Consider the following 56,653-nt stretch of genomic DNA (forward strand, 5'->3'; position numbering starts at 1 on the left):
CTGACGTCAATGTCAGCTCCTAGCGTAGCCGATGACGGCCTCACTCAGTAGGAGTTCTGACATGCCAACGCTTTTCGATTCACACCGGCTCGGCGAACTGACGCTGCCCAACCGTGTCGTAATGGCTCCGATGACCCGGGTTCGCGCCGCGGCCGGCGGTCTGGCGACGCCCTCGATGGCGGCGTACTACGCGCAGCGGGCGACCGCGGGGCTCATCGTGAGCGAGGGGGTGCAGCCGAGCCTGATCGGGCAGTCCAACCCCGGCACGCCCGGACTGCACACCGACGAGCAGGTCGCGTCGTGGCGTCCCGTCACCGCCGCGGTGCACACCAACGGCGGCCGGATCTTCGCGCAGCTCATGCACGGCGGGCGGGTTTCGCACCCCGACACTACCGGGATGCAGCCCGTCGGCCCCTCGGCTGTCGCAGCCGCCGGAGACGTCTTCACGCCGAGCGGACCGCGGCCCGCGCCGGTGCCGCGCGCTTTGGAGACCTCCGAAGTACCGGAGCACGCCCGGTCCTACGCCGAGGCCGCCCGCCGCGCCATCGACGCCGGGTTCGACGGCGTGGAGTTGCACGGTGCCAACGGCTATCTGATCTCGCAGTTCCTCTCGTCGAACGCCAACCTGCGCACCGACCGTTACGGCGGCTCGGTGACGAACCGCATCCGCTTCGCCGTCGAGGCTGTCTCCGGGGTGGTCGATGCCGTGGGTGCGGCCAGGACCGGGATCCGGCTGTCGCCCGGCGCGGGTTTCTGGGGTGTCGAAGAAACCGACGTGCCTGAGCTGTACTCGGCGCTACTGGCGGAACTGGCGCGTCTCGAGATCGCCTACGTCCACTTCGAGGCGACCGCCGACGATGACGTGCTGATCGCTCTGCGCCGCGCCTGGCCCGGCGCGCTCATCATGAACCCCGTGCTGCCCATGGGCCCGAAGCAGACCGACCGTGCCGAGGCCGACCGCTGGCTCGGCCTCGGCGCCGACCTCATCAGCTTCGGGCGCGCTTTCATCGCGAACCCGGACCTCGTGGAGCGGCTCCGCGTCGGGGTTCCGCTGGCGCCGGTCGACGAGGCGACGTACTACCAGGGTGGGGACGACGGGTACCTCACCTACTCCACGTACCAGTACGCCGCCTGACGTCGATGCCTCAGGCGTAGGCGACCTGGTAGTGCTTGATGCCGTTGAGCCAGCCCGAGCGCAGGCGCTCGGGCTGCGCCAGCTCACGGATACCGGGCATCTCGTCGGCGATCGCGTTGAAGATCAGGTCGATTTCCAGCCGTGCGAGGTTCGCGCCGATGCAGTAGTGCGAGCCGGTGCCGCCGAAACCGACGTGGGGGTTGTCGGCCCGGAGGACATCGAACCGCTCCGGGTGGTCGAACACCTCGGGATCGAAGTTCGCCGAACTGTAGAACAGCCCCACCCGGTCGCCTCGGCGGATGTGCTGACCGCCCAGCTCCGTGTCGGCCATCGCGGTGCGCTGGAAGGCCACGACGGGTGTCGCCCAGCGGACGATCTCATCGGGGGCCGTCTTGGGGCGCTGCTGTTTGTACAGCTCCCACTGGTCGGGGTGGTCGAGGAACGCCTTCATCCCGTGTGTGATGGCGTTGCGCGTGGTTTCGTTGCCCGCCACGGAAAGCAGGATGACGAAGAAGCCGAACTCCTCGGAGCTGAGCGCTTCACCGTCCACATCGGCCTGGATGAGTTTCGTGACGATGTCGTCCATCGGGCAACGGCGGCGCTCCTCGGCCATGTTCCAGGCGTAGCCGACCAGTTCCGCCGACGCGGCGAGCGGTTCCACCTCGTACTCGGGATCGTCGTACCCCACCATCTGGTTCGACCAGTCGAAGATCTTCCGCCGGTCCTCCTGCGGGATGCCGATCAGCTCCGCGATGGCCTGCAGGGGCAGTTCGCACGCGACGTCCTGCACGAAATCTCCGGAGCCCTTGGCTTTCGCCTCGTGCACGATGCGGGCCGCGCGCTCGCGGAGTGTGTCCTCCAGCCTCGAGATGGCCCTCGGCGTGAAGCCCTTCGACACGATGCGGCGCAGCTTGGTGTGCTGCGGTGCGTCCATGTTCAGCAGCACCAGGCGGTTCGCGTCCATCTTCTCCGGCGTCATGGATTCGTCGAAGCGGATGATCGCCAGCTTCTCCTGGGAGGAGAACAGGTCGCTGTCGCGGGACACGGCCTTGACGTCGGCGTGCCGCGTCACCACCCAGAACCCGTCGTCACCGAAGCCGGCGAGGTTGTGGGGCTGCGGGTTCCACCACACCGGGGCCGTGCGCCGCAGCTCCGCCAGCTCCTCCAGCGGCAGGCGTTTCGCGTACAGATCGGGATCGGTGAAGTCGAAGCCGGCGGGGATCATCGGTGTTGCCACGGCTACCTCCCGAGGTGCCACGTCGTCGTGGAACACGTTCTAGAGCCGATTGAAGCATACGGTGTTAACTCAGAACAGCCCTTCGGTGATACCTGTTTACTTTTTCGATTAGGATCTTGAATGAGCTGGTCGAACCGATACCTGCTCTACTGCGGGTCGATGTGGTCTCACCTGGGCGTCAGTTGCTCTTTAGTGAAACCTGTTCTAGTTTGAAGATCGGTTCTCGTACTTCCGGACAAAGGAGACCGAGGTGGGCGAACCCGTCATCGTCGAGGCCGTGCGCACCCCGATCGGCAGGCGCCGCGGCTGGTTGTCCGGGCTGCATGCAGCCGAGCTGCTGGGCGCCGCGCAGGCGGCGCTGGTGGAGCGGGCGGGGCTCGACCCCGTGCTCGTCGAGCAGGTGATCGGCGGCTGTGTGACGCAGGCCGGTGAGCAGGCGAACAACATCAGCCGCACGGCGTGGTTGCACGCCGGGCTGCCCGAAAGCACCGGGGCGACCACGATCGACGCCCAGTGTGGGTCCGCGCAGCAGGCGACCCACCTGATCGCAGGGCTCATCGCCGCGGATGCCATCGATGTCGGCATCGCGTGTGGTGTCGAGGCGATGAGCCGGGTGCCCCTGGGTTCGAACCGCAAGGCGGACGTCGGTCAGCCACGTCCGGACTCGTGGTCGCTCGACCTGCCCGACCAGTACCGGGCGGCCGAACGCATCGCGCAGCGCCGGGGCCTCACCCGCGACGACGTCGATCGTTACGGACTCGCCTCCCAGACGAAGGCGGCCACCGCCTGGGCGCAGGGCAGGTTCGAGCGCGAGATCGTCCCGGTCAAGGCGCCGGTGCCGGCCGAGGACGGCTCGCTGACGGGAGAAACCCGGCTCGTCACCCAGGATCAGGGGCTGCGCGAGACCACGCTGGAGGGCCTGGCCGGGCTGAAGCCCGTCCTCGAAGGCGGCCTGCACACGGCGGGCACCTCGTCCCAGCTCTCCGACGGCGCCGCGGCCGTCCTGCTCATGGACGCGGCCAGGGCTCGTGAGCTGAACCTGCGGCCTCGTGCCCGGATCGTGGCGCAGGCGCTCGTCGGCGCGGAGCCCTACTACCACCTGGACGGACCGATCCAGGCGACCGAGCGCGTGCTGCGGCGCGCGGGCATGCGCATCGAGGACCCGGACCTGTTCGAGGTCAACGAGGCGTTCGCGTCGGTGCCGTTGTCGTGGCAGCAGGTGCACCAGCCGGACCCGGCGAAGGTGAACGTCAACGGCGGGGCCATCGCGCTCGGGCATCCCGTGGGAAGCACCGGGGCACGGCTGATCACCACCGCGCTGCACGAACTCGAGCGCCGCGATGCGAGCACCGCGCTGATCACGATGTGTGCCGGCGGCGCGCTGGCGACGGGCACCATCCTGGAGCGGTGCTGACAGCGTGGGTGGGCGCTGTCCTGGGCGCGGCGCCATGAGCCCCGCCGCCACCGTCGGCGCGGTCCCGGGGCTTCCGGCGCCGTGCGGCGTCGCCGACGCGATCCGCGGCACAGCTGGTGCGTTCCCGGGGGCTTCCGGCGCTGCGCGGCACCGCCGGCGCGATCCGTGGGCACCGCCGGCGCGATCCGTGGCACCGCCAACGCGATCCGCGGCACTGCTGGCGCGACCCTTGGGGCTTCCGGTGCGTGCGGCACCGCTGGCGCGATCTGCGGCGTTGCGGCGCGATCGACGGCAACGCCAACGCGATTCACGGAACTGCAGGCGCGACCTACGGCCCTGCCGGTGCGTTCCCGGGCACTGGCGAGGTGTTTCACCGGCACTGCCGGCGTAATCCGGCGAGGCTGCGGCGCGTGCGGTCCTGGCGGTGCGCTGCCAGGGCCGCCAGCCCAATGCCAGCACCGCTGGCGCTGTCGGCGCGTGCCGAGGTCGCAGAGCCCATGCCGGGACGCGGTGCAAGCGCTTGCGCCTCGTGGCTTTCCGCCGTTGCCGCTCTGGTTTCGCCCGCCGGAGTACGACGCTGTAGGCGAGCCCAGGTGTGGTTGCCCGGCGGCTGTCCAGTCCCGAGAGGTGAAGCTCGGGGTGGGGTAGCCGTTCGGCGTTATCCGGCGAGGCTCATGGCGGCCCCGTTCCCGAGCGGCGACGGGACGGCGCAGGTGCCTGATGGCGTCGGCGACCGTTCCATTTCCGAGGAGCGGTGAGGGCTCCGGCTGGAAGGCTTTCAACGGCACCGGTGCGTGCTCCCGTTGTCCTGCGGGGCGAGCGACCGCGATCGGCACTGGCGCACCTTGCTCGGGAACGTCGTCGAACGAGCGCGACCAGCGCCGCTACCCGGCGTGGAAGCCCGACAACTACGGCCCTCAGCACCACCACATCCCGGACCGAGGACGCCATCGAGCAATCACGAACAGGCGCGATCCTGGGTGCGTTGTTCAGTTATCGCACTCCGGCGGCGACGAGTACAGGCGGATTGACCGGCGAATCAATCCCACCCCCTTTGTCCGGCCGGAGCACGTGGTCAGCTTTCGATAGGCCTCACCGTCCTGCTGCCGGCGTGTTCGAACCGCACACGGATCCGGCGCGCGGAACGAAGCGCCTCCTGTGCGAACTCCTGCCACCTGCTCATGTCCGCCAGTGTCGCACCAGGCACCGACAAAAACGGGACCTCAGGCGCCGGGCTTCTCCGATCCGACCACCCACATCGAGAAGTACTGCGAACCACCGCCGTACGCGTGCCCGACCGCTATCCGCGCGCCGTCCACCTGGTAGTCGCCGGCACGGCCCATCACCTGCTTGGCCGCCTCCGAAAACCGCAGCATCCCCGAAGCCCCGATCGGGTTGGACGACAGCACCCCACCGGATGGGTTGACCGGCAACCGGCCACCGATCGCGGTCTCCCCGGCCTCGGTCAGCTTCCAGCCTTCACCCTCCGGCATGAATCCGAGGTTTTCCAGCCACATCGGCTCGAACCACGAAAACGGCACGTAGATCTCGGCGACGTCCACTTCGGACAGCGGGTCGGTGATCCCGGCCTCCCGCCACAGCGCCGCCGCCGCGTCTCGGCCTGCCTGGGGATTCACCTGATCGCGCCCCGCGAACGTGGTCGGCTCGGTTCGCATCGCCGTCGCGTGGATCCATGCCGCGCCACCGGGAACGGCGTCCCCCGCGGCCTCGTCGCCCAGCACGATCGCGCAAGCGCCGTCCGAGGAAGGGCAGGTCTCGTCGTAACGAATCGGGTCCCACAACATCTGCGAAGCCTGCACCGACTCCACCGTGATGTCCGCCTGCCGCAGGTGCGCGTATGGGTTCAGCGCGCCGTTCCGCCGGTCCTTCGCCGCGACGATCGCGCCCACGTGTTCCGGTGCCCCGGAACGGCGGATGTACGAGCGCACGTGGGGCGCGAAGTAGCCGCCCGCACCCGCCCCGACGGGCATCTGGAACGGCGGCATGATCGACAAAGCCCACATCGCGTTCGACTCGGACTGCTTCTCGAACGCGACCGTCAGCACCCGCCGGTGCACCCCGGCCTGCACGAGGGACGTCGCGACCAACGCCGTCGAACCGCCCACCGAACCCGCCGTGTGCACGCGCAGCAGCGGTTTCCCCGTCGCGCCAAGGGAATCGGCCAGGAACAGCTCGGGCATCATCACGCCCTCGAACAGATCGGGCGCCTTCCCGAGCACGACCGCGTCGATGTCGGCCCACTCCACCTGCGCGTCGGCCATGGCACGGTCGATCGCCTCCCGCAGCAGGCCCGGCATCGACACGTCGGTCCGCTTCGCGCGGTGGTGGGTCTGCCCGGTGCCGAGCACCGCGGCCAGTTGCTTGCCCATTCAGTCGAGTCCTTCCATGACCGCGACGAGGTTCTGCTGCAACGCGGGACCACTCGTGGCGTGCGCGAGCACCCGGTCGGCGCGGCCGGCGAAGACCTCCTCCGCCGCCGCACCGATCCGCGCCAGGCCCGCCGAAAACATCGGGTTCGCCGTCAGCGTGCCTCCGGACGGGTTGACGCGGACGTTCTCGTCGAGGCCGAATGCGGTGCGCAGGATCAGTTCCTGGTGCGTGAACGGGGCGTGCAGCTCGGCGACCTGCACGTCGTCCGCGCCGGCCGCACGTGCCGCTGCCTCCGCTGACGGAGCACGCGTCAGGTCCCGTGCGCCGAGCACGGGTGAGTCGACACGGTGCTCGATCCCGGTGATCAACGCGGGCCGTTCGGCGAACTCCTTCGCCCGCTGTGCGGAAGCGAGGATGATGACGGCCGCACCGTCAGTGATCGGGGCGACGTCGTGACGCCGCAAGGGATCAGCGAGATATGGTTCGTCCAAAAGGGACGACGCATCGCTCCCGCGGTACTGTGCGGCGACTTCAGCGAGGTCCTTCTCGCTCCACAGTCCGGCGTCGAGCCCCATGCGTGCCTGCAGCGCTGCGATGCTGATCGAGTCGGGCCAGAGCGGGGCGACCGTGTACGGGTCGAGCTGCAGGGACAACACCCTCCTCAGCTGGCCCGCCGAGGACTTGCCGAAGCCGTACACCAGCGCGGTTTCGACCTCGCCCATCCGGATCTTCAACCACGCCTCGTACAGTGCCCACGCGGCGTCCATCTCCACGTGCGACTCGTGGATCGGCGGGAACGCGCCGATCGCGTCGACCGCCGAGATGAACGAAAACGCCCGGCCCGCGAGGTAGTCCGACGAGCCCGAGCACCAGAACCCGATGTCCTCCTTGGACAGACCGGTGCGCTGGAACACCTCGGCGAAGATGGGTACCAGCATTTCCACCCCGTTGGTGGTGCCCTCGGTGCGGCGGACGTTCGGTGCCTGCGCGAAGGCGATCACGGCGACATCTGACATCGGTGCACCTCTCACAGGTGGTGGGCGAAGGACTCGTACGGCGCGTCCGGCTCGCCGGTCGGCTCGAAGTGGTCGATGTTCTCCAGGCTCGTCCACCACTGGTCGCGGGGTTTCCACGCCGCGCGCACGCGCATCCCCATGCGGACCTCGGACGCGTCGCACCCGAGCACGAGGTGCAGGAACGCGATGTCGGCGCCGTCGAGCAGGATGTACGCCGCGACGTACGGCGGTTTGATGCGCTGCCCGAGGAACGGCACGTTGACGATGCAGAACGTGGTCACGATGCCCGTGTCGGGCAGCTCGACCTCTTCCGCGGTCGGCACGCCGTCGACCGGGCACGCGCCGCGCGGCGGGATGTAGACCTTGCCGCACGCGGGGCACCGCTGGCCGATCAGCCGTCCCTCGGCGAGTCCGCGCAGGTACAGGCTTTCCTCCGGTGACGCGGAATGCTCGTAGTGCAGGTGCACCGGCGTGATCATGATGCCGTCGCGGTCCGCTGCCGGTGGTGGTTCGGGCGCGGTGCCGTCGGGTGCGTCGGCGGGCACGAAGTAGGCGATGTCGCGGATGTGCCCCACGCGCTCATCCGCCCAGCGGACGCGGACACGCAGTCCGGTGTGGACGCGATCGGGGGAGCCCGCGTCGACGGCGTGGAGCATCGCCGTGTCGGCGCCGTCGAGCTTGACCAGCGCCCACGCGAACGGGCGTTGAAGTGGTTGTCCTTCAAGGGGTTCCGCCATCCACGACCACGACAGGACCGTGCCTTCGGTGCCGACCGGGACGAACTCGGTGAGCGGTTCGGCGGTCACCGGGTCGTACTCGACCGGCGGCACGTGCACCCGGCCGTCGGAGCCGCGGACGCCCTCGATGCGGCGTTCCCGCAGGCCCTGGACGAAGCGCCCGAGCACCGGCCCGAGCGAGCGCGTGTAGTCGAAGCCGACGTCGAGCGGAGCTGACAGCACAGTAGCCACATCTGGAAGTGAAACACGTTCTCGAAATAGCGGCAAGACGCACTTGCCCGTATGTGGAACACGTTCTAGATTTGGACTCATGACGACTGGGCTGTGGCGGATCGCGGCGGAGGAACCGGGCACGACGGCGGTCATCGACCCCGACGGCACCGAGATCGACTACGGGACGCTCGCCGGCAAGGCCGACGCGTACGCGCGTGGTCTCCAGGAGCTGGGCCTGGAGACCGGGGACGCCGTGGTCGTCCTGCAGCCCAACAGCCACGAGCTGCTGGCCGCGTACTTCGCCGCGATCCAGTCCGGGCTGTACGTGGTGATGGTCAACTGGCACCTGGTCGGGCACGAGATCGCCTACATCCTCACCGACAGTGGTGCGAAGGCGTTCCTGGCGCACGAACGGTTCGCCGAAGCCGCCGTGGCTGCCGCAGACGAAGCGGGGTTGCCCGCGGAGGGGCGCTTCGCGGTGGGGCAGATCGAGGGGTTCCGCCCGGTGTCCGAGCTGGGCGCGGACGGGCAGGGGCGGCCGCCGCGGCGGACCGCGGGCTCGCCGATGCTGTACACGTCGGGGACGACCGGGCGGCCCAAGGGGGTGCGGCGGCCGCTGACGGGAGCCGATCCCGACGAGGTGCCCGCCGCGTCCGCCTGGTTCTTCGGCATCTTCGGGCTGAAACCGTTCGACGGGCACGTGCACCTGTGCGGTTCGCCGCTGTACCACACCGCGGTGCTCAACTTCGCGACGATTTCCATCCAGCTCGGGCATCCCGTGGTGCTGATGGACCGCTGGGAGCCCGAGGAGATGCTGCGGCTGATCGAGCGGTACCGCGTCACGCACAGCCACATGGTGCCGACGCAGTTCCGCCGTCTGCTGGCGTTGCCGGAGGAGGTGCGCAAGGGGTACGACGTGTCGTCGCTGCGGAACATGATCCACGGCGCGGCGCCGTGCCCGCCGGAGGTGAAGCGCCGGATGCTGGAGTGGTGGGGGCCGGTGGTGACGGACTACTACGCCGCGACCGAGGGCGGGGGCACCGTGATCAGCGGGGAGGAGTGGCTGCGGAAGCCGGGTTCGGTGGGGCGGCCGTGGCCCGGTTCGGTGGTCAAGGTCCTCGACGACGACGGCAACGAGCTGCCGCCGGGGCAGCCGGGTGCGGTGTACATGCGGATGGGCACGTCGACCTTCGAGTACCACAAGGACAAGGCGAAGACGGAGAAGGCGCGCGTGGGGGACCTGTTCACGCTCGGGGACGTCGGGTACCTCGACGAGGACGGCTACCTGTTCCTGCACGACCGCAAGAACGACATGATCATTTCCGGCGGCGTGAACATCTACCCGGCGGAGATCGAGAACGAGCTGGTGATGCACCCGAAGGTGGCGGACGTCGCGGTGTTCGGCGTCCCGCACGACGACTGGGGCGAGGAGATCAAGGCGGTCGTGCAGCCGGCGGAGGGGGTTGTGGCGGGGGACGAGCTGACCGCGGAGCTGCTGGAGTACGCGCGGGCGCGGCTGGCGAAGTTCAAGCTGCCGAAGTCGGTGGACTACGTGGCGGAGCTCCCGCGCGATCCGAACGGGAAGCTGTACAAGCGGAAGCTGCGGGATCCGTACTGGGAGGGCCGCGAGCGGGCGATTTGAGGTGGGGGTAGGGTGTTTGAGGGGGTTTGGTAGCGGGGGCGAGCGGTGGTGGCGTGAACGGACCATTCATGCAGCCGTGAGTGGCAGCGCTCGCCAAATTCTCTGAGGCAGTTCTCGACCCGATGAGGGGCCCCGCACCGAACGGTGAAGGCATGAATGGACCGTTCATCCCGTCGCGGCCGCCAGCAGCTCAGCGCCCCGCCCGGCGAGGCCCCGGCGGCGCCGTTTTCAAGGCTGCGGGTCGGCCTTTGTGGTTGCGTCGTCTCCGCGTCGCCGCCTGTGAGGCCAGGGGGGTGCCGTTTTCAAGGCTGCGGGTCGGCCTTTGCGGTTGCGCCGTTCCCGCGTCGCCACCTGTGAGGCCAGGGCGGCGCCGTTTTCAAGGCTGCGCGTCGGTCTTTGCGGATCCACCGGCCCCACGTCGCCACCTGTGAGCCCCCGGCGGCGCCGTTTTCAAGGCTGCGCGTCGGCCTCCGCGGATCCACCGTCCCCACGTCGCGAGGCCACAGCATCACCCCTCTCACCGCGCCGCCGCGCGTCGCGACCCACAAACCCCCGTCTCACCGCCCCTCGAAGCGGGGCTTGCGTTTCTCCGCGAAGGCGCGGGGGCCCTCCTTCGCGTCGGCGGACTGGAAGACCTTCAGCCCGTACTGGGCCTCCAGCTTGAACGCCTCCTCCTCGTGCATGCCCTCCGTGTCCCGCATCGTCCTGAGGATCGCCTCCACCGCGAGCGGGCCGTTCTCCGCGATGCGCTCGGCCACCTCCAGCGCCACGTCCAGCGCCGTCCCGTCCGGCACGACCCGGCCGATCAGCCCCGCCGCCAGCGCCTCCGCCGCCGTGAGGTGCCTGCCCGTCAACAGCATCTCCGCCGCCAGCGTGTACGGGATCTGCCGCGGCAACCGCACCGCCGAACCGCCCATCGGGAACAGCCCCCACCGCGCCTCCGACACCCCGAACCGCGCGCTTTCCCCGGCGATGCGGATGTCCGTGGCCTGCAGGATCTCCGTCCCACCCGCGATCGCCGGGCCCTCGACCGCCGCGATCAACGGTTTCGTCAGCCGCCGCCCCTTCAGCAGCCCCTCGATGCGGCCGGGGTCGAACGTCCCCCGCTCGTACGAATCGGCGGGGGAGTTGCGCGCCATCGACTTCAGGTCCGCACCCGCGCAGAACGCGCCACCCGCACCGGTGAGCACGCAACACCTGATCGAGCGGTCCTGGTCCACCCGGTCCCACGCCGAAACGAGGATCTCCATCATCTCGCCGGTGATCGCGTTCCTCGCCTCCGGCCGGTTGAGCGTCACCACGAGCGTGTGCGCGCGTTGTTCCACCAGGGCGTGCGGCTCGGTCATCGCCACCTCCAGCTCAGGACCATTGCCCAAAACAATAACATGTTCTACTTTGGCTGAGTGGCTTACAACATCGCGGATCTCCTCGAGCACGCCGTCGACGCCGTGCCGGATCGTCCCGCGGTCGTGTGCGCCGGCCGTCAGGTCACGTACGCGGAGCTGGACCGGCGCGCCAACCGGCTCGCGCACCACCTCGCCGCGCAGGGGGTGGGCAAGGGCGACCACATCGGCGTGTACTCGCGAAACTCCATCGAAATGATCGAAGCGATGTACGCGGCGTACAAGCTGCGGGCCATCGCGATCAACGTCAACTACCGCTACGTGCGGGGCGAGCTGCGCTACCTGTTCACCAACGCCGACCTCGTCGCGCTCGTGCACGAGCAGCGCTACGCGGACAAGGTCGCCGACGTGCGCCCGGACGCCCCGAAACTGAAACACGTTGTAGTCGTCGAGGACGACAGCGGGACCCCCTTCGACGGCGTCCCGTACGAGACGGCGCTGGCGGAGTCCTCCGACGAACGCGACTTCGGGGAACGCAGCTCCGACGACATCTACATGCTGTACACGGGCGGCACCACGGGCTACCCGAAAGGCGTGGTGTGGCGTCACGAGGACGTGTGGCGCGCGCTCGGTGGCGGTATCGACTTCGTCACCGGCGAGTACGTGCCCGACGAGTGGACGCTCGCCGAGAACGGCAAGCAGGGCGCGCTCGTCCGCCTGCCCGCCGCGCCGCTGATCCACGGCGCCGCGCAGTGGGCCGCGTTCGGCGCCCTCTTCGGCGGCGGCACCGTCGTGTTCGTGCCGCAGTTCGACGCCGACGAGATCTGGCGCAACGTCGTCGAGCACAAGGTCCAGGTGCTCACCATCGTCGGGGACGCGATGGCCCGTCCGCTCATCGAGGCCTACCACCGCGGCGGCTACGACGCCTCGTCGCTCGTCGCCGTCTCCAGCCACGCCGCGCTGTTCTCCCAGTCGGTCAAGCAGGAGTACCTCAAGGCCTTCCCGAACATCGTGCTGACCGACGCGATCGGTTCGTCGGAAAGCGGTTTCACCGGCATCGGCATGGTGGCCAAGGACGCCGACCACTCGGCGGGCCCGCGCGTGAACTTCGGCAAGGACGCCGTGCTCCTCGACGACGAAAACCGCGTGGTGCCCAAGGAACCCGGCGCGACCGGGCGCATCGCGAGGCGCGGGCACGTGCCGTTGGGCTACTACAAGGACCCGGTGAAGAGCGAGCAGATCTTCGTCGACATCGACGGAGCGCGTTACGTCGTCCCCGGCGATTACGCGCGCTACGAGGAAGACGGCACCGTCACGCTGCTCGGCCGCGGTTCGCAGTGCGTCAACACCGGCGGCGAAAAGGTCTTCCCCGAAGAGGTAGAAGGCGCGCTGAAGTCCCACCCCGACGTCTTCGACGCGCTCGTCATCGGCGTGCCGGACGAGCGGCTCGGGCAGCGGGTCGCCGCGATCATCGAGACGCGCCAAGGGGAAAAGCCCGACCTCGACTCGATCGAAGCACATGTGCGCGGCGAGCTGGCCGGGTACAAGGTGCCCCGCACGATCTGGCTCGCCGACCGCGTCGGGCGCCTGCCCAGCGGGAAACCCGACTACCCGTGGGCCCAGCGCTACGCCGCCGAACACCCGCCAGCGAAGTAGGAGAGGCGCATGCACACCGCCCTGTGCGACACGCTCGGCATCGAGCACCCGATCATCGGTTTCACGCCGTCCGAGCACGTCGCCGCGGCGATCAGCAAGGCCGGCGGGCTCGGCGTGCTCGGCTGCGTCCGGTTCAACGACGCCGACGAGCTGGACCGCGTGCTGGACTGGATGGACGAGCACACCGGAGGCAGGCCGTACGGCGTGGACGTCGTGATGCCGGCGAAGGTCCCGACCGAAGGCACGCAGGTCGACCTGGACAAGCTGATCCCCGAGGAGCACAAGGCGTTCGTCGAGCGCACGCTGAAGGACCTCGGCGTCCCCGAGCTGCCGGAGGACGCCGAGCAGCGCGCCGGTGTGCTGGGCTGGCTGCACTCGGTCGCACGCTCACACGTCGAGGTGGCGTTGCGGCACCCGATCAAGCTCATCGCCAACGCCCTGGGCTCACCGCCGGTGGACGTCATCGAGCAGGCACACGCACACGGCGTCCCCGTCGCGGCACTCGCGGGCAAGGCCGAGCACGCCCGGCGGCACGTCCGCAACGGCGTGGATTTCGTTGTGGCGCAAGGGTATGAGGCCGGCGGGCACACGGGCGAGATCGGCTCGATGGTGCTGCTGCCCGAGATCGTCGACGCCGTGGACGCGCCCGTGCTCGCCGCCGGGGGCATCGGCTCGGGACGGCAGGTGGCCGCGGCGCTCGCGCTCGGTGCGGCGGGTGTGTGGACGGGTTCGTTGTGGCTGGCGACGGAGGAATACCTCCAGACGATGCCGGCGTCGGCGGCCATGCAGACCGCGCTCGTGCGGGCGACCTCGTCCGACACCGTGCGCACCCGCATCTACACCGGCAAACCCGCGCGCCTGCTCAAGACCCGCTGGACCCAGGCGTGGGCCGCGCCGGACGCCCCGGAGCCGCTGCCGATGCCCTTGCAGAACCTGCTCGTCTCGCCCGCGCACAACCGCCTGCACGAGACGAACGACCCTGAGCTGGTGTCGATGCCCGCCGGGCAGATCATCGGCCGCATCGACCGCGTCCGCCCGGTCGCGGAGATCATCGAGGACCTGCTCAGCGGTTACGAGGAAGCCTTGGCGCGCCTGGAAAAGACGAGGTAGACGAGGACGCCGGCGGCCAGCACCGCGCAGCCGAGCACCACCGAGGACACGGGCAGGCTGAACGCGAGCACCACGCAGCCGACGAGTCCCACCACCGGCACCGCGGACCGGCGCAGCGTCCACGCGCTGGCGTTGGCGATCGCGTAGTAGGTCAGCACCGCGAAGGACGAGAAGCCGATCGCACCACGCAGGTCCGTGAACAGCACGAGCACCGCGACGACGAGCCCGACCGCGAGTTCGGCGCGGTGCGGCACCCCGAACCGCGGGTGCACGGCGGCCAGCACCCGCGGCAGGTGCCCGTTCCGCGCCATCGCGAACGTGGTCCGCGAGACCCCGAGGACGAGCGCCAGCAGCGAACCGAGCGCGGCCAGCGCCGCGCCGGCGCGGACCACGGGCGCCATCCCTGACGGCACCGCCTGCGCCACTGGGTCCACAAAGGACGCGAGTTGCGCCGGGCCGAGGCGCCACAACAGGGCGAGTGCGACCGCGACGTAGACGACGAGCGTCAAGGCGAGCGCGATCGGGATGGCGCGGGGGATCGTCCGTGCCGGGTCACGCACCTCCTCGCCGAGCGTCGCGATCCGCGCGTAGCCCGCGAAGGCGAAGAACAGCAGCCCGGCGGACTGCAGCACCCCGCCGGGCGAGAAGGCCGTCGAACCCGTATCGCCGTGCCCCGTGGCGAACATCGCCGCCACCGACGCGGCGAGCACGAGCAGCGTCACGGACACGATGACGCGGGTGGCGAGCGCGGACCGCTGCACGCCCCGGTAGTTGAGCGCCGTCAGCGCCAGCACCACCGCTGCCGCGACATACGGCCGCCAGCGTTCGGGCGCCACGTACGCGGCGACGGTCAGTGCCATCGCCGCGCAGCTGGCGGTCTTCCCGACGACGAACCCCCAGCCCGCCAGGTACCCCCAGAATTCGCCCAGCCGTTCCCGGCCGTACACGTACGTCCCGCCGGACGACGGGTACCGCGCGGCGAGCCGGGCCGACGAGGTCGCGTTGCAGTACGCGACGACCGCCGCGATCGCCAGCCCCGCCAGCAACCACGTTCCCGCAGCTCGCGCGGCCGGGGCGAAGGCTGCGAACACCCCGGCACCGATCATCGAACCCAGGCCGATGACCACCGCGTCGCCCGTCCCCAGCCGCCGCTTCAGCTCAGTCACGGCCACATCCAACACCATGCAACCCCGCGGGTGTCCCGTTCCGTCTTCCGGGCATGAGGTGGAAAGGAATGCTCGCCGGAATCGGAATCGTCCTGATCACCGCGACCGCGTGCGGGGAGCGGCCCGCGTCCGTTCCGCCGGCCGCGGGACCCACACCGCCGCCTTCGACGTCGGCGTCGCCCTGGCCGGAGGTCCCGACGCGGCCCGGTGGTTCGCAGCAGCCGCCGCAGGGCAGCGTGCCGGTGCCCGCGTCCCAGCTCGACGTGAGCAAGCTGTCGGAGGACTACCCGCGCCAGGTGTCCGTCTCCGCGGACGGGAAGGTGCTCTACATCCGGGCCGAGGAGGGCGGCTGCGGGCGCGCCACGGGGGAGGTGCAGCAGGAGACCGCCGAGCAGGTGGTCGTGAACCTGCGGGAGACCCAGTCCAACATGCAGGGACGGATGTGCACGATGGACATCCGCTACCCGCTGGTGTCCGTGCCGTTGAGCGAACCGCTCGGGCAGCGCAAGGTGGTGCTGGTCAGCCTGAAACAGAACCGGTGAGCCAAGTTACCGCCGAGTAAGCTGCCCGCATGGGAACCCGCCAGGTGTCGGGCACGCGCGTCGTCGCGGCCGCCCCCGAGGAGATCTTCGCCCTGCTCACCGACCCGTCGAAGCACGCGCTGCTCGACGGGTCCGGCACCGTGCGGGGCGCGCAGCCCGGTGGGCCGGAGAAACTCGAACTCGGCACGAAGTTCGGCATGGACATGAAGCTCGGCGCGCCGTACAAGATCCTCAACACGGTCGTCGAGTACGAGGAGAACCGCCTCATCGCGTGGCGGCACTTCAACGGCCACCGCTGGCGGTGGCGGCTCGAACCGGTCGAGGGCGGCACGAAGGTCACGGAGACGTTCGACTGGTCGACGGCCCGGATCCCGCTGCTGATCAGCGTGAGCTTCTTCCCGCGGAAGAACAAGCAGGGGATCGAGGCCACCCTCGACCGGCTCGTGGGAATGTTCCCGGTGAGCTCCGGCAGTTAGCTCACTCCGCGCCGGGCATGGCGACGGGCAGCCCGGCCTTGCGTGCCGACTCGGCCATGCGGCTGTCGTACGTCACGAGCGCCGTCAGCTCGGAACCGAGCTGCTCGGCGCTCGCGACGTGGATGGCGTCGAGCGAGCGCACCAGGCCCGGCACCCTGGCCGCCGCGTCCCGGATCACGTCGGTCACCTTGATCTCGTTGTGGTCCCGCAGCAGGGTGGCCATCAGGTTGGGGAAGCCGCCGATCTGGTCGCACGTGCGGACCGTCTCGACGAAGCCGATGGTGCTGGTGCAGGTCACGTCTTCGTGGGCGGAGAGGAACGCGTCCAGCGCCTCCGCGTTGCGCCGCCGTACGACGAAGGTCACCAGCGCGGAGGCGTCGAGGTAGATCACCGCTCGTGCTCCCGCATTTCGAGCAGGATCGCGAGCGGGTCCACGTCGTCCGGCACGTTGATCCGCGTGTACTGGTCCAGGTCCCTGGTCGTCAGGTTCCGCTCGGCGGGGCGGATCGCGCCCTGCGCGACCAGCTCGTCGAAGCGGCTCTGCTTCCGGGGCGGTGGCACGAGCACGGCGACGACGTCACCGTGCTTGGTCACCTCGATCGTCTCCCCCTTCTCCACGCGGGCGAAGATGGCGCTCGGGTTGTACGAGAACTCGCGAACGGTCACGGCTGTCATGGGCACCTCCTAAGGTGTCCACAAGAGTGTACAACGTGTAAGAACATTCACTTTCGGAAGCTGATCTGGAGCACCGGCTCCGAGGTCTCCGCGAAGAAGTCGTTGCCCTTGTCGTCGATGACGATGAACGCCGGGAAGTCCTCGACCTCGATCTTCCACACGGCCTCCATGCCCAGCTCCGGGTACTCGAGCACGTCGACCTGCTTGATGCAGTCCTGCGCGAGCCGGGCAGCAGGACCGCCGATCGAGCCGAGGTAGAACCCGCCGTGCTCCTTGCACGCGGCGGTCACCTGCTTCGACCGGTTGCCCTTCGCGAGCATGACCAGCGAACCGCCCGCGGCCTGGAACTGCGCCACGTACGAGTCCATCCGGCCCGCCGTCGTGGGCCCGAACGAGCCCGACGCGTACCCCTCCGGGGTCTTCGCCGGGCCGGCGTAGTACACGGGGTGGTCACGCAGGTACTGCGGCATCGGCTCGCCCGCTTCGAGCCGCTCCGCGATCTTCGCGTGCGCGATGTCGCGTGCGACGACCAGCGGGCCGCTCAGCGACAGGCGCGTCTTCACCGGCAGCGCGGACAGCTGCGCCCGGATCTCGGCCATCGGGCGGTTGAGGTCCACCTGCACGACCTCGTCCGACAGCTGGTCCTCGGTCACGTCGGGCAGGAACCGCGCCGGGTCGCGCTCCAGCTGCTCGATGAACACGCCGTCCGCGGTGATCTTCGCCTTCGCCTGCCGGTCGGCGGAGCAGGACACGGCGATCCCGACCGGGCAGGACGCGCCGTGCCGGGGGAGCCGGATCACGCGCACGTCGTGGCAGAAGTACTTGCCGCCGAACTGCGCGCCGATACCGAACTGCCGCGTCATCTCCAGCACCTGCTGCTCCAGGTCCACGTCGCGGAACCCGTGCCCCAGCTCGGACCCCTCCGTCGGCAGGTTGTCCAGGTAGCGGGCGGAGGCGAGCTTGGCGACCTTGAGGTTGAACTCAGCCGACATGCCGCCGACGACGATCGCCAGGTGGTAGGGCGGGCAGGCCGCGGTGCCGAGGCTGCGCAGCTTCTCGTCCAGGAACTTCGCCAGGCGCTTGGGGTTCAGCACCGCCTTCGTCTCCTGGTACAGGAACGTCTTGTTGGCGCTGCCGCCGCCCTTCGCCATGAACAGGAACTCGTACGACGGGTCGCCGGCACCGTCCTTGTGGTACAGCTCGATCTGCGCCGGCAGGTTCGTGCCCGTGTTCTTCTCGTCCCAGAACGTCAGCGGCGCCATCTGCGAGTACCGCAGGTTCAGCTCCTGGTACGCCTCGAAGACGCCGCGGGCCAGCGCGCGCTCGTCGTCGCCGCCGGTCAGCACGCCCTCGCTGCGCTTGCCGATCACGATCGCGGTGCCGGTGTCCTGGCACATGGGCAGCACGCCACCCGCCGAGATCGCGGCGTTGCGCAGCAGGTCCATCGCGACGAAGCGGTCGTTGCCGCTGGCCTCCGGGTCGTCCACGATCGCGCGCAGCTGCGCCAGGTGCGACGAACGCAGCAGGTGCTGGATGTCGCTGATGGCGGTGCGCGCCAGCTTCGTGAGCGCCTCGGGCGCGACTTCGAGGAACTTCCGACCGCCTGCCTCGACGACGCGGACGCCGTCGGGCGTGACGAGCCGGTACTCGGTTTCGGTGTCGCGGGCGAGCGGCAGCACGTCGGTGTACTGGAACGAGGTGGTGGTGGCGGTCAACGCACGGCTCCCTTGCACGGCGGTTCGGGTGGCCTGAGACGTTACCGCGCGAAACCCCGCGCTGACCGTGTGGTGTGGGGAAGAACTACTTCACGGCGGAACCGCCGCGGAAAGTCGGAAGGCCGGGCCCACCCCGACGGACCCGACCTTCCGCGGCAGGCGAGCGGACGCACCAGACGCCCCTCGCGAAGCTCACATCCCCAAGGACGTGTGGCCCTCGGGCGCGTTGCTTCGACCGTCTCGTGATCTAGCTCATATGTCAACGCTGCCGTTTGGGTAAACCCGCAGTTTCACGCAGTGATGGCGCTCAGCTCGCGTACGCGCGCAGCCGCTCGGCCCGCTCGCCCTGGCGCAGCTTCGCCATGACCTCGCGCTCGATCTGGCGGACGCGCTCGCGGGAGAGCCCGAAGTGCTTGCCGATCTGGTCCAGTGTGCGGGGCTGCCCGTCGTCGAGCCCGTACCGCAGCCGGATCACCGCCTGCTCGCGGTCGTCCAGCGTCGCCAGCACGCGCCGCAGGTCGTCCTGCAGCAGGCCGGAGATCACGGCGCTCTCCGCGTCGGTCGCCTCGGAGTCCTCGATGAAGTCACCCAGCGGGGCGTCCTCCTCGGTGCCGACGGGCATGTCCAGGCTCACCGGGTCACGGGCGTGGTCGAGCAGGTCGGCCACCTTGTCCGGCGCGATACCGGATTCGGCCGCCAGCTCCTCGTTCGTCGCCTCGCGGCCCAGCTGCTGGTGCAGGTCGCGCTTGATGCGCGCCAGCTTGTTGACCTGCTCCACCAGGTGCACGGGGAGGCGGATGGTGCGGCCCTGGTCGGCCATGCCCCTGGTGATGGCCTGCCGGATCCACCACGTGGCGTACGTGGAGAACTTGAACCCCTTGGAGTAGTCGAACTTCTCGACCGCGCGGATCAGACCCAGGTTCCCCTCCTGGATCAGGTCGAGCAGCGGCATCCCCCGGCCCGTGTAGCGCTTCGCGAGCGAGACGACCAGGCGGAGGTTGGCCTCCAGCAGGTGGTTCTTGGCCTGGTGCCCGTCCCTGATCAGGGCCTTCAGCTCGGCGCGGCGCTCGGCGGGCAGGTCCGGCTTGCTCTCCAGCATGTGCTGGGCGAACACCCCCGCCTCAATGCGCTTGGCCAGCTCGACCTCGTCGGCGGCGGACAGCAGTGCCGTCTTGCCGATGCCGTTGAGGTACACGCGGACGAGGTCCGCGGCGGGGCCCTGGGCGTCGAGGTCGGCGTCGAGGTTCGGCGGAACGCGTACGCTGGACTCGAGAGCCGGCTCGGAGGCGGGCTCGGGGACCACTTCACGAGTCCGCCGAGTCTTCCTTTCGAGGGTCTGTACTGACATGTTTGCCTCCCCGGTCACGGGCTGACACGTTGGTGCGTCACACCGGTTGTGCGTCGTGCGCCGAGCCTGTGGAACTCGGTGCGCGAATCCGGCTTGTCGGCCGGACATCTGGGTCAACGCCGTCGGTGCCCAAAACGTTCCCGGCTGTTTCGGAGAGTTAGACGCGTACGGCCCACCGCCCGGTTGCTCGACCAAACCTGAAGTTTCCCTGAGAAAGGAATGGTCTAGACCTCTACGAGTACCGTGAAGGGCCCGTCGTTCACGCTCCGCACAGCCATCTGCGCTCCGAAGACGCCGGTACTGACACGCGCGCCGCGCTCGCGGAGTTCAGCCACGACGCGGTCGAAAATCCGCTTCGCGGGCTCCGGGCGCGCGGCGGCGATCCACGATGGACGCCTTCCCTTGCGCGTGTCGCCGTAGAGCGTGAATTGGCTCACCAACAGCAGCGGTGCGCCCGCAGTGGCGCATGACTCCTCGTCAGCGAGGATGCGCAGCTCGTGCAGCTTCCGCGCCATCAGGGGCGCTTTGTCCGGTTCATCGTCGACGTGCACCCCGAGCAGGACCAGCAGCCCGGGCTCGTCGATCGCGCCGACGACCTCCCCGTCCACCGTGACGCTCGCCTCGGTGACCCTCGCCACCACGGCTCTCACGAGACCGGCTCCACCATGCCGTGCCGCACGAGTTCCCTCATCATCGGCAGCGCGGCCTCTTCGAGCTCCTCCGCCGTTCCGCCGTGGGCGAACGCGAGCAGTTCCAGCAGGTCCGACAGCGGCAGCACACCCCGGCAGCCCGCCAGCAAGGCGGTGGCCAGCTCGTCGACCTCGTGCTGCCACCCCGGTCCGTCGGTGCGGTGCAGGCGGCGGATGGTGGTCTCCCAGCCCTCGTCACCCGGTCCGGCGACGGTCTCCAACAGGACCGTCTCAGGCACCCGGAAGCGTGTTTCGAGCAACTCGCCGCCGTGCTCGCGCAGCCACGCGACCCGGTCCAGCCAGTGGCCCGCCTCCGGGCCCAGCGGATCGTCGTAGGCCTGCCGCAGGTCCTCGCACACGATCGTGGGGTGCGCGACCTCCGCGCGCCGCAGCGTGACGAAGCCGAACCCGACGCCCTGCACCTTGTTGTCGGCGAACCAGTCCAGCCACGCGCCCGCCTTCGCGCGGCCCTCGGGGGAACGCGGGTCGATACCGGCGTCACGCAACCAGGTGCCCACGTACAGCCCCGGATCGGCGATGTCGCGCTGCACGAACCACGCGTCGGTACCCGGCGGGAGCCACCGCGTCACACGATCGGCCCAATCCTCACCCTCGATGTGCAGCCACGAGGCGAGCAGCTGTCCCACGCCGCCTTCGTTGAGGAACGCGGGCAGCTGGCGCACCACCAGACCGGAGGCGTCGTCGCCCGCCAGCCCCGAATCGCGGTAGGTGTAGTCCACTCGCGGCGGGCCCACCACGAACGGCGGGTTGCACACGATCTGGTCGAAGCGCCGCCGTGCGACCGGTGCGAACCACTCGCCGCGCAGCAGTTCCACGTCCAGCTGGTTGAGCCGGAACGTCGCGTCCGCCAACGCCAGCGCGCGAGGCGACACGTCCGTCGCCGTGACGCGCTGAGCGTGGCGCGCGCCGTGCAGCGCCTGGACACCACAACCCGTGCCGAGGTCGAGCAGCGTGCCGACCGGTCGCCGGATGGTGGCGCGGATCAGGCTCAGCGACGCGTGCCCGACGCCGAGGACGTGCTCCGGCGGCACCTCGCCACCGAGGAGTTCCGAGTCCAGGTCCGAGATCACCCACCACTGGCCCTCGTCGTCGCCGTGCGGACGCACGTCCAGCCCGGCCCGCAGCAGTTCTCCGTCCCCACGCAGCAGCCCAACCGCGAGCGCGTCTTCGAGCGGAACGGGGGCGAGCGCGGCCTCGACGGCTTTCGCGGTCTCCGCGCCACCGAGCAGGAACAGGCGGATCAACGTGCCGAGGTCGCCGGCGTCCGCGCTCGCGCGGTACGCCAGTTCCGGCTCGTTGCGGCCCAGTGCCGCGTGCGCAGCGGCGCCGAGCGCTTCGAGGACGCCGTCCGCGTCGTAACGGGTGCGCTGGAACGCCTCACGCAGGCGGGCACAGAGGTCATCGGAAAACTCGGGAGTCACGAACGGTGATCCTCGCACGCGTGTGTTCTGATGGCCCGATGACAGACCCCTTCGCCGCCCTGGACGAGTTGCTGCCGTCGCTGCGGGAGCTGTACACCGACCTGCACCGGCACCCCGAGCTGTCGTTCAAGGAAGAACGCACGGCGGCCGAACTCGCGCGACGGCTGGAGGAGGCGGGGTACGAGGTGCACACCGGCCTCGGGGGCACGGGTGTCGCGGGCGTGCTGCGCAACGGAGGCGGGCCGGTCGTCATGCTGCGAGCCGACATCGACGCGCTGCCCGTGCAGGAGAAGACGGAGCTGCCGTACGCGAGCGAGACGCCCGGCGTGATGCACGCGTGCGGGCACGACATGCACGCCACGTGGTTGAGCGGTGCGGCGGACCTGCTCTCCCACGCGCGGGACGCGTGGCAGGGCACGCTGCTGGTCGTGTTCCAGCCGGGGGAGGAGCAGGGCTCGGGTGCGGCGGCGATGGTGCGTGACGGCCTGTTCGACCTGGTGGGGCGGCCTTCGGTGGTGCTGGGTCAGCACATCGCGCCGGGACCCGCCGGCTGGGTGCTGACGCGCCCCGGCGTGATCATGGCGGCCACGGACGCGCTGCGGATCGTGCTGCACGGCCGGGGCGGGCACGGCTCCCGCCCGGAGACGACGGTGGACCCGGCGGTGCTGGCGGCCTCGGTGGTGCTGCGCCTGCAGACGATCGTGTCGCGCGAGATCTCGGCCACCGAGTCGGCCGTGGTGACTGTGGGCCAGCTGCACGTGGGCACGGCGAACAACATCATCGCCGACGAGGCCGTGCTCGAGGTCAACGTCCGGACCTTCGACGAGCAGGTGCGGGACAAGGTGCTCGCGGCCATCGAGCGGATCGTGCGGGGCGAGGCGGCGGCCTCGGGCTGTCCGGAACCGCCCGAGATCACGTCCATCGCGAGCTTCCCGGTGACCACGAACGACGACACGGCGAACGAACGCCTCACGGGTGTGTTCCGGCGGCGGTTCGGGCCGGAGCACGTGCTGGAGGCGCCGCTCGTGACGGGCAGCGAGGACTTCAGCGAGTTCGGCCGCGCGGCCGGGGCGCCGTCGGTGTTCTGGCTCGTCGGGGGCATGGACCCGCAGGAGGTCCTCACGGCGATCTCGGAGGGCCGCTTCGAACGGGACGTGCCGTCGAACCACTCGCCGCTGTTCGCGCCGGTGGTGGACCCGACCGTGCGGGTCGGGGTCGAGACGCTCGTGACGGGAGCGCTGGAGTTCTTCGCCGTCCAAGGGTGAAAAATCCGACCCCTCCCCAGGTGTCGCCCGCGTCCGGCGAGTGGGAGCATGGAGGGCAGGAGGTGGTTCGCGTGAACGATCCGTCCCGCGGCCCGAGGGACGAGGCCGAACCGGTGCTGATCACCGAGGCCGCCCCCTCCTACGAGGACGAGCACGCCGCCCGCAAACGCAAGTACATGCTGATGATGGGCATGCGGTTCCCGTGCCTCGTGCTCGCCGGCGTCTTCTACCACACGTGGTGGCTCGCGCTGCTGTTCATCGTGATCTCGGTCCCGCTGCCGTGGGTCGCGGTGCTCATCGCCAACGACCGGCCGCCCCGCAAGGCGGAGGAGGTCAGCCGCTACCAGCGCGAGGCCAGGCAGCTCGAGCACCGCGAACACCGCGTCATCGAGGGCTGAACCTCACGGTTGCGCGCCCACGCGGGAAACCGCCCGCGCGCCCAGCCGCACCCCGGCGGCCAGAACGTCCTTTGTGGACTCACCGCGCAGCCACGCGGACAGCACGCCGGCGTTGAACGCGTCCCCGGCGCCGGTGGAATCCACGCACTCGGCCTCGTCGGCGGGCACGCTCACCACGCCGTCCGCGTCCACCCAGCTCGCACCGTCCAGGCCCGCCGTGACGGCGACCGCGCCGACGACGTCGAGCAGTTCCGCGGCCGCCGCCGGGTCCGCGGAGCCGGTGAGCGCGATCAGTTCGTCGGTGTTGGGCAGCAGCAGGTCCACGCCCCGCACGTCGTCGAGGAACGCCTGCGGATCGGTCAGCAACGCCGCCGCCTGCGGGTCCACCGACGTCGTCAGCCCGGCCTCGCGTGCCGCCGCGAGCGCGGCGAGCCCACCGGGCCGCGACGAGGGGTCGAGGAGCACGTAGCCCGACAGGTGCAGGTGGGTCGCCCCCTCCAGAGACGTCGCGGCGACGTCCTCGGCGCAGAACCGCGCGTTCGCACCCCGGTCCGGCAGCATGCTGCGCTGCCCCTCGTGGTCGACGAGGACCACGACGCAGCACGTCGGCGCTTCGGGATCGACGACGAACGCGCACCGCACCCCCGCCGACTCCAGCTCGGCGCGGATCAGCCTGCCGCCCGCGTCGTCGCCCACGCGCGCGAGCAGGGTCGTCGCCGTGTCCAGCGTCGCGAGCCACAGCGCGGTGTTCGCCCCCGCGCCGCCTCCGGCGAGCCGGATCTTCGCCCGCGAATCCCCGCCGGGGACGATGGCGTGCTGGTGCCGGGCGACCACGTCGAGGCCGGCGTCGCCGACCACCACCACGTTCACGCGAGCTCCACGGCGATCTCGGCGGCCAGCCGCGCGTTGGACAGCACCAGCGCCTCGTTCGCGTCGAGGCTCACGCCCTCGCTCGCGGTGTGGAAGTGCTCCAGCAGCACCGGCGTCACGTCCTTGCCCTGCACGCCCTTGTCCCGCACCAGCTGCAGCCCTTCGGTAAGCAGGCGCTCGTGCAGCTGTTCGTCCATTTCGGACTCCGCGGGGATCGGGTTCGCCAGCAGCACACCGGATCCGGCGTAGCGGCGGTGTGCGGCGACGACCGCGGCGGCCTGCGCGGGGTCGTCGACCCGCCACGGCACGGGGAAGTCCGAGTAGCGCAGGTAGAACGCGGGGAAGGAGTCGGTGCGGTAACCGAGCACGGGCACCGAGTTGGTCTCCAGCACCTCCAGCGTCGCGGCGATGTCGAGCACCGACTTCACGCCGGAGCACACGACGAGCGTGGGGACGCGGGCGAGCACCCCGAGGTCGGCGGAGACGTCCCAGGACTCCTGCGCGCCCAGGTGCACACCGCCGAGCCCGCCGGTCGCGAACACGCTGACGCCCGCCTGGTGCGCGAGCGCGGACGTGCTCGCCACGGTCGTCGCACCCGAGCGCCCCAGCCCGATCGCCGGGCCGAGGTCGCGCAGGGACAGCTTGTCCAGCCCCGAATCAGGCGCGCACACGCGCTCCAGCTGCGCGGGGGAGAGGCCGACGACCGGGGTGCCGTCGAGCACGGCGATGGTGGCGGGGACGGCGCCCGCGGCGCGCACGGTGTCCTCCAGCCGCTTCGCGACGTCGAGGTTGCGGCCCGGCGGCAGACCGTGGGACAGGATGGTGCTTTCGAGCGCGACGACGGGCCTGCCGCTGTTGACGGCGTCGGCGACCTCGCCGGACAGGGAAATCTGGGTCACGACGCACCATCATCAGCCACGCGGGCGCCCGCCGGTCCACGGGGTCAGTGCAGGTACTGCGCGACGCCCTCGCCGAAGGGCCAGTCCACCTGCTGGTTCTCGGTGATCGTGACGAACACGTTCCGCGGTTCGACGCTCGTCCGTTCCTCGGCGAGCTCGGCGATGCGCGCGTACAGCGCCTTCTTCTGCTCGTACAGCCGACCGGCGCGCATGGTGATGCCGACGAACACGATCCCGTCGTCCCGCGAGACCCCGAGGTAGCCGGGGTCGTAGCGCAGCTCATGGGGTTCGTGGCGGGTGATGACCTGGAAGAAGTCGTCCTGGGGGATGCCCAGTGCGTCGACCAGGGCTTGGTGGACCACGTCGCCGAAGGCGGCGAGGGTCTCGTCGTCGTGGACCGAGGAAGCATCGATGCGTACGAGCGGCATGACGTGATCGTACATACTAGTAGGTACAGAAGGAAGGTGTTTTTCCGCGGACCGCGTGCGCTGCGGCATCATGGGGACATGAGCACGACGACTCTGCCCGAGGTCGACACCCGGCCGGAAACCACGGACAGCACCGACAGCGACGAACCGAAGGTCTTCCACTACGTGCGCAAGAACAAGATCGCGGAGAGCGCGGTCATGGGCACGCACGTGATGGCGCTGTGCGGCGAGGTGTTCCCGGTGACGCGCTCGCCCAAGCCCGGCTCGCCGGTGTGCCCGGCGTGCAAGGAGATCTACGAGGGCCTCCGCCCGGGCCCCGAGGACTGATCCCGCGCCGACGTCCGCTGGAGGCCACCTGCCTCCGGCGGGCTGAGGTGTGCCCGGAAGTCACTCCGTCCGCGGCCGGTCCACGCGGGCTTCCTCGGCGACCTGGGGTGCGGCGGTCGCCCCGCCTTCGCTGCTCATCCGCTCCAGCTCGAGCCGCCGCCACCTCCGCCGCTGGCGCCGCGTCATCTTCGCGGGCCACAGCTCCTGGATGGCGCTGTTGAAGTACGCGCCGCCAACCACGGCCATCCCGATGAAGTACGTGAACAGCAGCCACGCGATCGGCGTGGCCAGCGCGCCGTAGGTGTAGCCGGTGCTGGTGATCCACCCCAGGTACAGCCGCAGCCCGATGCTGGACAGCAGGAAGATCACCATCGCCAGCGCCGCGCCGGGCAGGCCGCGGTGCCACGGCAGCCGCCGCGGCAGTGCCAGCTTGTACAGCGTCGCGAGCGCGAGGATCAGGCCCACCGCGAGCACCGGGTAGTACCCGACCCCGATCCACGTCGACAGCGTCGGGCGCCACGAGTCGGGGAAGAAGTCGGTCAGCACGTCCGGCCCGACGGCGATCACCGGCAGGCCGATCACCAGCAGGACGAGTCCGCACAGGTACAGCAGCAGCGCGAAGATCCGCTGCCACACCTCGTTGCGCACCCCGTACTGGTCGTGCGCCACGGTGATCGCGTCGACGAACGACGACATCGCCGACGAACCCGCCCACAGCGAGATCACGAACCCGACCGAGACGATCTCGCCCTTGCCGATCGTCAGGATGTCGTCGACGGTCGGCTCGATGATCTGCTGGACGACGTTCCCCGTGAACACACGCTCACAGAACGTAATGATCTTGTCGTGGACCGTGGTGACGAACCCCTGGCCGAACCAGTCGCCCATGAAGCCCAGGCTGCCTAGCAGGCCGAGCAGCAACGGCGGCAGCGACAACGTCTGCCAGAACGCCGCCTCGGCGGATTCGGAGAAGATGTTGCCGTCCCACGCCTTGGCGAAAGTGCGGCCGATCAGCCGCCGGGCACCTTTGCGGGGCGGCTGGGATCCGGTCTGCTCACTCATCGCGTGTCCAGCATGGTCCATCCGGGGACGTTTGGCTCGTCAGCGGTGTGGCGTGTTCCACTCGGCCGTGCCGATGACGGCCGCCCGGGGCCGGGACAGGTAGTCTCTTCCGAGCGCCCTCACTCCGCACCCGGCGTCGCCGCCGGCCGTCTCGTGGGGGTTTTCGCATGTGGCACCCGGGATCGGCGAGAGGAGGGGGACATCCTTGTCGGACACGGCACAGCGTAACGGGACGACCGAAACCTTCGTCGCGCCCGAACCCGAGCAGGACGTGACGCCTCGTCCGCTGCGCGCCTGGCAGCGGCGCGCACTCACCAAGTACCTCACCACCAAGCCGCGGGACTTCCTCGCGGTCGCGACCCCCGGCGCGGGCAAGACCGTGTTCGGCCTGCGCATCGCGGCCGAGCTGCTGAGCGACCGCACGGTCGAGCGGATCACCATCGTGACCCCGACCGAGCACCTCAAGCACCAGTGGGCCATCTCCGCGGCCGCCGCCGGGATCGCCATCGACTCGAACTACCGCAACGGCCAGGGCGCCACCTCCGGCGACTTCCAGGGCGTCGCGCTGACCTACGCGCAGGTCGCCGCCCACCCCACGCTGCACCGGGTCCGCACCGAGAACTACAAGACGCTCGTCATCCTCGACGAGATCCACCACGGCGGTGACGCGAAGTCCTGGGGTGACGCGATCCGCGAGGCGTTCACGCCCGCCGTGCGCCGCCTGGCGCTGACCGGTACCCCCTTCCGCAGCGACGACTCGCCGATCCCGTTCGTCAACTACGAGCCCGACGCCGACGGCGCGATGCGCAGCAAGCCCGACCACTCCTACGGCTACGCGGACGCGCTCGCCGACGGCGTCGTGCGGCCCGTGGTCTTCCTCGCGTACTCGGGTGAGGCGTCGTGGCGCACCAGCGCGGGCGAGGAGTTCACCGCGCGGCTGGGGGAGCCGCTGACGGCGGAGCAGACGGCCCGCGCGTGGCGCACCGCCCTCGACCCCGGCGGCGAGTGGGTGCCGTCGGTCCTGCAGGCCGCCGACACGCGGCTGCACCAGCTGCGCAGCGGTGGCATCCCCGACGCCGGCGGCCTGGTGATCGCCACCGACCAGGAGTCCGCGCGCGCCTACGCCCGCATCCTCGCGCGCATCACCGGTGAGGAGCCGGTGGTCGTGCTGTCGGACGACCCGAAGGCGACCAAGCGGATCGGCGAGTTCTCCGAGTCCGACGACCGCTGGCTGGTCGCCGTCCGGATGGTGTCCGAAGGCGTCGACGTGCCGCGGCTGGCGGTCGGCGTGTACGCGACGAGCGCCTCGACGCCGCTGTTCTTCGCGCAGGCGATCGGCCGGTTCGTGCGGGCGCGGCGCAAGGGCGAGACGGCGAGCGTGTTCCTGCCCAGCGTGCCGGTGCTGCTGGAGCTGGCGAGCCAGCTGGAGGCGCAGCGGGACCACGTGCTCGGCAAGCCGCACCGCGAGAAGGAGGGCTGGGACGACGAGCTGCTCGCCCAGGCCAACCGCACCGAGGACGAGCCGGGCGAGGAGGAGAAGGCCTTCACGTCGCTGGGCGCCTCCGCCGAGCTGGACCAGGTCATCTACGACGGCAACTCGTTCGGCACCGCGGTGTTCTCGGGCAGCGAGGAGGAGCAGGAGTACCTCGGGCTGCCGGGGCTGCTGGAGCCGGAGCAGGTGCGGGCGCTGCTGCGCAAGCGGCAGGAGGAGCAGCTGGCCGACGCCAAGCGGCGCAAGCCGGAGAAGGCGGCCGAGCAGGCGCCCGCACCGCGGCCGCAGTCAGTGCAGGAGCGCATCGCGTCGCTGCGCAAGGAGCTGAACACGCTGGTCGGGATGTACCACCACCGCACGAAGAAGCCGCACGGCGCCATCCACAACGAGCTGCGCCGCGTCTGCGGCGGCCCGCCCACCGCGATGGCGACGGTGGAGCAGCTGGAGGAGCGCATCGTGACGTTGCGCTCCTGGTGACCGGATCACTCAGCGCGGCCGCGGCTGGGGGTCCGGGGGCTTGCCCCCGGGTGGGGTCTGGGGGCAAGCCCCCGGAGGACATGGCTGACGAACGAAAGAGGCGAGCGCTCTCCGCGAGCGCTCGCCTCCCCAAGTCCAGTTCGTCAGCGCTGGATCTCGGCTGCCATCTCCTTGAGCTTGCCCTCGTACTCGCGGGCGTGGTGGCCGCAGAACAGCAGCTCGCCACCCGAGGAGAGGATCGCTCGTACCTGTGCTGCGGCGCCGCACCGGTCGCAACGGTCGGCAGCGGTCAATTCGGGGCGGGTGAGCGTCGGCGATGTCATGAGGGTCTCCCTCCGTCCCGGCACCGGTCGCCCGGTGCCATCGATCCAGCACGTCCACTTCGGCCCTGATGCCAGTAGCGCGGTGCCGCCGGCTCCTCCGTGTTCGTAGCTTCCACTCTTGCAGACGCTGAGCCTGCCGCAAGTGTTCCCGGCTGTGTGGGACTTGCGTCACCCTGATTTACCCCGGATGTCGTAGAACCAATCCCACCTTCCAGGACGCCGAAACCTCCCGGAAACGTCCAGACCACTCGGTTTTCCGAGGTCACCAGGTTGCGGAACGATCACGGAGGAGAAGCGCAATCCCCTCCGAGGGTCAGTTCCACCGCCGGCGCTGTTCGTTCTCAGCGAAACCCGGAACGGGCTTTCCGACCCGCCCGGGGGAGGCCGTCCGCGTGAGACACTTCACGGATGACGAAGGCAGCATCGGCGGCGGCGAAGGACCTCGCCGCTGCCGGAGTCGCCGGGGTGCACCTCGCCTGGGCCGACAACAACGGCATCCCCCGGTCCCGGATCGTGCCGATCACGGGTCTGGCCGACGCCGCCGTCCGCGGGGTCGGGGCCACCACGCTGTTCGCCGTCTTCGACAGCCACGACGCGATCACCTACGCCCACCCCGCGCTGTCCACGCCCTCCGGGGACATCCGGCTCGTGCCGGTGGTCGAGCGGCTGCGCCGCCTCGCCGGGCAGCGCGCGCTCGCGTGGGCGCCGGTCCGGCAGGTCGCCGCCGACGGCTCGCCGTGGCCGTACTGCCAGCGCAGCCTGCTGGAACGGCACGTCGCGGCCGCCGCGAAGGAGGGCTACGAGCTGCGCGCGGGCTACGAGCTGGAGTTCGCCGTCGCGCCGCTCGGCAGCACGGACGTCGCTTCCGCGCCCGGTCACCACGGCCCCGCCTACAGCCCGCACGCCCTCGTCGAACTCGACGGTTTCGTCGCCGCGCTGCTGCGGGACTTCGAGGCCAACGGGCTGGGCATCGGCCAGCTGCACGCCGAGTACGGGCTGGCGCAGGTGGAGCTGTCGCTCACCGCCACGGACCCGGTCTCGGCAGCCGACGACCAGCTGCTGGCCCGCCAGACCATCCACGCCGCCGCACACGCCCAGGGGCTGCGGGTCAGCTTCGCGCCGATGGTCAGCCTCGCCGCCGCGGGCAACGGCTGGCACCTGCACACGTCGTTGTGGCGCAAGGGCCGCAACCTGCTGTCCGGGCGCCCGGACGGCGAAGGCGCCGGCTACGTCGCGGGCCTGCTCCGCGACCTGCCCGCGCTGACCGCGATCACCGCGCCCAGCGTTCCGTCGACGATGCGCTTGCGTCCCGGCTACTTCTCGAGCGCGTACTGCTTCTGGGGAGTGGAGAACCGGGAGGCGCCGCTGCGGTTCGTGCCTGGTACGGACCTGCTGGGGCCGGGGCACGCGAACGTCGAGCTCAAGCCGTCCGACGCCTCGGCGAACCCGTACCTGGCGCTGTCGGCCGTGCTCGCCGCGGGGCTCGCGGGCGTGCGTGACAACCTGAGCCTGCCCGAGCCGGTCGCGGAGGATCCCGGCACCTGGACCGAGGAACGCCGCAGTGAGGCCGGAATCGCCCGCCTGCCAAGCACTCCAGCGGCGCAGGACGCGGCGTTGCTGGCGTCCCAACGGGTATCGGACGCGCTTGGCGAGGAGGTGCTCGGCGCCTTCCGCGCGTGCCGCGCCTCCGACGCCCGGTGGGCGGTCGACCACACGGACGAGGAGATCGTCGCGGCCCACCTCTGGCGGTACTGAGTGCGGTGGTTTCCCGGAGCACGTGAGCTGGTGGCACAGGCCCGCGCCGAGATGCCGCAGAAGAACGAGCTGTGTGGCGCGTTCGTGACCGTGGTTTCCTTGCGTGCCAACGGAATCGCGGTGCGGGACCAGGACGAGGCCGCGCTGGCTGCGGGGGTCCGGCTGTCCGCGGACGGCGAACCGACCTGGCCGCCGGGGGAGAAAAGCCGCGACGACTACCGAGTCCCCTTGCCCCGCGCGGAAAACCCGGCGGAATCGGGGGCGACACCGACGGGAGTCGCGCGGGCCGTGGAAGCGCTTTCCGGTGGGCGGCTCCAGGCCGTGCCCGCGAGCGGTGACTGGACGGACGAGGCGCTGGGCGCGTTGCTCGCCGGGATCCACGACCTCCCGCGCGTCGCGACTGTGGCCAATGTGGACACCGGTGAGTTCGCCGCGCACGACACCCCTTCGCGAGCCTTGCTGGACTACGTCGAAGGTGGGTTGCCGCCGCTGTGGTCTTCACGCTGGCGCGTGGGGCATTTCGTGCTGCTGGCCGGGACGCTGAGCGGCCCCGGCGGCACGGTGGTGTCCGTTGTGGACACCTACCCCTCGCTGGGCGACCAGGGGGTGCACGGCCAGCCGCTCGACCGGCTCGTGCTCGCCCTGCGCCGCGAACGGCTGCCCACGCCGGGCGGCCTCCTGCTCGTCGTCCCCGCCGAGGAGCGGGAGGCAGCCGCGGCGCTGGTCAGGAACGCGGGGCTGACGACGGATCTGTGGGCGTAGCCAGCCGGGAGTGCCTGCGCCCGTAACCGAAGTAGATCGCCAGGCCGATGGCCAGCCACACCGCGAACCGGATCCACGTCATCACGTCGAGGTTCAGCATCAGGTAGAAGCACGCCAGCGCCGCCACGATCGGCAGGACGGGGGAGAGCGGCACGGTGAACGGCCGCTTGAGGTCCGGCCGCCGCCTGCGCAGCACCGGTACCGCGATCGCCACGATGATCATCGCGGAGAGCGCGCCGATGCTCACCATGTCCGACAGCTCGGTGATCGGCACGAACGCGGCCAGCAGCGCGATCAGCACCGCGCCGCCGATCGTCATCCGGTGCGGGGTGCCCCAGCGCGGGTGCGCTGTGCCGAGCGCCTTGGGCAGCAGTCCGTCCCGCCCCATCGCGAAGCCGATGCGCCCGATCGTCACCAGCTCGACCATCATCACCGACGTCAGCCCGGTGACCGCGCCGAGCGAGATCAACGCGCTGATCCAGTGCTGGCCCACGGAGTCGAACGCCGCGGCGAGCGGGGCGCCCGCGTCGATGTCGGTGAACGGCACCATGCCGGTGAGCACGATCGAGACACCGATGTAGAGCAGCGCGCAGATGCCGAGCGCGCCGAGGATGCCGACCCGCAGGTCCTTGCGCGGGTTGCGGGTTTCCTCGCCCAGGTTCGCCAGCGCCTCGAAACCGGTGTAGGCGAAGAACACGATCGCCGCCGCGCTGATCACCCCGGCCAGGCCGTACACCGACTGCGACAGCCCGAGCCCGGCCTGCACGACCGGCTGGTGCAGCACGCTGCCACCGCCCTCGGCGGGGTGGGCGGGCGGGATGAACGGGGTCAGGTTCGAACCCTTGATGAAGAACACGCCCACGGCCAGGATCAGCACGCACACGGCGACCTTCACGATCACCAGCACGTTCGTCGCCAGCGCCGACTCGCGGATGCCGAGCACCGCGACCACGGTGAGCACCGCGATGATCACGACGGCGCCGATGTTGACCGTCGCGTCCTCGCCGAACCACTCCGGCGGCAACCCCATCAGGTTCGCCAGGTAACCCGACCAGCCACGCGAAACGACGGCCGCCCCCAGCGCGAACTCCAGCAGCAGGTCCCAGCCGATGATCCAGGCGAACACCTCGCCGAGCGTGGCGAACGCGTACGTGTAAGCGCTTCCCGCGGTCGGCACGCTCGAAGCGAGCTCGGCGTAGCACAGCGCCGCGAGCCCGGCCACGACCGCGCCGATCACGAACGACAGCGTGACCGCGGGACCCGCGTGCGTCTTGGCCTCGACACCCGCGAGGGTGAAGATGCCGGTGCCGATGATGATGCCGACGCCGAAGCCCACCAGGTCACGGCCGCGGAGGCGCCGTTTCAGGTCGCCGGAGTCCTGCCTGGCCAGGATGTCGTCGACGTTCAGGGTGCGCGTGATGCCCATGCCGGAAACGTTAGAGAATCGCGCCCTGCCCCGCACAACAGCGGGAACTACGCGAGAGGGCCGCCACAGTTCCCCGTGGCGGCCCTCCCGGAAAGTCCCGACGTCAGTCGAGGTAGTCGCGCAGCACCTGCGAACGCGACGGGTGACGCAGCTTGGACATCGTCTTCGACTCGATCTGGCGGATCCGCTCGCGGGTCACGCCGTAGACCTGGCCGATCTCGTCCAGCGTGCGCGGCTGGCCGTCGGTGAGGCCGAACCGCAGCCGCACCACACCCGCCTCGCGCTCGGACAGCGTCTGCAGCACCGACTGGAGCTGGTCCTGCAGCAGCGTGAACGACACCGCGTCCACCGCCACGACGGCCTCGCTGTCCTCGATGAAGTCACCGAGCTGCGAGTCGCCCTCGTCACCGATGGTCTGGTCCAGTGAGATGGGCTCGCGGGCGTACTGCTGGATCTCCAGCACCTTCTCCGGCGAGATGTCCATCTCCTTGGCCAGCTCCTCCGGGGTGGGCTCGCGCCCGAGGTCCTGGAGCAGCTCGCGCTGGATCCGGCCGAGCTTGTTGATCACCTCGACCATGTGCACCGGGATGCGGATGGTGCGGGCCTGGTCGGCCATGGCGCGGGTGATCGCCTGGCGGATCCACCACGTCGCGTACGTGGAGAACTTGTAGCCCTTGGTGTAGTCGAACTTCTCGACCGCGCGGATCAGACCGAGGTTGCCCTCCTGGATCAGGTCCAGGAACGCCATGCCGCGGCCGGTGTAGCGCTTGGCGAGCGAGACGACCAGCCGGAGGTTGGCCTCCAGCAGGTGGTTCTTGGCGCGCTCGCCGTCACGGATGATCCACTTGAGGTCACGGCGCAGCTGGGTGGGGAGCTTCTCGCCCTCCTCCTCGGCGATGCGGACGCGCTCGGCGGCGTAGAGCCCGGCCTCGATGCGCTTGGCCAGCTCCACCTCCTCCTCGGCGTTCAGCAGCGCGACCTTGCCGATCTGCTTGAGGTACGCCCGGACGGAGTCCGCGGAGGCCGTCAGCTCGGCGTCCTTGCGCGCCTGGCGCAGGGCCTCGGACTCCTCCTCGTCCCAGACGAAGTCGGGGTCGTTGGAGGACTTGCCGCCCTTGCCGCGCTCGGTCCTGGCCGCGGGGGAGTCGGCTTCCTCCTCCTCGTCCTCGGACTCGCCGTCCTCCTCGCTGACGGTGGCGTCCACGACGTCCACCTCGACCTCTTCCAGGTCGGCGAGGTCGGCCTCGAGGTCGACGTCCTCCAGGTCCTCGTCACCGCCGGGGCCGTCGGGCTCGCCCGCGTCCTCGCCCTTGGTCGCGGCCTTGCGCGTGCGGGTCTTGGCGGGGCCCTTCTTCGCTCCGGTCTTGGCGGCGGTCTTGCGTGCGGCCGGCTTCTTGGCGACGGTGCCGCTCTGCTCGGTGGCGGCGGCCTCGGCGCCTGCGTCGGGTTCCGCGCTCGTTGTCTTCGTGCCGCTTCGGGTAGCGGTTTTTGCGGCTGCCACGTACGCCCTTTCGCAGCGGTCGATCACGGCGGGCCGAGCTGGGAGGGCCCGGCCGCCTCAGATTCGGGGAACGTCCCGCGGCCTGCGGTTTTGTCCTCCGCGACCGTGGGCCGTGTTCCATTGTAACGACGACAGGCGCGCGTGTTGCGGCCGATCTTCCAACGACGGGAGCCGCGGGGGCGCTCAGGTCAGTGTTCGATGCCCTCGACGGCGGCCGCCGCTGCCCCCACGATACCCGCGTTGTTCTGCAGAGATGCGACGATGACCTTGGTCCTGTTCTCGAGCAGCGGGACCCATTTCTCGGATTTCTTGCTCACCCCGCCGCCGACGATGAACAGGTCCGGCCAGATGAGGTTTTCGAGCACGGTCAGGTAACGGTTCACGCGCTTGGCCCACTGGTGGTAGGTCAGCCCCTCGTTGTCCTTGACCGAGGCCGCCGCCTTCTTCTCCGCGTCGTGCCCGTCGACCTCCAGGTGGCCGAACTCGGTGTTCGGCACGAGCTTGCCGTCCTGGAAGACGGCGCTGCCGATCCCGGTGCCGAAGGTGAGCAGCGTGGTGACGCCGTGCCGGGCGATCGGGTCGCCGAAGCGGATCTCGGCCATGCCGGCCGCGTCGGCGTCGTTGAGCATCGCGATGTCCTCGACGCGCCGGTCCAGCACGTCGGCGAACAACGCGTCCGCGTCCGTGCCGATCCACTTCGGGTCGATGTTCGCCGCGGTGTGGGCGACGCCCTTCTTGATCACCGCGGGCAGGGTGATGCCGACGGGCCCGTCCCAGGCGAAATGGCGGACGACCTTCGCCACCACCTCGGCGACCGCCTCCGGTGTCGCCGGGCGGGGCGTGTCGATCCGGAGGCGGTCGCCGATGAGCGCGCCCTTTTCCAGGTCGACAAGGGCGCCCTTGATACCGCTGCCGCCGATGTCGATTCCGAAACCCCGGGTCGCCGTCATTGGCGCCGTCCCTTCCTTCTCGATTCAGAAGCCTGTCTCGGGAACTCTAACCGGGTGTGGTCACATGGTGGTGTGGCAGCCTTCGACTCCGATCCCGAAGACCTGAAGAACACCGCTGTCCAGGTGGCGCGCGAGGCGGCCGACCTGGTGCGCCGTGCCCGTGAAGCCATGTTGGCAGGCGAGGCCGTGCAGGTCGATACCAAGTCCACCGACACCGACGTGGTGACCGCCGTCGACCGCGCCTCGGAGCGGCTCGTCCGGGAGAGGCTCGCCGAGCTGCGGCCCGGCGACGGCGTGCTCGGCGAGGAGGAGGGCGGTGCCGCGGGGGACGGCGTCACGTGGGTCGTCGACCCCATCGACGGCACCGTGAACTTCCTGTACGGGCTGCCTGGCTTCGCCGTTTCCGTCGCCGCGCAGATCGGCGGCGTGTCGGTGGCGGGTGCCGTCGTGGAGCCGGTGGACGGCCGCTGCTGGACGGCCGTGCGGGGCGGCGGTGCGTGGCTGGACGGCAGGCGGCTGCACGTGTCGTCGCCGCAACGGCTGGATTTGACCCTGGTCGGCACGGGCTTCTCCTACGACGGCGAGCGCCGCGGCCGCCAGGCGAAGGTGGTCGGGCAGCTGGTTTCGCGGGTGCGGGACATCCGCCGCGCGGGTGCGGCGTCACTGGACCTGTGCGCGGTCGCGGCCGGCTGGCTGGACGCCTACGTCGAGCACGGCCTCAAGCGGTGGGACTGGGCCGCGGGAGCGCTCATCGCCGAGGAGGCGGGCGCGGTGGTGTCCCTGCCGGGGGAGGACCGGGAGCTGGGCGCCGACGCCACCTACGCGGCGTCACCGGCCATCGCGGACCCGCTGCGGAAGACGCTGCTGGAGTGCGGGATCCAGGAGGTCTGACCTCAGCAGGTCACGTTGCGGGCGGCTTCGAGCAGCCCCTTGTCGAGCACCGGCCCGGTGCCGGCGGACTGCTCGTTGCCCCCGTCGGGGTGCTCGGCCGACCACGTCCGCAGCTGCTGCAGCACCTGCCGCGCCTGCTGGGTCGGCCGCACATCGCCGAACGTGCTGCCGACGGACAGGTCCACCGACGCGTCCGCGCGGGTGTCCTTGACCAGCTCCAGGCACGGCACGACGAGGCTCAGCGTCCGGGCGGCCGAACGGCCGTTGTCCCCGAAGCGCAGCTGCCCGTGGCACTTGGCCTCGGTGTCGGGGTAGGACGGGTCGTTGTCCGGGGCGGCGATCTGGGTGAAGCCGAGCTCGCGCAGGCTCTCGGTCGTGATCGCCCCCTGGCCGCGGGCCTGGCTCGCGTTGAGCACCCGCACCGCGACCTTGTCCGGCGGCAGCGGGGTGGTGTCGTCGAGCGCGGAGTGGCTCAGCGTGGTGAAGGTGACCCCGTTGACGGGGACGGGCGCCGGCTCGCAGCGCAGCGCCGCGTCGATGTCGGCCTTGCTGGTCACCGCGCGGATCCAGACGACCGCCGCGATGAGCCCCATCACCGAGACGAAGATGACGATGGGCAGCGGACGGCGTTTGCGGTAGCCCGGTTTCCTGCGGTTGCCGAACCCGATCCCCGACGCCACCTGCCCGATCCCTTCCCCGAAAAAAATCCCCGACAGTCCCCCGCTATCAGGACCTTCGTTCCTGATCAGCGTAAGCGTTACAGTGCACCACGCCCGACACCTCCGTTCGAGTGGGTCCGGTCGCGCCCCGACCTGCACCTCTGGACCCTGGTGTTCCCCCTGTTGGGTGACGTCTCAAGTCCTTCGTCTAACACGTTGCGGGCCCGGGTACCTCGTGAGCTACCCTCTGCGGGCTCCGGCCGTAGCCAAGGGTCCCCCAACCACTCGCCGAAGAGAGACCTGCCTCACTACGGCGCCGGGCACAAACAGGGGCGCTGGAACGTTGTCCAGCGGCACGAAGGGCTCACGACGCGCATCGCGGGCCCCGGACTTGAGACACAAGCTGATCGCAGGGGTGAGGGACAATGGCGACCGACTACGACGCTCCGCGCCGCAGCGAAGCCGACGAGCTGGCCGAAGACTCGTTGGAGGAGCTGAAGGCCCGGCGCAACGAGAACCAGTCCGGCGTCGTGGACGTCGACGAGGACGCGACCGCGGAGAACTTCGAGCTCCCCGGCGCGGACCTGTCCGGGCTTTCCGGTGAGGACCTGACCGTCAAGGTGGTGCCGAAGCAGGCCGACGAGTTCACCTGCTCGGTGTGCTTCCTGGTGCACCACCGCAGCAGGCTCGCCGAGGAGCACGACGGCCAGATGATCTGCCGCGACTGCGCCTGACCGGGCGAGGTGGCCGGCTAGTGCCGGCGCAGTAGCTCGGCCACCTTCTCCGGCTTGCGCGAACTGAAGACCCAGTAGGGCGTGGGGTCGTCCGGGTCCGTCAGGTGCACCCGGACGATCGGTCCGATCCAGCCGCGGTGCACGACGAACGCCGCGGGGTCGAGTTCCGGGCCCATCGCCTTGCGCTTGCGGTCCTTGCCGATGACCTCGACCTCCCCGACGAAGCGCAGCGGCAGCCGCGCCTTGCCGACGACGAGCTCCTCCCCGGTGATCTCCACCTTGGTCCGGCCCATCAGCAGCAGCCACGCCGCCATCAGCGGCACCAGCACCACGTACGGCAGCCACGCGCGCACCCCCGGGTACCCCATGTGGATCTCCGCGGCCAGCAGGCCGGCCGCGATCAGCGGCAACGGCCACCCCCACCACGACACGTACAGCCGCTCGGTGTGCCGCTTCCGGTCCGTTCCCGCGGCCCGCTCCACCCCGGCAGCGGCCGCGCCTGCGCTGTCACCCACGTGTCCAGGGTAGTCTCGCCGCCCGTGTCCACCGTGCAGGTCCTGCTTTCCCGGCTCGATCCGGATGTGCCACTGCCCCGCTACGCCCGTCCCGGCGACGCCGGGGCCGATCTCGTGACCACCGAGGACGTGGTCCTGCCCCCGGGCGAACGGGTGGTCGTGGGCACGGGCATCGCGATCGCGCTGCCCGAGGGGTACGCCGGGTTCGTGCACCCGCGTTCGGGGCTGGCCGCGCGCGTCGGCCTGTCCGTGGTCAACACGCCGGGCACCATCGACGCGGGCTACCGCGGCGAGATCCGGGTATGCCTGGTCAACCACGACCTCCGCGAGCCGGTCGAGCTCGCGAGGGGGGACCGGATCGCGCAGCTCGTGGTGCAGCGGGTGGAGACCGCGGAGTTCGTGGAGGTGCCCGAGCTGGCGCCGAGCGAACGCGGTGCGGGTGGTTACGGGTCGACCGGCGGTCATGCCACGCTGGAGGTCGGCACTGGGGAAGGAGCGAGGAAGTAGTGGGCATTTTCGGACGCAAGCGGCGGACCCCGGACGAGGAGGAGCCGCGCGGCAGGCACGCCGCGGCCGAGCCGGAGGACCTCGAAGAGGACTACGAGGAGCCGCAGCCGGTCGTCACCGACGGGCCGTTCGACATCGCCGACGCCCCCGAGGACGAGGTGCCCAGGATCGACCTGGGTTCGGTGCGGGTGCCCGTGCCGGACGGCGCGCAGGTCCAGGTGGAGATGGACCCCGCGGCGGGCGGGGTGCGCGCGGTGCACGTGGTCACCCCGCAGGGGCAGATCACGGTCAGCGGTTACGCGGCGCCGCGTTCCGGCGGCCTCTGGGAGGAGGTCGCCGCCGAGCTGTCCGAGCAGCTGCGCAAGGACGGCGCCAAGGTGACCTCCGGCCAGGGCGAGTGGGGGCTGGAGCTGTCCGCGGTGATCGGTGACGTGGCGCTGCGCTTCGTCGGGGTCGACGGGCCGCGCTGGATGCTGCGCGGCGTGATCGCGGGGCCGCAGTCGCTGGCCGCGGAGGCACCCGGGGTGCTGCGGGACATCGTCCGCGACACGATCGTGATCCGGGGCGACGCGCCCATGCCGGTGCGCTCGCCGCTGCCCATCACGCTGCCCGACGCCGTCGCCCAGCACATCGCGGAGCAGCAGCAGGCTCAGGCTTGACGCCAGGCTTCGACCACCGCACGCCCTACCGACCCGGGGTCGGCGCCCAGTTCACTGAGCGTCGTCTCGCGCAGGACCGCGCGGGGCAGGGCGGCGGCCCATTCTCGCGCGACGCCCAACGGGTGCACGGGATCGTCCGTGCACGCGACGATCCCCGCCGGCACCTCGAGCGTGCGGAGTTCCTCGAGGGTCGGCGCGGGGTGGCTCGCGGCGACGCGTAGTCCTGCCGCGAGGCCGTCCCCGTGCCGCCGCCAGGCCCTGGTCAGCTCGTCGGCGAGCCAGGGCGCCACGCCCGCGATGGACAGCGACAGCGCTTTCTCGAGCCCTTCGGCGTCCACGAGGTCCGCGGACGCCCGCGCGGCGAGCGACGCCGGTGCGTCGCCCGGTTGGCCGTGCCAGGCGGGCAGGGCGAGCAGCAACCCGGCACAGCGACCGGGGTTGCGCACGGCCCATTCCGCGGCCAGGTGGGCCCCGAAGGAGATGCCGCCCACGAGCAGTGGACCGCTCTCGGCGAGCGCGTCCAGCAGGGTGAGGAAACCCACGGCGAGACGATCACCGGCCGGTGGTCGCGGGGTGGCCGCTTCGATCCCCGCAGCAGCCAGCGGACCTGCGAAAACGGCTCGGACGAAGATCTCGTCCGAGCCCGTCCCCGGCAGCAGCACGGCACGCGTCACCGGCATAGCGGACGTCACGTTGCGATCTTGCGGCAAACGGGCTTCCCTTGCGTGGAACGAAGAGGACGACGTTACCGTTTACCACGTACGGGCCGAACAAGTCGGGGGCCCCGAGCAACAGGAGAACCGCCTATGTCCGCCAAAGACGGCGGCTATTTCAGCCGGTTGGTTCGCAAGCTGACCAGCGACGTCGACGAACTCGACGCGGACGACCTCTCGGAGAAGTCCGAGGCGGTCGGGGCGCAGCGCGCCTGCGACTGCCGCTCCGGCGACGAGGTCACGGTGCTGGGCAGACTGCGCAGCGTGGAACTGTGCCCGGAGGACAAGGCCGCCACCCTACGGGCTGAGTTGTTCGACGGGACGGAAGGTGTGACGTTAGTCTGGCTCGGACGGCGCCGGATCCCGGGCATCGAGCCCGGGCGGACCATCAAGGTGCGCGGCCGCATGGCCGAGCGCGATGGGCAGAAGGTGCTGTACAACCCGTTCTACGAGCTCCAGACGACCTCCTGAGTTGGTAACCACACGTGACTGAACGCCCCGGCGACACCGAGACCGAGACCCAGGACAAGCCGGAACCGACCCTGCTGGAACAGATGGGCGGGGTGTCCGGGCTCGTCTACTCGTCCGTGCCGATCGCGGTGTTCATCCTGGTGAACTACTTCTTCGGCCTGCAGGCCGGGATCTGGAGCGCGGTGGGCAGCGCGGTGGCGATCACCGTGCTGCGCATCGTGCGCCGGGAGCCGCTGCAGCCGGCGATCTCCGGGTTCTTCGGCGTCGCGATCGCGGCGTTCATCGCCTACCGGACGGGCTCGGCCAAGGGCTTCTTCCTGTTCGGCATCTGGGCGAGCCTCGTCTACTGCGCGGCGTTCGTGCTGTCGATCGTCGTGCGCTGGCCGCTCGTCGGGGTGATCTGGAACGTCATCAACGGCACCGGCACCGACTGGCGCAGGGACCAGCCGTCGAGGCTCGGCTACGACGTCGCGACGCTCGCGCTGGCGCTCGTCTTCGGCGCGCGGTTCGTGGTGCAGCGCTGGCTCTACGACAGCGACCACACCGGCTGGCTGGCGTTCGCCAAGATCGCCATGGGCTACCCGCTGTACGCGCTGGCGCTGCTGGTGGTGGTCTGGGCCGTCCGCCGGTCCGACAAGCGCCTCAAGGCCCTGCGCGAGGCGCAGGAAGAGGCCGAGGCCGACACCGAAGCCGCGCTGCGGCTCAAGTACAGCCAGCGCCCCAACGAGGCCTGAAGACCCCGGCAGGGCCCCGGCCGAGGCCCTAGTAGCCCAGGGCCTTCCGCACATCGCCTTCCACTTCGGCGTTCGCCACGAACAGCAGCTCGTCGCCGGGCTCCAGCGGGTCCTCCGGCTGGGGGACGATGACGCGGTCCCCACGCAGGATCGTGACCAGCGCGGCGTCCCGGGGCAGCGCGATCTCGCTCACCGGGCGCCCCGCCAGCGGCGTCTCCGCGGGCAGCGTCAGCTCGACGAGGTTCGCCTGGCCCTGCCGGAACGTCATCAACCGCACCAGGTCGCCGACGCTCACCGCCTCCTCGACCATCGCGGCGAGCATCCGCGGCGTCGACACGGCGACGTCCACGCCCCACGCGTCGGTGAACAGCCACTCGTTGGCCGGGTTGTTCACCCGCGCCACGACGCGCCGCACCGCGAACTCCGTCTTCGCCAGCAGCGACACCACGACGTTGACCTTGTCGTCCCCGGTCGCGGCGATCACGACGTCACAGCGCTCGACACCGGACTCCTCCAGCGTCGAGACCTCGCACGCGTCCCCGAGCACCCAGTCGGCCTGCTCGACGGTCTCCGGCTCGAACTGCTGGGACTGCCGCTCGATCAGCATGACCTGGTGGCCGCCGTCGATCAGTTCGCGGGCGATCGAGCGCCCCACGGCACCGGCTCCGGCGATCGCGACCCGCATCAGCTCTCCTCCTCAGGAGCACGCCCGGCGACGCTCGTCACGTCGCTCACCGTGCCCGACCGCGCGGCCACGTACACGAGGTCGTCGGCCTGCAGCACCGTCTTGGCGTCCGGCAGCACGGGAGTGCCGAACCGCATGATGAACGCCACCCGCGCCTCCGTGGCCTCCTGCAGCTCGTTGACGGTGCGCCCGACCCACCCCTCGTGCAGGGGCAGCTGCAGGACCGCCACGTTGCCCGTGGGGTCCCGCCAGGCGGACGCCACGCCGTCGGGCAGCAGCGTACGCAGGAAGCGGTCGGTGGTCCACGGCACCGTGGCGACGGTCGGGATGCCCAGCCGCTCGTAGACCGCGGCCCGCTTCGGGTCGTAGATGCGGGCCACGACGTGCTCGACGTGGAAGGTCTCCCTGGCGACGCGCGCGGAGATGATGTTCGAGTTGTCCCCGCTGGACACGGCCGCGAAAGCGCCCGCTCTCTCGATCCCGGCGTCGATCAGCACCTGGCGGTCGAAACCGATGCCGAGGATCTGCCTGCCGTGGAAGTCGCTGCCCAGCCGCCGGAACGCGTCCTGGGACTTGTCGATCACGGCGACCTCGTGTCCCAGGCGCTCCAGCGCCGCGGCCAGGGACGCGCCCACCCGGCCGCATCCCATGATCACCACGTGCACCCGCTTGCCTCCTGTGCGTCACCCGAACGGCGGTTACCCGCGCAGAACCTACCCTGTCGCCCCGGCATCCACACCGCACCCGGCCCAAGCGTGATCGCAGTGCCGCCCTGGACAGCAAGGCCGGTCGTCCCCGCCCTAACCTTGAGCTGTGCCGAAGTTCGCGACCGTGGCCAAACGGCTGCTCCTTGGTCGTCCATTCCGTAGTGACCGGCTGTCCCACACCCTGCTGCCGAAGCGGATCGCGCTGCCGATCTTCGCCTCGGACGCCCTGTCCAGTGTCGCTTACGCGCCTGAGGAAATCTTCCTCACGCTGAGCGTCGCCGGGCTGTCGGCGTACGCGCTGGCGCCGTGGATCGGCGTCGCCGTCGCGCTGGTCATGCTGGTCGTGGTGGCGTCCTACCGGCAGAACGTGCACGCCTACCCCAGTGGTGGCGGCGACTACGAGGTGGCCACCACCAACCTCGGCGGCAAGTTCGGGCTGACCGTGGCGAGCGCGCTGCTGGTCGACTACGTGCTGACCGTCGCCGTGTCGACCTCCTCCGGGGTGGCGAACATCGGCTCCGCGATCCCGTTCGTCGCCGAGCACAAGGTGCTGTTCTCGGTGCTGATCGTCGCCGTGCTCACCGCGCTGAACCTGCGTGGCGTGCGCGAGTCGGGCAAGGCCTTCGCGATTCCGACATACGGCTTCATCCTCGGCATTCTGGGCATGGTGCTGTGGGGGTTGTTCGAGGCCGTGCGCGGCACCCCGATGCACGCGGAGAGCTCCGGGTTCCAGCTGCACGAGGAGTCCTCGCTCGCCGGGTTCGCGTTCGTGTTCCTGATCCTGCGGTCGTTCTCCTCCGGTGCCGCGGCGCTCACCGGGGTCGAGGCGATCAGCAACGGCGTGCCCGCGTTCCGGAAGCCCAAGTCGCGCAACGCCGCGACGACGCTGCTGATGATGGGCCTGCTCGCGGTGACGATGCTGATCGGCATCATCGCGCTCGCGATCATCACCGGCGTCAAGTTCGCCGACGACCCGGAGCGCCAGCTGATCGGCGCGCCCGACGGCTACCAGCAGAAGACGATCGTCACGCAGATCGCCGAGGCCGTCTTCCAGCACTTCCCGCCCGGTTTCTACTACATCTCGTTCGTCACCGGCATCATCCTGCTGCTGGCGGCGAACACCGCGTTCAACGGTTTTCCCGTGCTGGGCTCGATCCTCGCGCAGGACCGCTTCCTGCCGCGGCAGCTGCACACCCGCGGTGACCGGCTGGCCTTCTCCAACGGCATCCTGTTCCTGGCCGCGTTCGCGCTGGTCCTGATCATCGCGTTCGACGCCGAGGTGACCCGGCTGATCCAGCTGTACATCGTCGGCGTGTTCGTCTCCTTCACGGTGAGCCAGGCGGGCATGATCCGGCACTGGAACCGGTTGCTGGCACGGGAAAAGGACCCGGCGGTGCGGCGGCGGATGCGGCGTTCGCAGACCGTCAACGCCGTGGGCCTGACGTGCACCGGCACCGTGCTGGTGATCGTGCTGATCACGAAGTTCCTGCTGGGCGCGTGGATCGCCATCGCCGCGATGGTGGCGATCTTCCTGCTGATGACGGCGATCCGGCGGCACTACGACCGCGTCGCGACCGAGCTGTCCGAAGTGGACGGTTACCAGCCGAGCGTGCTGCCGTCGCGCAACCACGCCATCGTGCTGGTGTCGAAGCTGCACCTGCCGACGCTGCGCGCGCTGTCCTACGCCAAGGCTTTCCGGCCAGACGTGCTCGAAGCCGTGACCGTGAACGTCGACGACGAGGAGACGCGGCGGCTCACCGCGGAATGGGAGAAGCGCGGGTTCAAGGTGCCGCTGAAGGTGCTCGAATCGCCGTACCGCGAAATCACCAAACCCGTGGTGGAATACGTGAAACGGGTGCGGGGGGACAATCCGCGCAACGTGGTCACCGTGTTCATCCCCGAATACGTCGTCGGCCACTGGTGGGAGCAGCTGCTGCACAACCAGAGCGCGTTGCGCCTCAAGGGAAGGCTGCTGTTCCAGCCCGGGGTGATCGTGGCGAGCGTGCCGTGGCAGCTGGCTTCGTCCGAGGCCGCCGTGCGCCGGCTCATGCGGGCGCGGCCTGCCGCCGGTGACGTCCGCCGCGGGTTCTACGAGACGAGCGACCGCAAGTGAACTGGACAGGCCGCACGATCGAGGCCGAGGTGGGGCCCGTCGCCCACGGCGGGCACTGCGTCGCCAGGGTCGAGGGGCGCGTCGTGTTCGTCCGGCACGCGCTGCCGGGCGAGGTCGTGCTCGCCGAGGTGACCGAGGACAAGGGCGGGTCGTTCTGCCGCGCCGACGCGGTGCGGGTGCTGGAAGCGGCGCCGGAACGCGTCGAGCCGCCGTGCCCGTTGGCGGCGCCGGGGCTGTGCGGGGGCTGCGACTGGCAGCACGCCGCGCCGGAGTTCCAGCGTGAGCTGAAGGCCCGCGTGGTCGCCGAACAGCTGTCGCGCCTCGCGGGCATCGAAAGGCCCGTCGAGGTGGAAGCGCTGCCCGGCGGTCCGTTGGACTGGCGCAGCCGGGTGCGGCTGGTCGCGGGTCGCGACGGCCGGGCGGGGCTGCGCGCGCACCGCAGTCACCGCGTGGTCGCGCTGGACGACTGCCCGATCGCGATGCCCGGCGCGCTCGACGACGTGCTGTCCCGGCGCTGGCGGCCGGGCACGGAGCTGGAGGTCACCCGCGACGGCGACGGGCAGAACCACGTCCGGGAGCTGAGCGTGGTGCGCGGCAAGCGGCGCGCCCGGCAGCTGAAGGGCGGCACCGCGGTGCAGCACGCGGCGGGCCGCGACTGGCGGTTCGACGCGCACGGTTTCTGGCAGGTGCACCCGGCGGCGGCGGACACGTTGGCCGCCGTGGTCGGGGAATGGGCGAAGGTACCGCAGGGCGGTCTGGTGTGGGACCTCTACTCGGGCGTCGGGCTGTTCGCGTCCGTGCTCGCGGAGCAGGTCGGGCCCGCGGGGGAGGTCGTGGCCGTCGAGTCGGGGCGGCGCGCGGTCGAGGACGGGGAAGCGGCGCTGGCCGATCTGCCGCAGGTTAGGTGGCGGGCCGGGCGCGTGGAACACGTGCTGCGGGACCTGGCAGGGCGGCCGGAGGTCGTCGTGCTCGATCCGCCCCGATCGGGTGCCGGCCGCGAGGTCGTCCAGTCCATTGTGGAGCGTGCTCCCGACCGGGTCGTGTATGTCGCGTGCGACCCCGCCGCGCTCGCGCGGGACCTGGCGACGTTCGCCGGATCGGGTTACCGGCTGGCGGAGTTGCGGGCGTTCGACGCGTTCCCGATGACGCACCACGTCGAGTGCGTGGCCCTCGTCGTGCCCGAAATTGTCGGTGGGTCGCGGCATGATGCGGGGCATGAATCCTCTGGACGAGTTTGACCGCGCGGCCGCGGCGGTCACGGGCATTGTCAGCGCGGTCGAGCCAGGGCAGCTGGAGCTGCCCACGGCGTGCACCGAGTGGTCGGTGGGTGACGTCATCGCGCACCTGCTGTACGGCAACGTGAGGGCGGTGGCCTTCGCGAGCGGCTCGCCGCCACCGGATCAGGTGCCGCTCGGCGATGATCACGTGGCGGCGTTCGAGCGGTCGGTGCGGGAGGTGCGGGCCGCGCTGAGCGAGCCGGGGCTGCTGGAGCGCACGGTGCAGACGCCGTTCGGGCCGTCGCCCGGCGTGCTGCTCGTGCACATGCGGCGCAACGAGTTCCTCGCACACGGCTGGGACATCGCCGACGCCACGGGACAGTCGACCGACTTCGAGCCGGAGCTGGTGGAGCGGGCGATCGCCCAGTGGCGGGAGCGTGCGGATTCCGTGCCCCGTGGTCCAGGCGCGCCGTTCGCGGCGGAGAAGAGCCCGCCGCCGGGCGCGAGCGCGGCGGACCGGCTGGCCGCGCTGCTCGGCCGTGAATCCGTGCGTGGCGGGCGGTAGTGCGCGAACTGGAGGACATCTCGAACCTGCTGCTGCACGCTGCGATGTCGGCGCGCGCAAGGGATCCGGTGGTCCGCGAGCTGACCGGTCCGGCGTTCGCCGGGCAGCGGCGGCTGGTGGACACGGCGGCGGACCTCGTGGTGCTGGAGGTCGTCGCGCGGCTGTTGCGGAGGGGGTGGCAGCCGTACGACGTGCACCGCATCGTGCTCCGGCGCGGTGACGGGGAAACGGCGTCTCTGGCCGGGGATGCGATCGCGGCCGAGGTGGCCCGCAGACCCGCTGCCACCGTGGACCGGCGGTGGCGGGAGCAGCTGGTGCGGATCGGCGCGGAGGTGTGGTGGCAGGCCGACCGGCCGCGGCTGACGCAGTGGGCCGAGCGGCACGGGCGAAGTCCGGAGCAGGCGTTGTCCCGGGCGGTGGGGGCGCTGGCGGTGCTCGCGCCGCTGCCACCGTTGCCGGAGCTGCCGTTGCCGTCGGGTGCGCGGGAGGGCGTGGACGAAAAGGTGCTGGCGCGCGTACGGGCGTTGCTGGCCAAGGCGGAGTCGACGCCGTACCCGGAGGAGGCCGAGGCGCTGTCGGCGAAGGCGCAGGAGCTGATGAGCCGGTACTCGTTCGAGCAGGCGCTGGTGGAGCCGCGGCCCGCCGGTGCGGCGCGCCGGTTCTGGCTGGACGAGCCGTACCTGGCGCCGAAGGCGTCGCTGGTGACGGCGGTGGCGACGGCGAACCGGTGCCGGGCGGTGTCGTACGAGAAGCTGGGTTTCCTCGCGGTGGTGGGGCACGAGGTGGACCTGGACTTCGTCGAGCTGCTCGCGACGTCGCTACTGGTCCAGGCCACTGAGGCGATGCTCGCGGCGGGGCGGCAGGTCGGGCACGGCGGTCAGTCGCGCACCCGCTCGTTCCGGCACGCCTTCCTGCTGGCGTACGCCGCGCGGATCGGCGAACGCTTGGGGGAGGCTGCCAGCGCGGCCGGCGCCGAGGTCGCGGACGACCGGTTGCTGCCGGTGCTCGCCCGGCGCAGCCAGGAGGTGGACGCGCTGTTCACGGCGTTGTTCCCCGCGGTCGGCCGCCGCAAGCACACGGTCAGCAACGGTGCGGGCTGGCACGCGGGCCGGGCCGCCGCGGACCAGGCGAAGCTGACGTTGGAAAGGAGGCGCCTGTCGGCGTAGGGGTAATTTTCGCGCGGTGACCCGCCTCGAACTCGATCACCGGAAGTTGACGCGCCTGCCCAGCCTGCCGCCGGAGCTGGAGTACCTGAGCGCGTACGACAACGAGCTGACCGAGTTGCCGGGGGAGTTGTGGCGGTTGGGGCGGTTGCGGGTGCTCAACCTCGCGGCCAACCGGCTGACGGAGATTCCCGCCGAGATCGGCCGCCTCGCGGCGCTGCACACCCTGGACCTGGGGCACAACCGGCTCACGTCGCTGCCCTCGGAGCTGGGTGACCTGCCGAACCTGAGCGAGTACCTGTACCTGTCGGGCAACAGGCTCACGAGGCTGCCCGAGTCGCTGACCCGGCTGTCCGCCCTGCGCTACCTCAGCGCGACGGACAACAGGCTCGAAGTGCTGCCCGAAGACATGTCGGGCCTGCGCGAGCTGCGCGAGTTGCGCCTGTACCGCAACGAGCTGCGCGAGCTGCCGGACACCATCGGCGAACTGAGCAAGCTGCGAGAGCTGCACCTGCGCGGCAACCACCTGCGCGGCAACCACCTGCGCGAACTGCCCGCCACGATCGCCAACCTGAGCGACCTGCGCTACCTCGACCTGCGCGAGAACAACCTCCACACCCTGCCGGACGCGCTAGCAACCCTGCCCCTGGTGAAGCTCGACCTCCGGTGGAACCGCTCCCTGAAGCACCCCCCATGGCTCGACGACCTCGAGGACTGCCTGGTACTGCGTTGAATCTATTTGTGGGAAGCGGTTTGGTGGTGGGCGCCGCTGTGCCGGTTCGCTGCCACCGCACGGTGGCTCGCGGGTGCGGCTGTGGCCGACTGCGGCACCGGGAGCTACCGCCGCGCGGCGTGGCTGCCCCGGCACGAGGTGGCTGCCCCGGCACGGGGTGGCTGCCCCGGCCCCCGGTGACTGCTGCCGCACCCGCCACCGCACGCGGCGGCTACTGCCGCACCCGCCACCGCACGCGGCGGCTACTGCCGCACCCGCCACCGCACGCGGCGGCTACTGCCGCACCCGCCACCGCACGCGGCGGCTACTGCCGCGCGGGGTGGCTGCTGCCGCACCCGCCACCGCGCTCGGCAGCTACTGCCGTGCCCGGCCCCGCACCAGGCTCAGCCACGCGGCCCTAAGCCGCAGGCCTGGCTCCGAGCCGCCGGGCCGAGCCAGCCGCCGCAAGCGGCGGTCACCGGCGCGCCCACCCAGCACCACCCAGCTGCGCTGGCGCGAGCCAACCGCCCAGGCCGCGAGCCCCCTGCCAGCCACTGCACCCACCAGCCATGCTGCACTCGGCCTTGCGTCGAACTCACCGTGCGGCCTTGAGCCGGGGCACGGCTCCGAGTCGCCGTGCCGCGCCGCCCGGCGACTACCGCCCCGCCGACGCCCCGCCGACGCCCCGGCTCAGCCGCGGCCCCGAGCCGCCCTCGAGAGCCACCCAAGCCGACCCCGCACCCGGCCCTGCACTGGGCTCAGCCGCCCCCGAGCCGTCCCCGAGAGCCATGCCGACCTCCGCCGATCCCGCGCCAGGCTCAGCTGCCCCCGACAGTCACGCAGCCGACCTCCGCCGACCCGCGCTCGGTCCCGCACCGGACTCAGCCACCCGCGAGAGCCACTCCTGCCAACCCCGCGCCCGGCCCAGCACCGGGCCCTGCATCGCCCCCGAGCCGCCCCCGGGAGCCACCCCAGCCACCCCAACCCCAACCCCCGACCCTCAACCCCGGAACCAGCCCGACGGGCCGGGCCGCAGGTTCTGGTACACGTGCTTGATCTCCTGGTACTCCCCGAGCCCGGTGGGGCCCAGCTCGCGGCCGAAGCCGGACTGGCCGAACCCGCCCCATTCGGCCTGGGGGAGGTACGGGTGGTAGTCGTTGATCCACACCGTGCCGTGGCGCAGGCGGTTCGCCACCCGCTGCGCCCGCGACGCGTCCATGGTGAACACCGCGCCCGCCAAGCCGTAGTGCGTGTCGTTGGCGATGCGGACCGCGTCGTCCTCGTCCGTGAAGGTTTCGACCGTCAGCACCGGGCCGAACGACTCCTCGGTCACCGCGAAACCGCCCTGCCGCACGCCGTCGAGCACAGTGGGCAGGTAGTAGTGCCCGCCTGCCAGGCGCGGATCGGACGGGCGGCGGCCGCCGGTCCGCAGTACCGCGCCCTCCGCGAGCGCCGTCTCGACGTACTTCTCCACCTTCGCCAGGTGTTCCGCCGAAATCAGCGGCCCCGTCTCGGCCTCCGGGTCGAACGGACCACCCAGCCGGATCCGCTCCGCGCGGCGCACGACCTCGTCCACCAGCTCATCGTGCAACTCCTCCTGCACGATGAGCCGCGCCCCCGCCGAGCACACCTGCCCCGAATGCAGGAACACGGCTGTCAGCGCGTAGTCCACCGCCGTCTCGAAATCCGCGTCCGCGAAGACCACGTTCGGGTTCTTGCCGCCCAGCTCCAGCGCGACCTTCTTCACCGTCGCCGCCGCGCTCGCCGCGATCCGCCTGCCCGTCGCCAACCCGCCGGTGAACGACACCAGGTCCACGTCCGGGTGCTCCGCCAGCGGCGCCCCCACCTCGGCACCGGCACCCAGCACCAGGTTCGCCACCCCCGCGGGCAGCCCCGCTTCGGTGAGCGTGCTCATCAGCAGGATCGCCGTGTGTGGCGTCAGCTCGCTCGGTTTGAGCACGAACGTGTTGCCCGCGGCCAACGCCGGGGCGACCTTCCACGCCACCTGCAACAGCGGGTAGTTCCACGGCGTGATGAGCCCGCACACCCCGACCGGTTCGTACACCACGCGGCTGAGCGCGTCCGGCCCCGCGTCCACGACCCGCCCGGCGTGCTGCCCCGCGAGCTTGCCGAAGTACCTGAAGCACGCCACGACGTCGGCCAGGTCGTACTCGCTCTCCACCAGCCGCTTCCCGGTGTCGAGCGACTCGGCGCGGGCGTAGGTGTCGCGGTCGCGCTCCAGCAGCTCCGCCACGCGCAACAGCAGGTCCCCGCGCCGGCTCGCCGGGGTCGACGGCCACGGCCCGGAGTCGAAGGCCCGGCGCGCGGCGGCGATCGCGGCCTCGGTGTCCTCGCGGGTGCCTTCGGCGACGGTGCCGACGAGGGAGCCATCGGCGGGACAGCGGATCTCACGGGTCCGGTGCGCCCGCGGAGCGCGCCACTCCCCGTCGACGAACAACTCCGCCATCGCACCTCCCGCCGGTTGACGTCTTGACCGGTTCGGAAGCCTACGTGGCTGGCGCGCTGCCGCCGGAAGGCTGGTGAGAGCGGACACCTTCTCACCGTCCGTGAGCGCACGAGCAGAGTAGGGTGGCACGTCCGATGAGAATTGGCTCACGGACGGACCACCTTCGTCGCTGGTCCGGGCGTGGGACCGGACGGGCGCCCGGCGCGCGGGCACGGCGAGGGTTTCCTTGCTCCGTAGACTGAGCGGACGGTCGCAGGATCGATCAGGGTGAGGTGGAAAGTGACGTTGCTGGAGTCTGTGCACGGACCGGCCGACCTCAAGCGCATGGGGCAGGGCCAGTTGGAGCAGCTGGCGGGTGAGATCCGCGACTTCCTCATCGACCGCGTGCGGCGTGCGGGCGGCCACCTCGGGCCGAACCTCGGTGTGGTCGAGCTGACGATCGCGCTGCACCGCGTGTTCGACTCCCCCCGTGACGCGATCGTGTGGGACGTGGGGCACCAGAGCTACGTGCACAAGATCGTCACCGGCAGGCAGGACGGGTTCGACCTGCTCCGGCAGACCGGCGGCGTCGCGGGCTACCCGATCCGCTCCGAGAGCGAGCACGACTTCGTCGAGAACAGCCACGCCTCGACCGCATTGTCCTATGTGGACGGTCTGTCGAAGGCCTTCGAGCTGGCCGGCGGCGGCAGGCACACGGTGGCCGTCGTCGGTGACGGGGCGCTGACGGGCGGCATGTGCTGGGAGGCGCTGAACAACATCGCCGCCGAACCCGGCAGGCCCGTCGTCATCGTGGTCAACGACAACGGCCGCTCGTACTCGCCGACGATCGGCGGGTTCGCCGAGCACCTCGCGTCGCTGCGCCTGCAGCCCGGCTACGAGCGCGTGCTCGACGGCGGCAAGGAACTGCTGCTGCACACGCCGGTCGTGGGCCGCCCGATCTACGCGGCGCTGCACGCGGCCAAGGCGGGCATCAAGGACGCGCTGAGCCCGCAGATGATGTTCTCCGACCTGGGCCTGAAGTACCTGGGCCCGGTGGACGGGCACGACCTCGCGGCGCTGGAGAAGGCGTTCCAGGCGGCGAAGGCCTTCGGTGGCCCGGTCGTCGTGCACGCCGTCACCGAGAAGGGGCACGGCTACCCGCCCGCCGTGAACCACGAGGCCGACCAGATGCACCAGACCGACCCGATCGACCCCGAGACCGGCCTGCCGAAACCGAAGGGGCGCAGCTGGACGTCGGTGTTCGCCGACGAGCTGGCGGCCATCGGCGAGGAGCGCGAGGACGTGGTGGCGATCACCGCCGCGATGCTGCGCTCGACCGGTCTGGACAAGTTCGCCGAGCGCTTCCCCGACCGCTGGTACGACGTGGGCATCGCCGAGCAGCACGCCGTCACGTCCGCCGCCGGGCTGGCGATGGGCGGTCTGCACCCGGTGGTCGCGGTGTACTCGACGTTCCTGAACCGCGCGTTCGACCAGGTGCTGATGGACGTGGCGCTGCACCGGCAGCCGGTCACGCTCGTGCTGGACCGCGCGGGGATCACGGGGCCGGACGGCCCGAGCCACCACGGCATGTGGGACCTGTCGCTGCTGGGCATGGTGCCGGGCATGCGGGTCGCCGCACCGCGCGACGCGCAGACGCTGCGCGAGGAACTGCGGGAGGCCATCGCCGTGTCCGACGGGCCGACGGCGCTGCGGTTCTCCAAGGGGAGCGTCGTGGAGTCGGTGCCCACCGTCGAGCGGCAGGGCGTGGTCGACGTGCTGCGCAAGCCGGAGGACGGCGCGGACGTGCTGCTCGTGGCGGTCGGCGCGTTCGCGAAGCTCGGGCTGGAGGCGGCGGAGCGGCTGGCGGACCAGGGCATCGCGGTGACGGTCGCCGACCCGCGCTGGGTGGTGCCGGTGCCGCAGGAGCTGGTGACGCTCGCGAAGGCGCACAGGCTCGTCGTGACGGTCGAGGACAGCGGGCGGCACGGCGGCTTCGGCTCGGCGCTGGCGGCCGCGCTGCGGGACGCCGAATGCGACGTGCCGCTGCGGGACCTGGCGGTGCCGCAGCGGTTCCACGAGCACGGCTCGCGCGAGGAGGTGCTAGCCAGGATCGGCCTGACGGCGCAGGACGTGGCGCGCCGGGTGACCGAGTGGGCGGCGAACCTGGTGCTCGACCCGCAGCCCGAACCGGCGGAGTGAGCTGCCCCCCGGGGACGGGCGGGGTCGCGGTGGTGCTCGGTGGTCTGGACCGCGGGGTGCTGCCGGGTCCTGCGCTGGGGGCGGGAGCCCGCCTGGCATCGATGGGTCGCGTGGGTTCTGACCGGCGGTGCCCGGGGTTGGGTCGGTGGCGGCCCCCGCCCGGTGCGGGTGGCGGGAGCCGGTGGCCTTGATGGTCTGGCGGGTGCTGCCCGGGGTTGGGTCGGTGGCGGAGCCCACCCGGTGCGGGCGGCGGAAGCGGTGGCCTTGATGGCCTGACCGGCGGGTGCCGCCCGGGGTTGAGTCGGTGGCGGGGAGTCCGCCCGGTGCGGGCGGCGGAAGCGGCGGCCTTGATGGCCTGACCGGCGGGTGCCGCCCGGGGTTGGGTCGGTGGAGGGAGCCGCCAGGCATTGGCGAGTCGCCGGGGGCCAAACCGGCGGTGCGCAGGGTGGGCCGGTGGCGGCCCCCGCCCAGTGCGGGCGGCGGGAGCCGGTGGCCCGGCTGCCGGGCTGGGCCGAGAGATCACGGCAGGACGTGGGCTCCGCTCCGGTCCGTGCTCAGGCACAGTGAGCAGATCGTCCCGCCGGTGGCGCTCGTCAGGACGTCCGGGCGTTCGTAGGGTTCGCCGCAGACGACGCAGTCGTACGGGGTGGCGCTCGGGTTGCCGTCCGCGGACAGGCGGGGTTCCGCGATCCCGTCGTCCGCGCGGCGCAGGTAGTAGCGGCCGCGCGTGACGACGGCCATCAGCGGGGTCACCACCACCGCGACGCCGACCGCGACCAGTGGCGAATACGGTTTCAGCGCCTCGCCGAAGAGTCCGAAGTAGACGGCGATCGACAGCAGCGACGACGCCAGGAACGCCACCACGCCAACGGGATTCACCGCGTACAGCATGCCCCGGCGGAACTCGGGCAGCTTCGGCGACAACTTGAGCACGTACTTGTTCACCGCGATGTCCGTCGCCACCGTGACGACCCACGCGATCGCGCAGTTGGAGTAGAAGCTCAGCACGTTGTTGAGGAAGCTGAACATGTTCGCCTCCATCAGCACCAGCGAGAACGACAGGTTCACCAGCACGAACACCAGCCGCCCCGGGTAGCGCCTCGTGACGCGCGTGAACGAGTTGGTCCACGCCAGCGAGCCCGAGTACGCGTTCGTGACGTTGATCTTCACCTGGCTCAGCACCACCAGCACCAGCGCGAGCGGCACCACCAGCCACCCCGGCATGAGCTGCTTGAACACCCCGGTGAACTGCTCGATCGGCTCCACGGCCGCCGCCGAACCCACCGCGTCCAGCACGTACACCGCCATGAACACGCCGATCGCCTGCTTCACCGCGCCGAACACCACCCACCCCGGCCCGGCCAGCACCACCGACGTCCACCACGCCCGCCGGTTCTCCGCCGTGCGCGGCGGCATGAACCGCAGGTAGTCGATCTGCTCGCCGATCTGCCCCATCAGCGACAGGCACACGCCCGCGCCCAGCATCACCGCCGCCGTGCTCACCCCCGATCCGTGGGACAGCCACCGCTGCACCGAGTCCGGGTCCTTCACCACGAGGAACACCAGCGGCGCCACCATCAGCAGGATCCACAACGGGTTCGTCCAGCTCTGCAGCTTGGCCAGCGCCTTCATCCCGTACACCACGAGCGGGATGATGACCAAAGTGGACAGCAGGTAGCCGAGCCACAACGGCAGGCCGAGCGCGTACTTCAGCCCCTGCGCCATGATCGAGCCTTCGGTGGCGAAGAAGATGAAGGTGAAGCTGGCGAAGATGACGCTCGTCAGCACCGACCCGTAGTAGCCGAAGCCGGAGCCCCGCGTGATGAGGTCCAGGTCGATGTTGTAGCGCGCCCCGTAGTAGGCCAGCGGGAACCCGCTGACGAAGATGATCACCGCGGCGACGGCGATCGCGAGCAGGGCGTTGCCCGTGCCGTGCGTCAGCCCGATCCCCGCGCCGATCGAGAAGTCCGCCATGTAGGCGATCCCGCCGAGTGCGGAGGCGCCGACGACCGCCGGGGTCCAGCGCCGGTAGCTCCGCGGCGCGAACCGGAGTGTGTAGTCTTCGAGGGTTTCCTTGGCCTGGCGCTTCGGAAGCGTTTCTTCGACCGTCACGAACAGCGACGGTAGGATGACGCTGTTTCCGCTCGACGCCCTTTTCGTGACGGCGGGGTTACTTCACCGTTCCTGTCCACAAGGGACGGTCACGGGGTCCCTGCCTACCGGGTGATGCTGTCGAGCACCAGGTCGAGGGTGAAGTCGAAACGCTCGTGTCCGCTGCCGGACGTCAGTTCGGCGGCGTGCTCCCTGGTGTGGGGAAACCGGTCGGCCGGCAGGGAGCCGAGGCGTCGGAGGAGTTCGCCGCGGCTGAGGACCCATTCGTCGTCCGGGTCGGTCTGCCGGACGCGGACCAGGGACAGCTCGAGGGCGTAGGCGGCGACGTAGAGGGACAGGGAATCCATGGCCCAGGCGGCGGTCTGGGGCGGTATTCCGCCGGCGAGCAGGATCGCCAGGATCGCTTCGCTGACGCGCAGGGTCTCCAGGTTGGTGGGGACGGCCGCGAGCGCGGCGCGGGAGATGCCGGGGTAGCGCAGGTACTGGTCGCGCATCTGGCCGTACACCTGCCGGATCTGGTCGCGCCACCGGTCCGGGTCGGGTTCGGGCAGCACGAGCTCGGAGCAGAGCCGTCCGATGATCAGGTCGTCGATGTCGGCCTTGTTGACCACGTGCTTGTACAGCGACGAAGGGCTGACTCCGAGTTCGGCGGTGATGGCGCGGATCGTCAGCGCGTCGTAGCCCTGGGTCTCCACCACGTGCAGGGCGGCGTCGACGATCCGCTCGACTGTGAGCGGCTCCCGGCGCGGCTCCTGCGGTGCGGAGGTGGGGGCCTGCAGGTGCCGGGCTGCGCGCCGCGCCCTCGGATCTCGTGCCACAGGGGGATCCTAGTTGACTAAGTTCTCGCCGGAGAACTATGTTCGCCTTTGACGAACTTAGTTCTCCGACTGGAGCACCATGCCTCTCAAGACCGCTTTGATCACCGGGGTCAGCCGCCCGGCCGGGCTCGGCTTCGCCGTGGCCGGCCAG

Annotated in this window: 54 protein-coding genes (1 of these 54 cut by a window edge); 26 read left to right on the forward strand and 28 right to left on the reverse strand. The window is 70.7% G+C overall.

All coding sequences use genetic code 11. From position 1 onward, the window contains the following. Window positions 1–61: 61 nt before the first annotated feature. Complete coding sequence (locus tag BMZ92_RS20655; RefSeq protein ID WP_091510134.1) at window positions 62–1,135, forward strand: alkene reductase; 1,074 nt, start codon at window positions 62–64, stop codon at window positions 1,133–1,135. A gap of 10 nt (window positions 1,136–1,145) precedes the next feature. Here the strand turns inward: BMZ92_RS20655 and BMZ92_RS20660 are convergent, their stop codons facing one another. Then, window positions 1,146–2,372, reverse strand: coding sequence for a cytochrome P450 (locus tag BMZ92_RS20660; protein ID WP_091510136.1), 1,227 nt, complete (start codon window positions 2,370–2,372; stop codon window positions 1,146–1,148). 250 nt (window positions 2,373–2,622) lie between these two features. Here BMZ92_RS20660 and BMZ92_RS20665 point away from each other — a divergent pair, with 250 nt between their 5' ends. Further along, the gene (locus tag BMZ92_RS20665) at window positions 2,623–3,786 is read left to right on the forward strand and encodes a steroid 3-ketoacyl-CoA thiolase (RefSeq protein ID WP_091510138.1); all 1,164 of its coding nucleotides are present in this window, start codon (window positions 2,623–2,625) and stop codon (window positions 3,784–3,786) included. 1,223 nt (window positions 3,787–5,009) lie between these two features. On the opposite strand, the gene BMZ92_RS20670 is transcribed toward BMZ92_RS20665, so the two are convergent. Genes BMZ92_RS20670 through BMZ92_RS20680 form a run of 3 tightly spaced genes read right to left on the reverse strand, consistent with a single transcriptional unit; the run spans window position 5,010 to window position 8,161 of the window. Next, window positions 5,010–6,176: a thiolase domain-containing protein gene (locus BMZ92_RS20670; protein WP_091510141.1), complete on the reverse strand. Its 1,167-nt coding sequence runs from the start codon at window positions 6,174–6,176 to the stop codon at window positions 5,010–5,012. Beyond that, on the reverse strand, window positions 6,177–7,193 hold the full coding sequence (locus tag BMZ92_RS20675; protein WP_091510143.1) for a thiolase domain-containing protein: 1,017 nt from the start codon (window positions 7,191–7,193) through the stop codon (window positions 6,177–6,179). It abuts the gene before it with no gap. Between the two features lie 11 nt (window positions 7,194–7,204). Next, the gene (locus BMZ92_RS20680) at window positions 7,205–8,161 is read right to left on the reverse strand and encodes a Zn-ribbon domain-containing OB-fold protein (protein WP_245783163.1); all 957 of its coding nucleotides are present in this window, start codon (window positions 8,159–8,161) and stop codon (window positions 7,205–7,207) included. A gap of 79 nt (window positions 8,162–8,240) precedes the next feature. On the opposite strand from BMZ92_RS20680, the gene BMZ92_RS20685 reads away from it, so the two are divergent. Next, window positions 8,241–9,785 carry an acyl-CoA synthetase gene (locus BMZ92_RS20685; protein ID WP_091510145.1) on the forward strand — a complete coding sequence of 515 codons (1,545 nt, stop codon included), beginning with the start codon at window positions 8,241–8,243 and terminating at the stop codon, window positions 9,783–9,785. Window positions 9,786–10,342: 557 nt separating this feature from the next. On the opposite strand, the gene BMZ92_RS20690 is transcribed toward BMZ92_RS20685, so the two are convergent. Further along, window positions 10,343–11,131, reverse strand: a complete 789-nt coding sequence (locus BMZ92_RS20690; protein WP_091510148.1) for a crotonase/enoyl-CoA hydratase family protein — start codon at window positions 11,129–11,131, stop codon at window positions 10,343–10,345. Window positions 11,132–11,188: 57 nt separating this feature from the next. Here BMZ92_RS20690 and BMZ92_RS20695 point away from each other — a divergent pair, with 57 nt between their 5' ends. Further along, a complete protein-coding gene (locus tag BMZ92_RS20695; protein WP_091510150.1) occupies window positions 11,189–12,784 on the forward strand; it encodes an acyl-CoA synthetase in 1,596 nt (531 codons plus the stop codon). Between the two features lie 9 nt (window positions 12,785–12,793). After that, entirely contained in the window at window positions 12,794–13,894 is a 1,101-nt protein-coding gene (locus BMZ92_RS20700; protein WP_091510152.1) for an NAD(P)H-dependent flavin oxidoreductase, read from the forward strand. On the opposite strand, the gene BMZ92_RS20705 is transcribed toward BMZ92_RS20700, so the two are convergent. Next, a complete protein-coding gene (locus tag BMZ92_RS20705; RefSeq protein ID WP_091510155.1) occupies window positions 13,855–15,078 on the reverse strand; it encodes an APC family permease in 1,224 nt (407 codons plus the stop codon). The two genes, BMZ92_RS20700 and BMZ92_RS20705, sit on opposite strands and share 40 nt — an antisense overlap. Window positions 15,079–15,128: 50 nt before the next feature. On the opposite strand from BMZ92_RS20705, the gene BMZ92_RS20710 reads away from it, so the two are divergent. Both BMZ92_RS20710 and BMZ92_RS20715 read left to right on the forward strand, forming a co-directional pair. After that, window positions 15,129–15,602, forward strand: a complete 474-nt coding sequence (locus BMZ92_RS20710; protein WP_091510157.1) for a hypothetical protein — start codon at window positions 15,129–15,131, stop codon at window positions 15,600–15,602. 29 nt (window positions 15,603–15,631) lie between these two features. Then, window positions 15,632–16,078: an SRPBCC family protein gene (locus BMZ92_RS20715; RefSeq protein ID WP_091510160.1), complete on the forward strand. Its 447-nt coding sequence runs from the start codon at window positions 15,632–15,634 to the stop codon at window positions 16,076–16,078. Window position 16,079: 1 nt separating this feature from the next. Here BMZ92_RS20715 and BMZ92_RS20720 read toward each other — a convergent pair whose 3' ends face one another. The 6 genes from BMZ92_RS20720 to BMZ92_RS20745 form a co-directional block, all read right to left on the reverse strand. Then, entirely contained in the window at window positions 16,080–16,469 is a 390-nt protein-coding gene (locus BMZ92_RS20720; protein ID WP_091510162.1) for a type II toxin-antitoxin system VapC family toxin, read from the reverse strand. Then, window positions 16,466–16,753, reverse strand: a complete 288-nt coding sequence (locus BMZ92_RS20725) for a type II toxin-antitoxin system Phd/YefM family antitoxin (RefSeq protein ID WP_091510165.1) — start codon at window positions 16,751–16,753, stop codon at window positions 16,466–16,468. Before BMZ92_RS20725 ends, BMZ92_RS20720 begins: the two co-directional genes overlap by 4 nt. A 47-nt stretch (window positions 16,754–16,800) precedes the next feature. Beyond that, a complete protein-coding gene (locus tag BMZ92_RS20730) occupies window positions 16,801–18,468 on the reverse strand; it encodes a fumarate hydratase (protein ID WP_091510167.1) in 1,668 nt (555 codons plus the stop codon). Window positions 18,469–18,775: 307 nt separating this feature from the next. Continuing rightward, complete coding sequence (locus tag BMZ92_RS20735) at window positions 18,776–19,816, reverse strand: sigma-70 family RNA polymerase sigma factor (protein ID WP_091510169.1); 1,041 nt, start codon at window positions 19,814–19,816, stop codon at window positions 18,776–18,778. Window positions 19,817–20,040: 224 nt separating this feature from the next. Further along, a complete protein-coding gene (gene dtd, locus BMZ92_RS20740) occupies window positions 20,041–20,466 on the reverse strand; it encodes a D-aminoacyl-tRNA deacylase (RefSeq protein WP_091510172.1) in 426 nt (141 codons plus the stop codon). Continuing rightward, window positions 20,463–21,947 carry a DUF7782 domain-containing protein gene (locus BMZ92_RS20745; protein ID WP_091510175.1) on the reverse strand — a complete coding sequence of 495 codons (1,485 nt, stop codon included), beginning with the start codon at window positions 21,945–21,947 and terminating at the stop codon, window positions 20,463–20,465. The genes dtd and BMZ92_RS20745 overlap by 4 nt, the downstream gene beginning before the upstream one ends. Before the next feature lie 38 nt (window positions 21,948–21,985). On the opposite strand from BMZ92_RS20745, the gene BMZ92_RS20750 reads away from it, so the two are divergent. Then, window positions 21,986–23,212, forward strand: coding sequence for an amidohydrolase (locus BMZ92_RS20750; RefSeq protein ID WP_091510177.1), 1,227 nt, complete (start codon window positions 21,986–21,988; stop codon window positions 23,210–23,212). Between the two features lie 71 nt (window positions 23,213–23,283). Continuing rightward, entirely contained in the window at window positions 23,284–23,610 is a 327-nt protein-coding gene (locus BMZ92_RS20755; RefSeq protein WP_091510179.1) for a DUF3099 domain-containing protein, read from the forward strand. Between the two features lie 3 nt (window positions 23,611–23,613). Here BMZ92_RS20755 and BMZ92_RS20760 read toward each other — a convergent pair whose 3' ends face one another. The 3 genes from BMZ92_RS20760 to BMZ92_RS20770 are packed head-to-tail and all read right to left on the reverse strand — an operon-like array spanning window position 23,614 to window position 25,807. Then, entirely contained in the window at window positions 23,614–24,480 is an 867-nt protein-coding gene (locus BMZ92_RS20760) for a carbohydrate kinase family protein (RefSeq protein WP_177228792.1), read from the reverse strand. After that, window positions 24,477–25,379 carry a pseudouridine-5'-phosphate glycosidase gene (locus BMZ92_RS20765; protein WP_091510182.1) on the reverse strand — a complete coding sequence of 301 codons (903 nt, stop codon included), beginning with the start codon at window positions 25,377–25,379 and terminating at the stop codon, window positions 24,477–24,479. Before BMZ92_RS20765 ends, BMZ92_RS20760 begins: the two co-directional genes overlap by 4 nt. 44 nt (window positions 25,380–25,423) lie before the next feature. Continuing rightward, window positions 25,424–25,807, reverse strand: a complete 384-nt coding sequence (locus BMZ92_RS20770; RefSeq protein ID WP_091510359.1) for a tautomerase family protein — start codon at window positions 25,805–25,807, stop codon at window positions 25,424–25,426. A 78-nt stretch (window positions 25,808–25,885) separates the two neighbouring features. Here BMZ92_RS20770 and BMZ92_RS20775 point away from each other — a divergent pair, with 78 nt between their 5' ends. Beyond that, a complete protein-coding gene (locus BMZ92_RS20775; protein WP_091510184.1) occupies window positions 25,886–26,134 on the forward strand; it encodes a DUF3039 domain-containing protein in 249 nt (82 codons plus the stop codon). A gap of 60 nt (window positions 26,135–26,194) precedes the next feature. Here the strand turns inward: BMZ92_RS20775 and BMZ92_RS20780 are convergent, their stop codons facing one another. After that, entirely contained in the window at window positions 26,195–27,196 is a 1,002-nt protein-coding gene (locus BMZ92_RS20780) for a YihY/virulence factor BrkB family protein (protein WP_091510186.1), read from the reverse strand. A 205-nt stretch (window positions 27,197–27,401) separates the two neighbouring features. On the opposite strand from BMZ92_RS20780, the gene BMZ92_RS20785 reads away from it, so the two are divergent. Further along, window positions 27,402–29,165, forward strand: coding sequence for a DEAD/DEAH box helicase (locus tag BMZ92_RS20785; protein WP_091510188.1), 1,764 nt, complete (start codon window positions 27,402–27,404; stop codon window positions 29,163–29,165). A gap of 143 nt (window positions 29,166–29,308) precedes the next feature. Here the strand turns inward: BMZ92_RS20785 and BMZ92_RS20790 are convergent, their stop codons facing one another. Then, a complete protein-coding gene (locus BMZ92_RS20790; protein ID WP_091510190.1) occupies window positions 29,309–29,488 on the reverse strand; it encodes a DUF7455 domain-containing protein in 180 nt (59 codons plus the stop codon). A 408-nt stretch (window positions 29,489–29,896) separates the two neighbouring features. Here BMZ92_RS20790 and BMZ92_RS20795 point away from each other — a divergent pair, with 408 nt between their 5' ends. After that, window positions 29,897–31,243 (forward strand): type I glutamate--ammonia ligase, encoded by a 1,347-nt coding sequence (locus BMZ92_RS20795; protein ID WP_091510192.1) that lies wholly within the window; start codon window positions 29,897–29,899, stop codon window positions 31,241–31,243. A 30-nt stretch (window positions 31,244–31,273) separates the two neighbouring features. Continuing rightward, window positions 31,274–32,005, forward strand: coding sequence for a DUF6885 family protein (locus BMZ92_RS20800; protein ID WP_245783164.1), 732 nt, complete (start codon window positions 31,274–31,276; stop codon window positions 32,003–32,005). Here the strand turns inward: BMZ92_RS20800 and BMZ92_RS20805 are convergent. From BMZ92_RS20805 to ppgK, 3 genes are all read right to left on the reverse strand, one after another. After that, window positions 31,968–33,431 carry an amino acid permease gene (locus tag BMZ92_RS20805; protein ID WP_091510197.1) on the reverse strand — a complete coding sequence of 488 codons (1,464 nt, stop codon included), beginning with the start codon at window positions 33,429–33,431 and terminating at the stop codon, window positions 31,968–31,970. The two genes, BMZ92_RS20800 and BMZ92_RS20805, sit on opposite strands and share 38 nt — an antisense overlap. Before the next feature lie 103 nt (window positions 33,432–33,534). Next, on the reverse strand, window positions 33,535–34,932 hold the full coding sequence (locus tag BMZ92_RS20810; RefSeq protein WP_091510362.1) for an RNA polymerase sigma factor: 1,398 nt from the start codon (window positions 34,930–34,932) through the stop codon (window positions 33,535–33,537). Window positions 34,933–35,120: 188 nt separating this feature from the next. Then, window positions 35,121–35,882, reverse strand: a complete 762-nt coding sequence (gene ppgK, locus BMZ92_RS20815; RefSeq protein ID WP_091510199.1) for a polyphosphate--glucose phosphotransferase — start codon at window positions 35,880–35,882, stop codon at window positions 35,121–35,123. A gap of 72 nt (window positions 35,883–35,954) precedes the next feature. On the opposite strand from ppgK, the gene BMZ92_RS20820 reads away from it, so the two are divergent. After that, window positions 35,955–36,773 (forward strand): inositol monophosphatase family protein, encoded by an 819-nt coding sequence (locus BMZ92_RS20820; RefSeq protein ID WP_245783165.1) that lies wholly within the window; start codon window positions 35,955–35,957, stop codon window positions 36,771–36,773. Between the two features lie 2 nt (window positions 36,774–36,775). On the opposite strand, the gene cei is transcribed toward BMZ92_RS20820, so the two are convergent. Next, window positions 36,776–37,453 (reverse strand): envelope integrity protein Cei, encoded by a 678-nt coding sequence (gene cei / locus BMZ92_RS20825; RefSeq protein WP_091510202.1) that lies wholly within the window; start codon window positions 37,451–37,453, stop codon window positions 36,776–36,778. Window positions 37,454–37,857: 404 nt separating this feature from the next. Here cei and BMZ92_RS20830 point away from each other — a divergent pair, with 404 nt between their 5' ends. Beyond that, window positions 37,858–38,166 (forward strand): DUF4193 domain-containing protein, encoded by a 309-nt coding sequence (locus BMZ92_RS20830; protein WP_091510204.1) that lies wholly within the window; start codon window positions 37,858–37,860, stop codon window positions 38,164–38,166. 17 nt (window positions 38,167–38,183) lie between these two features. Here the strand turns inward: BMZ92_RS20830 and BMZ92_RS20835 are convergent, their stop codons facing one another. Further along, window positions 38,184–38,648, reverse strand: a complete 465-nt coding sequence (locus BMZ92_RS20835) for a DUF3093 domain-containing protein (RefSeq protein ID WP_091510207.1) — start codon at window positions 38,646–38,648, stop codon at window positions 38,184–38,186. Window positions 38,649–38,705: 57 nt separating this feature from the next. On the opposite strand from BMZ92_RS20835, the gene dut reads away from it, so the two are divergent. After that, window positions 38,706–39,188, forward strand: a complete 483-nt coding sequence (gene dut / locus BMZ92_RS20840) for a dUTP diphosphatase (RefSeq protein ID WP_091510209.1) — start codon at window positions 38,706–38,708, stop codon at window positions 39,186–39,188. Continuing rightward, a complete protein-coding gene (locus tag BMZ92_RS20845) occupies window positions 39,188–39,847 on the forward strand; it encodes a DUF3710 domain-containing protein (protein ID WP_091510212.1) in 660 nt (219 codons plus the stop codon). The genes dut and BMZ92_RS20845 overlap by 1 nt, the downstream gene beginning before the upstream one ends. Here BMZ92_RS20845 and BMZ92_RS20850 read toward each other — a convergent pair. Then, window positions 39,838–40,539, reverse strand: a complete 702-nt coding sequence (locus BMZ92_RS20850) for an alpha/beta fold hydrolase (RefSeq protein WP_245783166.1) — start codon at window positions 40,537–40,539, stop codon at window positions 39,838–39,840. The two genes, BMZ92_RS20845 and BMZ92_RS20850, sit on opposite strands and share 10 nt — an antisense overlap. A gap of 114 nt (window positions 40,540–40,653) precedes the next feature. Between BMZ92_RS20850 and BMZ92_RS20855 the strand changes: the two genes are divergently transcribed. Further along, a complete protein-coding gene (locus BMZ92_RS20855) occupies window positions 40,654–41,031 on the forward strand; it encodes an OB-fold nucleic acid binding domain-containing protein (protein WP_091510217.1) in 378 nt (125 codons plus the stop codon). Window positions 41,032–41,045: 14 nt separating this feature from the next. Next, the gene (locus tag BMZ92_RS20860; protein WP_091510219.1) at window positions 41,046–41,765 is read left to right on the forward strand and encodes a DUF3159 domain-containing protein; all 720 of its coding nucleotides are present in this window, start codon (window positions 41,046–41,048) and stop codon (window positions 41,763–41,765) included. A gap of 28 nt (window positions 41,766–41,793) precedes the next feature. Here the strand turns inward: BMZ92_RS20860 and BMZ92_RS20865 are convergent, their stop codons facing one another. Further along, entirely contained in the window at window positions 41,794–42,450 is a 657-nt protein-coding gene (locus BMZ92_RS20865) for a potassium channel family protein (RefSeq protein ID WP_091510221.1), read from the reverse strand. Beyond that, complete coding sequence (locus tag BMZ92_RS20870; protein WP_091510224.1) at window positions 42,450–43,115, reverse strand: potassium channel family protein; 666 nt, start codon at window positions 43,113–43,115, stop codon at window positions 42,450–42,452. The genes BMZ92_RS20865 and BMZ92_RS20870 overlap by 1 nt, the downstream gene beginning before the upstream one ends. Before the next feature lie 148 nt (window positions 43,116–43,263). Here BMZ92_RS20870 and BMZ92_RS20875 point away from each other — a divergent pair, with 148 nt between their 5' ends. From BMZ92_RS20875 to BMZ92_RS20895, 5 genes are read left to right on the forward strand one after another with little or no spacing between them, the layout of a single operon-like run. Continuing rightward, window positions 43,264–45,270 (forward strand): APC family permease, encoded by a 2,007-nt coding sequence (locus BMZ92_RS20875; RefSeq protein WP_091510227.1) that lies wholly within the window; start codon window positions 43,264–43,266, stop codon window positions 45,268–45,270. Continuing rightward, entirely contained in the window at window positions 45,267–46,508 is a 1,242-nt protein-coding gene (locus BMZ92_RS20880; protein ID WP_091510229.1) for a class I SAM-dependent RNA methyltransferase, read from the forward strand. Before BMZ92_RS20875 ends, BMZ92_RS20880 begins: the two co-directional genes overlap by 4 nt. Continuing rightward, entirely contained in the window at window positions 46,486–47,052 is a 567-nt protein-coding gene (locus BMZ92_RS20885) for a TIGR03086 family metal-binding protein (protein ID WP_091510231.1), read from the forward strand. The genes BMZ92_RS20880 and BMZ92_RS20885 overlap by 23 nt, the downstream gene beginning before the upstream one ends. Next, window positions 47,052–48,218 (forward strand): DUF2786 domain-containing protein, encoded by a 1,167-nt coding sequence (locus BMZ92_RS20890; protein WP_245783167.1) that lies wholly within the window; start codon window positions 47,052–47,054, stop codon window positions 48,216–48,218. Before BMZ92_RS20885 ends, BMZ92_RS20890 begins: the two co-directional genes overlap by 1 nt. Window positions 48,219–48,234: 16 nt before the next feature. Next, on the forward strand, window positions 48,235–48,948 hold the full coding sequence (locus tag BMZ92_RS20895; RefSeq protein WP_091510234.1) for a leucine-rich repeat domain-containing protein: 714 nt from the start codon (window positions 48,235–48,237) through the stop codon (window positions 48,946–48,948). 979 nt (window positions 48,949–49,927) lie between these two features. Here BMZ92_RS20895 and BMZ92_RS20900 read toward each other — a convergent pair. Next, window positions 49,928–51,394: an aldehyde dehydrogenase family protein gene (locus BMZ92_RS20900; RefSeq protein WP_091510235.1), complete on the reverse strand. Its 1,467-nt coding sequence runs from the start codon at window positions 51,392–51,394 to the stop codon at window positions 49,928–49,930. A 279-nt stretch (window positions 51,395–51,673) separates the two neighbouring features. On the opposite strand from BMZ92_RS20900, the gene dxs reads away from it, so the two are divergent. Next, entirely contained in the window at window positions 51,674–53,572 is a 1,899-nt protein-coding gene (dxs, locus tag BMZ92_RS20905) for a 1-deoxy-D-xylulose-5-phosphate synthase (protein WP_091510237.1), read from the forward strand. Window positions 53,573–54,091: 519 nt separating this feature from the next. Here dxs and BMZ92_RS20910 read toward each other — a convergent pair. Together BMZ92_RS20910 and BMZ92_RS20915 are read right to left on the reverse strand one after the other, a co-directional pair. After that, complete coding sequence (locus BMZ92_RS20910; protein ID WP_245783168.1) at window positions 54,092–55,684, reverse strand: purine-cytosine permease family protein; 1,593 nt, start codon at window positions 55,682–55,684, stop codon at window positions 54,092–54,094. Between the two features lie 104 nt (window positions 55,685–55,788). Further along, entirely contained in the window at window positions 55,789–56,502 is a 714-nt protein-coding gene (locus BMZ92_RS20915) for a TetR/AcrR family transcriptional regulator (RefSeq protein ID WP_091510240.1), read from the reverse strand. Between the two features lie 79 nt (window positions 56,503–56,581). Between BMZ92_RS20915 and BMZ92_RS20920 the strand changes: the two genes are divergently transcribed. Beyond that, window positions 56,582–56,653: the start of an SDR family NAD(P)-dependent oxidoreductase gene (locus BMZ92_RS20920; RefSeq protein WP_091510242.1), read on the forward strand. 660 nt of this gene lie beyond the right edge of the window; only the first 72 of its 732 coding nucleotides appear in the window; the start codon lies at window positions 56,582–56,584; its stop codon lies beyond the right edge, outside the window.

The sequence above is a fragment of the Amycolatopsis sacchari genome, assembly GCF_900114035.1.
Lineage (GTDB): Bacteria > Actinomycetota > Actinomycetes > Mycobacteriales > Pseudonocardiaceae > Amycolatopsis_E > Amycolatopsis_E sacchari.

Coding starts and splice junctions, on each gene's coding strand:
- BMZ92_RS20780 (WP_091510186.1), bottom strand. CDS start 27,196: ATGAGTGAGCAGACCGGATCCCAGCCGCCCCGCAAAGGTGCCCGGCGG.
- BMZ92_RS20855 (WP_091510217.1), top strand. CDS start 40,654: ATGTCCGCCAAAGACGGCGGCTATTTCAGCCGGTTGGTTCGCAAGCTG.
- BMZ92_RS20900 (WP_091510235.1), bottom strand. CDS start 51,394: ATGGCGGAGTTGTTCGTCGACGGGGAGTGGCGCGCTCCGCGGGCGCAC.
- BMZ92_RS20750 (WP_091510177.1), top strand. CDS start 21,986: ATGACAGACCCCTTCGCCGCCCTGGACGAGTTGCTGCCGTCGCTGCGG.
- BMZ92_RS20725 (WP_091510165.1), bottom strand. CDS start 16,753: ATGACAGCCGTGACCGTTCGCGAGTTCTCGTACAACCCGAGCGCCATC.
- BMZ92_RS20775 (WP_091510184.1), top strand. CDS start 25,886: ATGAGCACGACGACTCTGCCCGAGGTCGACACCCGGCCGGAAACCACG.
- BMZ92_RS20675 (WP_091510143.1), bottom strand. CDS start 7,193: ATGTCAGATGTCGCCGTGATCGCCTTCGCGCAGGCACCGAACGTCCGC.
- BMZ92_RS20795 (WP_091510192.1), top strand. CDS start 29,897: ATGACGAAGGCAGCATCGGCGGCGGCGAAGGACCTCGCCGCTGCCGGA.
- BMZ92_RS20790 (WP_091510190.1), bottom strand. CDS start 29,488: ATGACATCGCCGACGCTCACCCGCCCCGAATTGACCGCTGCCGACCGT.
- BMZ92_RS20885 (WP_091510231.1), top strand. CDS start 46,486: ATGAATCCTCTGGACGAGTTTGACCGCGCGGCCGCGGCGGTCACGGGC.
- BMZ92_RS20830 (WP_091510204.1), top strand. CDS start 37,858: ATGGCGACCGACTACGACGCTCCGCGCCGCAGCGAAGCCGACGAGCTG.
- BMZ92_RS20710 (WP_091510157.1), top strand. CDS start 15,129: ATGCTCGCCGGAATCGGAATCGTCCTGATCACCGCGACCGCGTGCGGG.
- BMZ92_RS20715 (WP_091510160.1), top strand. CDS start 15,632: ATGGGAACCCGCCAGGTGTCGGGCACGCGCGTCGTCGCGGCCGCCCCC.
- BMZ92_RS20690 (WP_091510148.1), bottom strand. CDS start 11,131: ATGACCGAGCCGCACGCCCTGGTGGAACAACGCGCGCACACGCTCGTG.
- BMZ92_RS20735 (WP_091510169.1), bottom strand. CDS start 19,816: ATGTCAGTACAGACCCTCGAAAGGAAGACTCGGCGGACTCGTGAAGTG.
- BMZ92_RS20770 (WP_091510359.1), bottom strand. CDS start 25,807: ATGCCGCTCGTACGCATCGATGCTTCCTCGGTCCACGACGACGAGACC.
- ppgK (WP_091510199.1), bottom strand. CDS start 35,882: ATGACGGCGACCCGGGGTTTCGGAATCGACATCGGCGGCAGCGGTATC.
- BMZ92_RS20685 (WP_091510145.1), top strand. CDS start 8,241: ATGACGACTGGGCTGTGGCGGATCGCGGCGGAGGAACCGGGCACGACG.
- BMZ92_RS20655 (WP_091510134.1), top strand. CDS start 62: ATGCCAACGCTTTTCGATTCACACCGGCTCGGCGAACTGACGCTGCCC.
- BMZ92_RS20805 (WP_091510197.1), bottom strand. CDS start 33,431: ATGGGCATCACGCGCACCCTGAACGTCGACGACATCCTGGCCAGGCAG.
- BMZ92_RS20670 (WP_091510141.1), bottom strand. CDS start 6,176: ATGGGCAAGCAACTGGCCGCGGTGCTCGGCACCGGGCAGACCCACCAC.
- BMZ92_RS20865 (WP_091510221.1), bottom strand. CDS start 42,450: ATGCGGGTCGCGATCGCCGGAGCCGGTGCCGTGGGGCGCTCGATCGCC.
- BMZ92_RS20700 (WP_091510152.1), top strand. CDS start 12,794: ATGCACACCGCCCTGTGCGACACGCTCGGCATCGAGCACCCGATCATC.
- BMZ92_RS20705 (WP_091510155.1), bottom strand. CDS start 15,078: ATGGTGTTGGATGTGGCCGTGACTGAGCTGAAGCGGCGGCTGGGGACG.